The 57,671-nt window shown below is 55.9% G+C and carries 40 protein-coding genes, 1 tRNA gene and 1 pseudogene (1 of these 42 running past the window's edge); 19 read left to right on the forward strand and 23 right to left on the reverse strand.

Annotated elements, in window-relative coordinates:
- The 4 genes from EQV93_RS18940 to EQV93_RS18955 form a co-directional block, all read right to left on the reverse strand.
- Window positions 1-2,224 (reverse strand): DUF6531 domain-containing protein (locus EQV93_RS18940; RefSeq protein WP_240892170.1); only part of this gene is annotated, 2,224 nt, incomplete at its 3' end.
- Window positions 2,221-2,961, reverse strand: a complete 741-nt coding sequence (locus tag EQV93_RS18945; RefSeq protein ID WP_240892171.1) for a DUF4123 domain-containing protein — start codon at window positions 2,959-2,961, stop codon at window positions 2,221-2,223. The genes EQV93_RS18945 and EQV93_RS18940, both read right to left, overlap by 4 nt.
- The gene (locus EQV93_RS18950) at window positions 2,951-4,984 is read right to left on the reverse strand and encodes a type VI secretion system Vgr family protein (RefSeq protein WP_240892172.1); all 2,034 of its coding nucleotides are present in this window, start codon (window positions 4,982-4,984) and stop codon (window positions 2,951-2,953) included. The genes EQV93_RS18945 and EQV93_RS18950 overlap by 11 nt, the downstream gene beginning before the upstream one ends.
- 213 nt (window positions 4,985-5,197) lie before the next feature.
- Window positions 5,198-5,785, reverse strand: a complete 588-nt coding sequence (locus EQV93_RS18955) for a flavin reductase family protein (protein WP_240892173.1) — start codon at window positions 5,783-5,785, stop codon at window positions 5,198-5,200.
- Between the two features lie 148 nt (window positions 5,786-5,933).
- Between EQV93_RS18955 and EQV93_RS18960 the strand changes: the two genes are divergently transcribed.
- Window positions 5,934-7,289, forward strand: a complete 1,356-nt coding sequence (locus EQV93_RS18960; protein ID WP_240892174.1) for an MFS transporter — start codon at window positions 5,934-5,936, stop codon at window positions 7,287-7,289.
- Window positions 7,290-7,387: 98 nt separating this feature from the next.
- Here the strand turns inward: EQV93_RS18960 and EQV93_RS18965 are convergent.
- Window positions 7,388-7,472: transfer RNA gene (locus tag EQV93_RS18965), tRNA-Leu, on the reverse strand.
- A 105-nt stretch (window positions 7,473-7,577) separates the two neighbouring features.
- Window positions 7,578-7,733 (reverse strand): hypothetical protein, encoded by a 156-nt coding sequence (locus EQV93_RS18970; protein ID WP_158636762.1) that lies wholly within the window; start codon window positions 7,731-7,733, stop codon window positions 7,578-7,580.
- A 236-nt stretch (window positions 7,734-7,969) separates the two neighbouring features.
- Here EQV93_RS18970 and EQV93_RS18975 point away from each other — a divergent pair, with 236 nt between their 5' ends.
- The 3 genes from EQV93_RS18975 to EQV93_RS18985 are packed head-to-tail and all read left to right on the forward strand — an operon-like array spanning window position 7,970 to window position 11,856.
- Window positions 7,970-8,650: a (2Fe-2S)-binding protein gene (locus EQV93_RS18975; protein ID WP_240892175.1), complete on the forward strand. Its 681-nt coding sequence runs from the start codon at window positions 7,970-7,972 to the stop codon at window positions 8,648-8,650.
- Window positions 8,650-9,633 carry an FAD binding domain-containing protein gene (locus EQV93_RS18980; protein WP_240892176.1) on the forward strand — a complete coding sequence of 328 codons (984 nt, stop codon included), beginning with the start codon at window positions 8,650-8,652 and terminating at the stop codon, window positions 9,631-9,633. The genes EQV93_RS18975 and EQV93_RS18980 overlap by 1 nt, the downstream gene beginning before the upstream one ends.
- Window positions 9,634-9,645: 12 nt before the next feature.
- Entirely contained in the window at window positions 9,646-11,856 is a 2,211-nt protein-coding gene (locus tag EQV93_RS18985; RefSeq protein ID WP_240892177.1) for a xanthine dehydrogenase family protein molybdopterin-binding subunit, read from the forward strand.
- 77 nt (window positions 11,857-11,933) lie between these two features.
- Here the strand turns inward: EQV93_RS18985 and EQV93_RS18990 are convergent, their stop codons facing one another.
- Window positions 11,934-12,926 carry an aldo/keto reductase gene (locus tag EQV93_RS18990; RefSeq protein ID WP_146387569.1) on the reverse strand — a complete coding sequence of 331 codons (993 nt, stop codon included), beginning with the start codon at window positions 12,924-12,926 and terminating at the stop codon, window positions 11,934-11,936.
- A gap of 89 nt (window positions 12,927-13,015) precedes the next feature.
- A complete protein-coding gene (locus tag EQV93_RS18995) occupies window positions 13,016-13,999 on the reverse strand; it encodes an aldo/keto reductase (RefSeq protein ID WP_122785929.1) in 984 nt (327 codons plus the stop codon).
- A 106-nt stretch (window positions 14,000-14,105) separates the two neighbouring features.
- Between EQV93_RS18995 and EQV93_RS19000 the strand changes: the two genes are divergently transcribed.
- From EQV93_RS19000 to EQV93_RS19020, 5 genes are all read left to right on the forward strand, one after another.
- Window positions 14,106-15,029, forward strand: a complete 924-nt coding sequence (locus EQV93_RS19000) for a LysR family transcriptional regulator (RefSeq protein ID WP_240892178.1) — start codon at window positions 14,106-14,108, stop codon at window positions 15,027-15,029.
- 290 nt (window positions 15,030-15,319) lie between these two features.
- Complete coding sequence (locus EQV93_RS19005) at window positions 15,320-16,366, forward strand: DMT family transporter (RefSeq protein ID WP_122785935.1); 1,047 nt, start codon at window positions 15,320-15,322, stop codon at window positions 16,364-16,366.
- A gap of 33 nt (window positions 16,367-16,399) precedes the next feature.
- Window positions 16,400-16,966 carry a DedA family protein gene (locus EQV93_RS19010; RefSeq protein WP_122785936.1) on the forward strand — a complete coding sequence of 189 codons (567 nt, stop codon included), beginning with the start codon at window positions 16,400-16,402 and terminating at the stop codon, window positions 16,964-16,966.
- Between the two features lie 182 nt (window positions 16,967-17,148).
- Window positions 17,149-17,685 (forward strand): DUF4174 domain-containing protein, encoded by a 537-nt coding sequence (locus EQV93_RS19015; protein ID WP_240892179.1) that lies wholly within the window; start codon window positions 17,149-17,151, stop codon window positions 17,683-17,685.
- Window positions 17,686-18,053: 368 nt separating this feature from the next.
- Entirely contained in the window at window positions 18,054-19,238 is a 1,185-nt protein-coding gene (locus tag EQV93_RS19020; RefSeq protein WP_122785939.1) for a sugar transporter, read from the forward strand.
- Window positions 19,239-19,276: 38 nt separating this feature from the next.
- On the opposite strand, the gene EQV93_RS22560 is transcribed toward EQV93_RS19020, so the two are convergent.
- On the reverse strand, window positions 19,277-20,011 hold the full coding sequence (locus EQV93_RS22560; protein WP_425281173.1) for a methyl-accepting chemotaxis protein: 735 nt from the start codon (window positions 20,009-20,011) through the stop codon (window positions 19,277-19,279).
- Between the two features lie 123 nt (window positions 20,012-20,134).
- Window positions 20,135-20,911: pseudogene (locus tag EQV93_RS22565) on the reverse strand (cache domain-containing protein); the annotation flags it as partial.
- Between the two features lie 268 nt (window positions 20,912-21,179).
- On the opposite strand from EQV93_RS22565, the gene EQV93_RS19030 reads away from it, so the two are divergent.
- Window positions 21,180-22,010 carry an undecaprenyl-diphosphate phosphatase gene (locus EQV93_RS19030; protein WP_122786048.1) on the forward strand — a complete coding sequence of 277 codons (831 nt, stop codon included), beginning with the start codon at window positions 21,180-21,182 and terminating at the stop codon, window positions 22,008-22,010.
- Window positions 22,011-22,054: 44 nt separating this feature from the next.
- Window positions 22,055-22,438: a DUF1294 domain-containing protein gene (locus tag EQV93_RS19035; protein ID WP_240892234.1), complete on the forward strand. Its 384-nt coding sequence runs from the start codon at window positions 22,055-22,057 to the stop codon at window positions 22,436-22,438.
- 3 nt (window positions 22,439-22,441) lie between these two features.
- Here the strand turns inward: EQV93_RS19035 and EQV93_RS19040 are convergent, their stop codons facing one another.
- Both EQV93_RS19040 and EQV93_RS19045 read right to left on the reverse strand, forming a co-directional pair.
- The gene (locus EQV93_RS19040; RefSeq protein WP_122786049.1) at window positions 22,442-22,786 is read right to left on the reverse strand and encodes an MmcQ/YjbR family DNA-binding protein; all 345 of its coding nucleotides are present in this window, start codon (window positions 22,784-22,786) and stop codon (window positions 22,442-22,444) included.
- Between the two features lie 14 nt (window positions 22,787-22,800).
- A complete protein-coding gene (locus EQV93_RS19045) occupies window positions 22,801-23,709 on the reverse strand; it encodes a LysR substrate-binding domain-containing protein (protein ID WP_240892180.1) in 909 nt (302 codons plus the stop codon).
- A gap of 127 nt (window positions 23,710-23,836) precedes the next feature.
- Here EQV93_RS19045 and EQV93_RS19050 point away from each other — a divergent pair, with 127 nt between their 5' ends.
- Window positions 23,837-24,448: an FMN-dependent NADH-azoreductase gene (locus EQV93_RS19050; protein WP_240892181.1), complete on the forward strand. Its 612-nt coding sequence runs from the start codon at window positions 23,837-23,839 to the stop codon at window positions 24,446-24,448.
- A 162-nt stretch (window positions 24,449-24,610) separates the two neighbouring features.
- Complete coding sequence (locus EQV93_RS19055; protein WP_240892182.1) at window positions 24,611-25,642, forward strand: alpha/beta hydrolase family protein; 1,032 nt, start codon at window positions 24,611-24,613, stop codon at window positions 25,640-25,642.
- Window positions 25,643-25,675: 33 nt separating this feature from the next.
- Here the strand turns inward: EQV93_RS19055 and EQV93_RS19060 are convergent, their stop codons facing one another.
- The 3 genes from EQV93_RS19060 to EQV93_RS19070 form a co-directional block, all read right to left on the reverse strand.
- Window positions 25,676-26,071 carry a tail fiber domain-containing protein gene (locus tag EQV93_RS19060; RefSeq protein ID WP_122785945.1) on the reverse strand — a complete coding sequence of 132 codons (396 nt, stop codon included), beginning with the start codon at window positions 26,069-26,071 and terminating at the stop codon, window positions 25,676-25,678.
- Between the two features lie 224 nt (window positions 26,072-26,295).
- Complete coding sequence (locus EQV93_RS19065; protein ID WP_146426721.1) at window positions 26,296-27,483, reverse strand: MFS transporter; 1,188 nt, start codon at window positions 27,481-27,483, stop codon at window positions 26,296-26,298.
- Window positions 27,484-27,642: 159 nt separating this feature from the next.
- On the reverse strand, window positions 27,643-29,229 hold the full coding sequence (locus tag EQV93_RS19070) for an ABC-F family ATPase (RefSeq protein WP_122785947.1): 1,587 nt from the start codon (window positions 29,227-29,229) through the stop codon (window positions 27,643-27,645).
- A gap of 445 nt (window positions 29,230-29,674) precedes the next feature.
- On the opposite strand from EQV93_RS19070, the gene EQV93_RS19080 reads away from it, so the two are divergent.
- From EQV93_RS19080 to EQV93_RS19090, 3 genes are all read left to right on the forward strand, one after another.
- Window positions 29,675-30,712: a zinc-dependent alcohol dehydrogenase family protein gene (locus EQV93_RS19080; protein WP_122785948.1), complete on the forward strand. Its 1,038-nt coding sequence runs from the start codon at window positions 29,675-29,677 to the stop codon at window positions 30,710-30,712.
- Between the two features lie 260 nt (window positions 30,713-30,972).
- Window positions 30,973-31,287 carry an acid-activated periplasmic chaperone HdeA gene (gene hdeA, locus EQV93_RS19085; RefSeq protein ID WP_122785949.1) on the forward strand — a complete coding sequence of 105 codons (315 nt, stop codon included), beginning with the start codon at window positions 30,973-30,975 and terminating at the stop codon, window positions 31,285-31,287.
- A 190-nt stretch (window positions 31,288-31,477) separates the two neighbouring features.
- Window positions 31,478-31,990 (forward strand): hypothetical protein, encoded by a 513-nt coding sequence (locus EQV93_RS19090; RefSeq protein WP_122785950.1) that lies wholly within the window; start codon window positions 31,478-31,480, stop codon window positions 31,988-31,990.
- Here EQV93_RS19090 and EQV93_RS19095 read toward each other — a convergent pair whose 3' ends face one another.
- Complete coding sequence (locus EQV93_RS19095) at window positions 31,991-34,540, reverse strand: autotransporter family protein (RefSeq protein ID WP_240892183.1); 2,550 nt, start codon at window positions 34,538-34,540, stop codon at window positions 31,991-31,993.
- A 287-nt stretch (window positions 34,541-34,827) separates the two neighbouring features.
- On the opposite strand from EQV93_RS19095, the gene EQV93_RS19100 reads away from it, so the two are divergent.
- Window positions 34,828-35,175 (forward strand): hypothetical protein, encoded by a 348-nt coding sequence (locus EQV93_RS19100; protein WP_240892184.1) that lies wholly within the window; start codon window positions 34,828-34,830, stop codon window positions 35,173-35,175.
- Window positions 35,176-35,193: 18 nt separating this feature from the next.
- The gene (locus tag EQV93_RS19105; protein ID WP_240892185.1) at window positions 35,194-36,342 is read left to right on the forward strand and encodes a PQQ-dependent sugar dehydrogenase; all 1,149 of its coding nucleotides are present in this window, start codon (window positions 35,194-35,196) and stop codon (window positions 36,340-36,342) included.
- A 34-nt stretch (window positions 36,343-36,376) separates the two neighbouring features.
- Here the strand turns inward: EQV93_RS19105 and EQV93_RS19110 are convergent, their stop codons facing one another.
- The 4 genes from EQV93_RS19110 to mexE all read right to left on the reverse strand — a co-directional run bounded on the left by EQV93_RS19110 (window position 36,377) and on the right by mexE (window position 43,471).
- Window positions 36,377-37,432, reverse strand: coding sequence for a tetratricopeptide repeat protein (locus tag EQV93_RS19110; RefSeq protein WP_122785953.1), 1,056 nt, complete (start codon window positions 37,430-37,432; stop codon window positions 36,377-36,379).
- Between the two features lie 184 nt (window positions 37,433-37,616).
- On the reverse strand, window positions 37,617-39,035 hold the full coding sequence (locus tag EQV93_RS19115; protein ID WP_122785954.1) for an efflux transporter outer membrane subunit: 1,419 nt from the start codon (window positions 39,033-39,035) through the stop codon (window positions 37,617-37,619).
- Entirely contained in the window at window positions 39,032-42,211 is a 3,180-nt protein-coding gene (locus tag EQV93_RS19120) for an efflux RND transporter permease subunit (RefSeq protein ID WP_122785955.1), read from the reverse strand. Before EQV93_RS19120 ends, EQV93_RS19115 begins: the two co-directional genes overlap by 4 nt.
- A 15-nt stretch (window positions 42,212-42,226) precedes the next feature.
- Window positions 42,227-43,471 carry a multidrug efflux RND transporter periplasmic adaptor subunit MexE gene (gene mexE / locus EQV93_RS19125; RefSeq protein ID WP_122785956.1) on the reverse strand — a complete coding sequence of 415 codons (1,245 nt, stop codon included), beginning with the start codon at window positions 43,469-43,471 and terminating at the stop codon, window positions 42,227-42,229.
- Between the two features lie 282 nt (window positions 43,472-43,753).
- On the opposite strand from mexE, the gene EQV93_RS19130 reads away from it, so the two are divergent.
- Entirely contained in the window at window positions 43,754-46,663 is a 2,910-nt protein-coding gene (locus EQV93_RS19130) for an RHS repeat domain-containing protein (RefSeq protein WP_240892186.1), read from the forward strand.
- Window positions 46,664-46,757: 94 nt separating this feature from the next.
- Here EQV93_RS19130 and EQV93_RS19135 read toward each other — a convergent pair whose 3' ends face one another.
- The 3 genes in view from EQV93_RS19135 to EQV93_RS19145 are tightly spaced (each overlapping or abutting the next) and all read right to left on the reverse strand, a layout consistent with a single transcriptional unit that may run on beyond the window.
- Window positions 46,758-51,248 carry a SpvB/TcaC N-terminal domain-containing protein gene (locus tag EQV93_RS19135; protein ID WP_240892187.1) on the reverse strand — a complete coding sequence of 1,497 codons (4,491 nt, stop codon included), beginning with the start codon at window positions 51,246-51,248 and terminating at the stop codon, window positions 46,758-46,760.
- Window positions 51,245-56,089, reverse strand: coding sequence for a neuraminidase-like domain-containing protein (locus tag EQV93_RS19140; protein WP_240892188.1), 4,845 nt, complete (start codon window positions 56,087-56,089; stop codon window positions 51,245-51,247). The genes EQV93_RS19135 and EQV93_RS19140 overlap by 4 nt, the downstream gene beginning before the upstream one ends.
- Window positions 56,076-57,671, reverse strand: the 3' portion of a protein-coding gene (locus EQV93_RS19145; protein ID WP_240892189.1) for a Tc toxin subunit A. It continues 1,335 nt past the right edge of the window; the window shows 1,596 of its 2,931 coding nt (coding positions 1,336-2,931); its start codon lies beyond the right edge, outside the window; the stop codon is at window positions 56,076-56,078. Before EQV93_RS19145 ends, EQV93_RS19140 begins: the two co-directional genes overlap by 14 nt.

The raw sequence follows: 57,671 nt of genomic DNA on the forward strand, positions 1-57,671 counted from the left end.
TGGCGCCGTCCGGGTCGGTCTGGCTGACGAGGCGGGCGTTGCTGTCGTGTGCGTAGATTTGTCGGCTGCCGTCCTGATGGTGGACGGTGACGGTGCCGGCGTCGTCCCATTCATAGCGGGCGTGCATTTGCCCGAAGTTGTTCCAGTGGCGGATGCAGCGCGCCTGTTTGCCGCGGTGTTGCCACTCCCAGTAAAACGTCGCGCCACCGGCCAGTTGCCGTTCCTGGATGACGTGGTCGGCGTCGTAGCGGTAGTGCTCGGTTTCTTGCAGGGCGTTGGTGGCGCCGATCAGTTGGCCTGCGTCGTTGTAGCTGTAGGAGACGGGGGTGTGCAGGGTGGTCCAGCGTTCTAAACGCACGCGGTATTTGGCGTAGTGTTCGTCGGAGCGTTCGATGAATTCGCGGCTGTGGTCGTAGTACTGGTAGTCGACGGCGCACAGTCGGTTGTTGTGGTAGCGCAGCATCAGGGCGCGTTCACACTTGTCTTCGATGCGGTGCAGGCGACCGTCGCGATGGGTGATGGTCAGGCGGTTGCCGTAGGCGTCGCTGATGGCGATCAGTTTTAAGTCTTGAAAGTGGTAGAAACGGCGGGTTGCGCCCGCTTGGGCGAGGATCAGTTCGCCGTCTTTTTCACCGAGGTAGATCGCGGCCCGGGCCAGGCTGTTGGTGATGGCCGGGCGATGTGCGGTGGGGCGCGGGAAGCGGGTCTGGCGGTTTTCGTGATCGGTCCAGAGCAGTTCGTCGCCGTCTTCTTGCAGGCGATGGTTCAGGCTGTGGCTCCAGCCGAAACCCAGGCTGCTTTGGCTTTCGACGGCGCTGGTGCGGTACAGGCGCGTCCACTCGAAAGGCAGCACGCCATCGAGCACGGCATCGGTGAGGGTCAGCAGTTCTTCGCCGGTGACCATCGACACCGGGCAGCCTTGGGTGCAGGTTTTGTCAGCCGGTTCGGCGGGCTGATCGTTAAGGTTTTTCGATTGTGCCGGGACGTCGTCGACGTGCTGGACTTGCACGATTTCGGTGTAGGTCTGGGGTTTGCCGCGCACCATCAGGGTGGTGTCGAGCAGTGACTGGTCGGGGCCGTCGCCGGGTTGGCGGGTGATGTCGACCTTGCCTTTTGTGCCGGTGTTCAGCGGCGCGTCGGCGTGCAGCAGGATGGGTTTGCTGATGTGTGCATGCTGGGTTGAGCGGGCTTTACTGGTGCGCAGCAGCAGGTCAATAAAGCTGTCCAGCAGGTCGGTGGCTTTGGCGGTGACGGTGATCGTTTTAACGGCCTTGGCGGTGTACTTCACCGCCAGCCCCATCCCGCCGGTTAGAACAACACCGATCAGGATGTCGATCAGCACCTCGCTGGTTAGGCGCGTAACCATTTCAGTGCATAGGAGTGGCGGCAGCAATTGCAGCCAGGCTTGGAAGGTGGAGAAATACGCCCACAACAGCGGTTCGTCACTGGCGACTAAATAGACGGCTTGCAGCGATTGGGCCGAGGCGTTTATGAGGTCGTCGAGTTGTGTCGGGTTAAGGAACTCTGCGAGTTTTTCGAGATTCTTTTTCGGGTGCGTGATGAGGTCGAACAGTTTGACGAGGCTGTCCCAAAGTCCGATCAGCGTATCGCCAAAACCCTTGAGGGCGCTCTGTGCGTGCAGCAGCAGTTGCTCTGCATTACTGGCGTTGTCGTAGGCGCGCCAGAGTGGCTGGAATTCGCTGTTCCATTGCTGCGAGAGCCAGGCGCCGAGTTCGTTGAGCAGGTCTTGGTAGGAGTCGAAATAGGCGTCGATCTGTTGCGGTGTGGTCTGAGGGTAGAAGGTGACGCGGTAGCGCTGATCAGGTTTGCAACCTTCGAGCAGCTTTATGCCGCTGTCGTCGATGTGGGTGTGGAGTTCTTCGCCGTCGGTATCCAGGGTGGTGGCAAAGCCATAGTTATCCGGTCGCAGGGGTTTTGAGCGCAGGGGTGTCAGACGTACAGGGGTGTTGCCAATCGGCACGAAGTGCGCGGATTCGAAGGCATGAATCAAGGTCAGCGTGCCGTCTTTCTTGCATTGGGCGTAGTGAATCGCCGGGCCTTTACTCTCTATATTGCGGGTGATGGCGCTGTCACCCGCACTGAATTTTTGTTCGGCAGCAATAAGGCCGCCGTACCACTTTGAGGTTTGCAGGCGGTACTCGGCCAGGCAGTTTCTGTGTTGCAACAGGAGGGTGGGTACATCGGGCTGGATGCTGTCAGTCATTGACCTATTTCCTGTTGCAGGTAGGCAGTAAAACGCGCGTGGTCGAAGTTCAGGGCGGAGCCGGTGGTGGCTAGATAGGACTCAGCTTTTTGGCGAAGGACGTTTTCAGCGGTGGCGTTGTAGAGCAAGGGAGCTGTTTCTTTCAGGTGGCACATCAGGTTGTCGATCACGCTGCTTGAATCCTGTTCCACGAGTGCGCAAAGCAGGTCTTCAGGCACCTGCCACCAAGGGAAAGCCTGTGCCGGGCGGTTCGCCCCCTGACCCACAGCCACGGGTTGGCCGTTGATCCAGAAGCGGTCAAACACGGGCAATATGTCTGAGGTGGTTTCGCCAAATTGCTGAAGGACGGTGAGGAAATACCGGCCATCCCAGAAACGGAAAAAAACAGCGTCGTCCGGCGCTGTAAATACCTGTGTCAGGCCGCGCAGGTGCTCGGCAATCAGCTCGGGCGGCGCGCTGGAAATGGCCAGCCAGCCCCAGTCTTGCGCGTCGGTGTGTGCCGCCCAATTGAGAAACGCTTCAGTGCCGGTCAGGCTCAGCAACCAGGGCATCACGGGCAGCCAGTCGGCGTAGGGCGTGTTGGCCCACAACGGCACGGCGGGTTGAGATTCATGTTGGCGCCATGCCGTCAGCGGTTGGGCGGTGCTGGTGGAGCTGATGACGGCGTAGAGGTGCTCGCCGGGCCTTAACGGAGTTTTGGCCAGCCACTGCTGGGGGGTGATTGCATCAGATGTCACAGACACCTCCTTTGCAGCGCTCGCACTCTTCGCAAAAAGGCGCACTGCGCGACAGGCTGTCGATTTGATTGGGGGTCAGCAGGGCTGCGATCAGGGGCGCCAGGCCTGATGCGTTGGCGGGCAAAGCGGGTGTGCCCGGGGTAGGGGCGCCGCCGGGCAGGATCGGCGAACTGGCGTAGATGCCCGCCGCGTTGATGACCACGTGCTGACCACCCGCCGTCAGGCTCAGGCCAGCGCCTGCGGCGAGGGTCAGGCTGGCCCCTGCCTTGAGGTGAACTTCTTGCCCGGCTTCAACGGTCATGACCTGACCCACTCGGGTATGGCTGCTGACAGCCACCTCTCGATGGTCGTTGGCCAGCAGTTGCACCTTGCGGTCGGCACTGACCGTGCGCTGGTCTTCGGCCATCAGCACGCTGGTACGTTCACGCGTGATGAGTTCGTTGCGAGCGCCATCGACTTGCAGGTGACTGTCGTTTTTGATGTGCTGTTCAAGGTCGCGTTGGGCGTGCAGGTAGATCACTTCGGCGCCTGTGCGGTCTTCGATATGCAGCTCGTTGTAACCGCCACCGCCCGGTGTGCTGCGGCTGCGCAGGACGCTACGGGTTTTATTCGCAGGCAATGGCCAGGGCGTAGGGTTGAGGCTGTTTGGCAGGCAAGATGAAAGAACCGGCTGATCGGGATTACCCTCCAAAAAATGCACCAGCACTTCCATGCCCACCCGCGGCACCATCACCGAGCCAAAGCGGTCCCCAGCCCAGCGGGAGGCAACCCGTAGCCAGCAACTGCTGTGATCGTCGCTTTGGCCTTCACGGTCCCAATGAAACTGCACCTTTACCCGGCCAAAGGCGTCGCAATGCACTTCGTCATTTGTCGGGCCGCATACACGGGCAGTCTGTGCACCCAGCACACAGGGTTTAGGGTGCTTGAGGGCCGGGCGGTAAAACACGTCCCAAGGGGTGGCGGCAAAGGTGTTGCGGTAGCCCTGCACGAATCCGTCTGCAGGTATGAGCGCCGGGTGTGCAGCGGACTCTTCTAGTGCTTGCGGTTGTTTGCCTTCATGGGTGATTTTGGTCAGTAGCCAAAGGTCATTCCAGGCCGTTTGCGGGTGTTCGGCCAAATCGAGGAAATGGCCCGTGATCAACGCGGGCTGATCACTTTTTCCGCTGGCCTGGCGATACTCGATACGGTGTCGTTCCAGGGCGCGCTGGCTGAGCAACTTGCCGCGCTGCTCGTGATTGAAATGACCGGGGTAGCGGTAGTCTTCGAGGTCGGGTTGGCGTTTGGTATGGTCGGGGCCAGCGTCGGCCAGCTGTTGGCGGCTGGCCATTTGAAACTCGTAATCGCGCAATGTGCTGCGGGTGACGCAGGTTTGCAGGCCGACATGGAACGCGTTAACCGATGGCGAGTCCGGCACCAGGCCACTGTCACCGTGGAAGGGCGTGGGGGGAGTGATTTTTTGAAAGAGGCTCTGGCCGTCGCCAAACCACAGGTGGTGGCTGTTGGAGGTGTGCCTGAAGTGGTAGTGGATGCCTTCTTCTTCGCACAGGCGCTGGATGAAGTGCAGATCACTTTCTTGATATTGCACGCAGTAATCGCGTGCCGTGTAGTGGGTCTCAAGGATGAACCGATAACGATCACTGAAAATGCCGTGCTCTTCGAGGATCTGGCCAATGATCTGCTCGACGGTTTGGTGCTGGAAAATCCGCTGATTGGTTCGATGACGCAAAACGTCAAGCTGCGGCACCAGCGTCAGGGTGTAGTGGGTCAGGCGTTTGCCGCTGTCGCCTTGGGCAATCTCGCTGATCTGCCCGTGGACACCCGTACCGTCGGATGAAAAGGCCAGAAAGGCCGGTTGATGCAAGAGGCTCTGAAGGTCGAGGTCGGCACGCTCGCTGACCAGTACCACCTCGAAGCGGTAAGGCGTGCTAATGCCTTCATCGCCGGTGAAAGAGAGAACCTGGAAATCGGCGCCAGAGCCTTCAATGCTCAGGCTGAAGCGAGACTGGGACAGTGAACGTGACATCTGTGGTTCCTTGCAAAGCGCACGTTCTGAAGGCAGTGAGCATCAGAACTCTTTAAGGTCGCGCAAGTGTGCAAGGCGGTACTGGAGCTGGCTGTAGGATGGCTCTTTCAGGTGTGAGGATTAGGGCGAATATCAGGTAGGAATAATTATTTTAGGGCGAGAGTTGTCGGACGCGGCCTTGTTTGATTGGCCGCGACGACGGGAGTCAAGGGTTCAGGATTGCGTGTTGTCGCTCACATCCAGGGCTTCGCCGGTGGCGTAATAATGGCCGCCCGCAATGTAGTGCAGACTACGCCAGGCAGGGTCGGCCGTTTCAAAGTGCCAGTGGCCGTCCTTGAACACGCGAGTATCGGCCCACGCACCGATCACTTCGCCGATAAACAGGTCGTAAGTGTTCTGGTTGTGTGGTTCGGGGATCAGTGCGCAGGCCAGCCAGGCCGAGCAACCGGTCACGAATGGCATTGGCAGGTCTTCGATTGCGAAGAGGTCGACCCCGCAATGAGTAAGTTTGTCCGGGTCGCTGGTAAGGCTGGTGCTGCCCACGCGGCTGGTCAGTTCCAACTGGGCCACGGTTGGTACCTGAATGACAAAAAAACCACTGTGTTCAATCAATTCGCGGGTTTTGACGGATTTGTCGAGCACCACAGTCAGCTTGGGCGGGGAAAAATCCAGTGCACAGGCCCACGACGCGGCCATGACGTTTTGTACGCCGTTGTGTTGGGCCGACACCAAAATCGTAGGGCCGTGGTTGATCAGTCGGTAAGCCTTGTCCAGGGGGACGGTTGCAATGTGCGAGTCCATAGAAGTTCCTTGAAGGGATGTCAGTGTCAGGCAGGGCTGGCGATGTTACTCAATTGAACTGACTTGCGTCGGTGCTGACTATGCCGATGACAGGTTTGGAGCAGGACATTTTAGTCGCTGGCCCGATAATTCAAGGATCAGTCATGAAATGCCGAGGTTCAATATGACCCGCCCGTACGCCCCAGAAGTCAGCCCTAAAACCCTGAGAAAAGTGATTGTTGCGGCCGCTATCGGTAATTTTGTTGAGTGGTTTGATTTCGCTATTTACGGCTTTCTGGCGACCACCATTGCTCAACAGTTTTTCCCCAGTGGCAATGCAAGTGCCGCCTTGCTCAAAACCTTTGCGGTCTTTGCAGTGGCTTTTGCATTCAGGCCGCTGGGCGGGATTTTCTTCGGCATGCTGGGCGATCGGATTGGCCGTAAACGCACACTGGCAATGACCATTTTATTGATGGCCGGGGCCACCACTTTGATCGGTGTGCTGCCCACTTATGCGGCTATCGGGGTTTTAGCGCCGATTCTGTTGACGTTGATCCGTTGTGCTCAAGGCTTTTCCGCCGGTGGCGAATACGCGGGGGCCTGTGCCTACCTGATGGAGCACGCACCCCACGACAAACGGGCCTGGTATGGCAGTTTTTTACCCGTGTCGACTTTTAGTGCGTTTGCGGCAGCGGCCGTGGTGGCTTATGGGCTGGAGGCGTCGTTGTCGGCACAGACGATGGCGGACTGGGGCTGGCGGGTGCCATTTCTGATTGCGGCGCCATTGGGACTGGTGGGGCTGTATATGCGCAGCAAGCTGGATGAAACGCCGGCGTTCAAGGCGGTGGCTCAGGAGCACGCGGTGGCTCATTCACCGCTCAAGGAAACCTTGCGCAACCACGGCGCGGCTATCTGTTGCCTGGGCGCGTTTGTGTCGCTCACAGCGCTGTCGTTTTATATGTTTACCACCTACTTTGCGACGTACCTGCAAGTCGTAGGAGGCTTGAGCCGCGCCACGGCGTTGTTGGTATCGTTGATTGCGCTTATTTTTGCCGCTGCGATCTGCCCGCTGGCCGGGCTTTATTCGGATCGGGTAGGGCGACGTGCCACCGTTTTCACGGCGTGTGCGCTGCTGATCGTGGCGGTATATCCATCGTTTCTGATGGCCAGTTCCGGCGCGTTTGCCGCGTCAGTGATCGGCGTGATGCTGTTAGCGACGGGCGCGGTATTGTGTGGCGTGGTGACGGCCGCCTTGCTCTCGGAAACCTTTCCTACGCGAACGCGCTATACCGCCTCAGCCATCACCTACAACATGGCTTACACCTTGTTTGGTGGCACTGCACCCTTGGTGGCGACATGGCTGATCACAACCACGGGCAGCAATCTGTCGCCGGCGTTTTATCTGATGGCGGTCGCACTGCTCGCGTTGGCGGGAGGAATGGCGCTGCCGGAGACTTCAAGGATTTCACTGCATGAGGTGTCGACAGACAATGAGGGGGGCGTTTTGCTTGAGCAGGCGCTGTAGGGGCAGTTGCTTCAGGTGGTGAATGCCAATTCGCAGACAGCAAAAAACACCAGTGCCGTTAGACGCTGATGACGGAAATAAGGGTGGGTTAAGTTAGATGGTGCCCCGAGCCGGAGTCGAACCGGCACACATTTCTGCGACGGATTTTAAGTCCGGTGTGTCTACCAATTTCACCATCGGGGCGATGTCGCGGTAAAGCAGGCGGCTATTGAACATCAAAACAAAGTCAAAATCAACCACTTAGCTGAGATGCGACGTGCAATGGCCAGGAAAATTAATTTTACCGGGTCAGCGTTGGAAGTTCTGACGTGTACGGACGTCAAAGCCTACATCCTCGGGTACGACACCGAAGCTCAAAGGCTTGTCCATCAGATGCACCCAAACAGACCAAAAACCTTTTCTGCGCAAGCGATCACCTGCGAGTACGGGCTGTTCCAGAAGCATTGATGAGTCCCGCTCATGGGGTTATGTGGAATCTACCTACTAATCAACTAATTGAGTAAAGGCTACATTCGAACGCCGGGTTATCCCTGTTATTCCAAATAATGACTGCCGGTGTCGGCTCGATGCAGCAACAAAACCAAACGGTACGAGTCGTTCGTCGACGACTATACAAAGGCCTTTTGATTCTCAGCGCACGTTGCCATCCACCTGGCGTCGCCCATTAAAGGTGAAACCTGATGACTGAAATTAAAGATTTAGACAAACCCGAAGGCTCACCTGCTGCGGCGCTATCCGGCGTTACACCTTCGCGGCGTAACTTTCTCAAGTTTGGCGTTTCGGGAATCGCAGCAGCCACCGTATCGACCTGGATCCCTGAAAGCGTTGTTGCTGCTCAGCTGACACTCCCCGTCATCGAAAAGGAGGGAGCACCCAAAATCGGTGAGCAACGTGTCCAAATGACGGTGAATGGGCAATCTCACTCGCTCAATGTTCCGGCCAACGCGATTTTGCTGGATGTCTTGCGTGACCGCCTGCAACTGACCGGCACCAAGAAAGGCTGCGACCACGGCCAGTGCGGCGCGTGCACGTTATTGGTCAATGGTGTCGCGATAAATGCCTGCCTTTCAATTGCCCTGCAACACGATGGAGACAACATCACCACGATTGAAGGCTTATCCCGGGGTGACGATTTGCACCCGGTACAGGAGGCTTTTTGGGATCACGATGCCTACCAATGCGGCTATTGCACTTCAGGCCAGATCATGAGCGCTGTGGCCTTGCTCAATGACCCCAACATCGGCACTGATGATGCCAGCGTCAAGGAAGCCATGAGCGGCAATATTTGCCGCTGCGGTGCCTACAAGAACATCCTCGCGGCGATTCAGTCGGCACGGGGCAAGATGGGAGGGGCAGTCTGATGCGTACCTTTGACTATGCGCGAGCGCAATCACCTGCTCAGGCCATCAGCAGCCATGCCGCACCGGGTCAGCCGTTCTATCTGGCTGGTGGCACTACACTGCTGGATCTGGTCAAGCTTGATGTCATGCAACCCGACCGTCTGGTGGATATCAATCACCTCACGCTCAAGCAAATCGAGCCACTTGCCGATGGCCGCGTGCGCATTGGTGCGCTGGTCAGCAATACCGAACTGGCGAGTCATCCGTTGATTCTTGCGCACTATGGCGTGTTGTCTCAGGCGATTCTGGCCGGCGCCTCAACGCAACTTCGCAACAAGGCCACCACGGGGGGCAATGTCATGCAGCGTGTGCGCTGCAACTATTTTCGCGACGGTATTTCTCCCTGCAACAAGCGCAACCCCGGATCCGGCTGTGCGGCGATTGGAGGCCACAATCGCAGTGTCCACGCCGTGCTCGGTACCAGCGAGCACTGCATCGCGACCCATCCTTCGGATATGTGTGTGGCAATGACCGCCATTGGCGCACAGGTGACGGTACAGGGCCCGAACGGGGTGCGCGAGATTCCCTTCAGCGATTTCCATCTGCTGCCGGGCCAGACACCCTGGCTCGAACATGCGCTGCAGCCCCATGAACTGATCACCCATGTAACCCTCGATGCACCGCTGGCAAACAGTCGTTCGGCCTATCTGAAACTGCGTGACCGAGATTCCTATCAGTTCGCGCTGGCCTCGAGTGCGGTCATTGTCGTGATGGATGGGCAACGTATTACTGAGGCACGAATTGCCTTGGGCGGGGTGGCTACCAAGCCTTGGCGAGCCCTCGAAGCTGAACGAGCCCTGGTGGGGCAGAAAGCCGATAGGGAGGTGTTTACGCAGGTCGGGAATGACGCCATGCAGGGCGCCCGCGCATACGAGCACAACGCCTTCAAAATCCCGCTCGGCCAACAGGTCGTGACGCGCAATCTTCGCGATCTGACAGCATAGGAACGCACTCTGATGAACCAGACCATAATCGGCAAACCGTACAAGCGTATCGACGGGCGCTTCAAGGTCACGGGGGCAGCACGCTATGCTGCAGACCATTCATTTCCGAATATGGCCTATGCCTACGGCGTGTACAGCACGATCGCCAATGGCCGGGTCGTGACCATCGAGGACTCTCAGGCCCGCGCGATGCCGGGTGTGATTGCCGTTCTGCACCACGCCAACTTCCCCGCACTGCACCGCACACCCGATGTCGCCATCACATTCGAGGACATTCTCAGCGCCGCCAAGGTCGAAGAGCGACGTTTGCCTTTCGAGGATGACAGGGTTGCCTATCCAGGCCAGTTTGTAGCTTTAGTCGTGGCGGATACCTTCGAGCAGGCCCGAGCGGCAGCGCATCAGGTCAAGGTCGAATATGCCCAAAGCCCGGCCATCACCAACCTCAAAGATGCACTGCGGCAAAAGGGCGCTCATGAAGGAGGGCGCGGACACCGTCGCGGTGAACCGGATGCTGCCTGGCAGACCGCAACCACGCGTCTGGATCAGAGCTATACCACGCCGGTAGAAACCCATAGCCCGATGGAGATGCACGCAACTACTGCGTATTGGCGCGACGGTAAGTTGTATGTCTACGAGGGCACGCAGGGGGTGGTCAATCACCGCAATGTATTGGCCAATGTTTTCGACCTCCCTCCAGACCGCGTTGAAGTGCATGCTCCCTTCATCGGTTCCGGATTTGGCAGCAAACTGTGGCCGTGGCCTCACTCGATAGCCGCCTGCGCCGCGGCCAGGGTTGTGCAGCGGCCGGTGCAGTTGATGCTGCCTCGCGCGCAAATGTTTACAACCGCCGGGCACCGCCCTGAAACCTTGCAGCGTATTCGTCTTGCCACTGATGGCGACGGCAAACTGGTGTCGATCCGACACGAGTCGTTCAACAGCACCTCGACCACTGATGCCTACACGGAAGCATGCGGCGGTGTCACTCGTAGTCTTTATTCCTGTGCCAATGTGCTGGTGAGTCACAAGAACAGCCCGCTTAATCGAGGCACGCCCACATCAATGCGTGCACCCGGTGCAGCACCTGGTTTGTTTGCCCTGGAGTCGGCGATCGACGAATTAGCGCTGCTGCGCGGTATGGATCCGCTGGCGTTTCGCAAGCTGAATCTGGCCACGCGAGACGAAAGCCTTAACCTGGAATGGTCGAGTAATCATCTGCCCGAGGCGATTGATACCGCCGCCGAGCGATTTGGCTGGCATGCACGCAACACAGCGGTCGGAGCCATGCGCGACGGTGATGAAGTCATTGGCTATGGCATGGGTGCATGCAACTGGGAAGCGTACCAGGTGCCAACTGACGCCAGAGTGATCATTCGGGCGGACGGCAGCGCGTTGGTGCAATGCGGCCAGCAGGATATCGGTACGGGTACTTACACGGTGGTTGCGCAGACTGTCGCTCAGCTGACCGGACTGCCGTTCGAGCGTATAGAGGTTGAGTTGGGTAGTTCCACATTCCCGCCGGGTGCTCTGGCCGGTGGTTCCTGGGCCACGGCCAGTATCCTGCCAGCTATCGCCGGCGCCACAAGAGAAGCGCTGGCCAAGCTGCGGGAGTACGCCGTGATGAGCGCAGGGCTGCTTTCAGGGAGCGAAGCCAAAAGCCTTGTCGTTGAAAATGGACATCTGATTAAAGGTAATCAGCGGGTGAGTTTCGCCGAGGTACTGCGCCATCAGCGTCTCGCTCGCGCTGAGGGCAACTTCCAGAGCGGGGCCAAGGGCGGCGACTTTTCCTATCGTTCTTTTGGCGCACACTTTGTTGAGGTGCGCTGGGATCCAGGCATTTCCCGACTGCGCGTAGTCCGGGTGGTCAGTGCCATCGATGTGGGCCAGGTGGTTAACCCTCTGGCGGCGCGTAATCAGGTGGAAGGCGCGATCATCATGGGGTTGGGCATGGCGCTGTTCGAAGCCTCGGAAAATGACCCCCGTAGCGGTATGCCGGTCAACAATAACTTCGCCGAATACGTGGTGCCCGTACTGGCCGACTTGCCCGATATCGATGTCATTCTGCTGGATTACCCGGACTACAACCTCAGTGAGTTCGGGGCACGAGGTATCGGCGAAATCGGGGTGACAGGACTGGCGGCGGCAGTGGCCAATGCGGTCTTCCACGCCACTGGAAAACGCATTCGCAGCTTGCCGATCACCAAGGAAAAACTGATGACGATTTGAGCATCGATGCGGGTCTGTTTAAGTGTCGGCCAGCATCGGGGCTCATTCTCTGGCGGCTGTGTTGAGGGCGATTATTGTTATCGCCCGACCATTTTCATGGCAGCCTCAGGCAATCGCTCACCCTGCACCTGAATTTTTGAGGTTTCTGAATTGATCTCCTGAAGATCGTCTTGTGTCAGTTCGAGGTCGACGGCACCCAGGTTTTCTTCAAGGCGGTGCTGTTTGGTGGTACCGGGAATAGGCACAATCCAGTTTTTTTGCGCAAGCAACCAGGCCAGGGCAATTTGCGCAGGTGTTGCGCCTTTGCGGTCGGCTATTCGTTTGATCGCCACGACCAGCGCTGCATTGGCACGGCGTGCTTCAGGAGTGAAGCGGGGGACGCAATTGCGAAAGTCCGTTGGATCGAAGGTCGTGTTCTCGTCAATCTTGCCGGTCAAGAATCCCGCACCCAGTGGACTGAACGGCATGAAGCCAATATGCAGCTCTTCGAGCAAGGGCAACAACTCGTGCTCCGGCTCACGCCAGAACAGTGAGTACTCGCTCTGAACGGCAGTGACTTTTTGCACCGCGTGGGCACGGCGAATGGTCTGGACACCTGCTTCCGAAAGTCCGAAGTGCCCGACTTTACCTTCTGCAATGAGCTGCTGCACCGTGCCAGCAACTTCTTCAATTGGAACTGCAGGGTCAACACGGTGCTGGTACAACAGATCAATTCGGTCGGTGCGCAGGCGCTTCAGAGATGCTTCTACGACAGCCTTTATATGCTCTGGACGGCTGTTTGTGCCGGCGCGTCGCTCGCCCGTTTCCAGGTCAATGTCAAAGCCGAACTTGGTGGCAATGACCACCTTGTCTCGGATTGGCGCCAGTGCGCTGCCTAACAGTATTTCGTTGGCAAACGGGCCGTAAGCTTCCGCTGTGTCGAACAGCGTAACGCCTTGCTCATGCGCCGTGCGGATCAGCTTGATCATCTCTTGAGCATCCGGTGCCGGGCCATAGGCAGAACTCATGCCCATGCATCCCAGGCCCAACGCCGAAACCGTAAGTCCTTCGCCTAGCGTTCTGGTCTTCATCATAGTGCTCCGAGTAAAGGGGGAGTCTGAGGCGCAATTAAACTGCAGGCCACGCAATCACGTTGGACTTACAGGGTATGTGGCTGCCGTTAGCGGTTAACGTTCTTCTGCAAATGAGCCGGGTAACGATCACCTACGATCTTGATCTGCTTCAAAGCAGAAGCAATGGCAGAGAGGTCATCGTTGTTCAGAACGAGGCTAGCAGCTCCGATGTTCTCTTCCAGTCGATTCAACTTGGTCGTACCCGGTATGGGCACTATCCAGGGCTTCTGCGCCAACAGCCAAGCCAAAGCAATCTGGGCTCGTGTTGCGCCTTTACCCTCGGCGATCTGACCCAGCAGCTCTACCAGTTGCGCATTGGCCTTGCGGTTCTCTTCGGTAAAGCGCGGCACTATGTTACGAAAGTCGTCATCCGCGAACTGGGTGTTAGCATCAATGGCTCCGGTCAGGAAGCCTTTGCCCAGCGGGCTGAAGGGAACGAAACCGATTCCGAGTTCTTCAAGTAACGGCAAGATCTGCTCTTCAGGTTCGCGCCACCACAAGGAATACTCGCTTTGCAGGGCCGCGACGGGTAGCACGGCGTGAGCGCGGCGGATTGCATCAGGCCCGGCCTCTGACATCCCGAAGTGCAACACTTTGCCTTCTTCAACCAGTTGTTTCACTGCGCCCGCGACGTCCTCAATCGGAACCTGAGGGTCAACACGGTGTTGGTAGAGCAGCTCGATGCGGTCAGTGTTGAGCCGCTTCAGCGAAGCCTCAACCACCGCCTTGATTGTTTCGGGCCTACTATCGAGTCCTTCGTCAGGCACTCCGTTTTTAAAACCGAACTTGGTTGCGATCACGACTTTATCCCGGATCGGCGCCAACGCTTCACCCAGCAATTGTTCGTTGGTGTAGGGACCATAAGCCTCGGCTGTGTCGAAGAAGTTAACCCCCTTGTCGAAAGCATCTCGAATGAGGGTCACAGCAGCCTTGTGTTCAAGCGCGGGGCCGTAAGCGAAGCTCAGGCCCATGCAGCCCAAGCCAATGGCCGAGACTTCCAAACCACTTTTGCCTAAATGACGTTTCTGCATGATATGTCTCCTTCGCAAGCAAGTAACTGATGGGTACACTTTAGATTCCTGTGTATAGCTCAACAATTGGCACTTTGCTTCATGGGCACCTGAGGAGAATTCACAAATGATCCGTGCTGGACTTCCTGAGTTAACAGCCTTTATCGCCATTGCTGAGCAACGCAGCTTTAGCGGCGCCGCCAAGATTCTTGGTGTGTCGGCTTCAGCGCTTAGCCATTCGCTGCGGGGTCTTGAATCCCGACTGGAGCTACGCCTGTTTAACCGCACAACACGTTCGGTTGCGCTGACAGAGGCGGGGGAGCAATTGTTCAAGCGCGTACAGCCGCTGTTGGGCGATCTTGAATCCGCGGTCAACGAAGTGACCTCCGAGCGCAATACCCCTTCAGGCACGATACGGCTTAGCGCATCGGAGTCATCGTTCAAGCCGCTGATTCGTCACGTGATGCCTGGTTTTTTGCGGGACAACCCGCAGATTCATATCGAATGCATCGCTGACAGTCGCTTGGTCGATATCGTCGCTGATGGCTTCGACGCGGGCATTCGCCTGTATGACGACGTGCCGCGTGACATGATCGCGGTGCGTTTCGGGCCCGATGTACGTTTTGCAGCCGTTGCTTCCCCGCAGTACCTGCTACATCACCCGCAACCCCAAGCACCCCATGACCTCAAGGCACACCGCTGCATTCGCTTTCGTTTTGCGAGCGGCACCTTGTTTCGCTGGGATTTAAGCCATCTGGGCAGAACAGCCAGCGTTGATGTCGATGGGCCCATGACGATGGATAACCTGAATTTGATGACAGAAGCTGCGCTGGCGGGCATTGGCATAGCGTGGCTGCCGGAATATCAAGTCAAGGAGCATCTGCAAGCCGGTCACTTGGTGCATGTGTTGCCAGACTGGGGGCCGTACTACCCAGGGCCGTGCCTGTACTATCCCGCCAACCGGCACCCGCCAATGGCGCTGCGAATGTTCGCTGACGCTGTACGCGAATGGGCTCGCGGTCAAGCGTCATACCCGCCCGGCACGTGCTGAGCGGTTGGCTGCGGCATACCCCTTGAGCCTGTTAATGAATGGATCAAGGGGGCATTGTTTTGCATTGGCCGACAGGGTGTTGGCGTTACTCTGCGTACCAATACTGTGCGGTAACGCCTCCGTCCATCAAGAAATCGCTGCCGGTGTTTGCCCCAGCGCACCCAAAGGATCGGTTACCTGTTCGGGTTGCACTAGGTTCTAAACCCTGCTCCGGGTTTGTTTGCCACGCGAAAGTTCACCCTTCGATTGTTAGGCTAGTCTGCTTGCACGTCTGAACAAAAGTGGTCGAGATGAATACAAGTGTAATTTACGCCTTGGCAGCGGCTGCGCTGTTTGGTGCCAGTACGCCGCTGGCCAAGGTGTTGGGGACGCAGATTCCGCCCGTCATGTTGGCCGGTTTGCTGTATTTGGGCAGTGGCTTGGGCCTTCTATTGGTACGCGTAGTACGCGACCGTGGCTGGGCAAAGTCGGGGCTTACTGCCCGCGAGTGGCCCTGGCTGGTGGGCGCAATTGTGTTCGGCGGCATTCTTGGGCCCGTCGCGCTGATGTTTGGTTTGACCCGCACCAGCGGCGCCACGGCGTCGTTGATGCTGAATCTGGAACCGGTGCTGACGGCGCTGCTGGCATGGGTGGTATTCAGGGAAAATGCCGATCGTAGAGTGGTGCTCGGCATGCTTGCCATTATTGCCGGAGGCATTGTGCTGTCATGGCCTACCGGGCAAGCAGCATCCGGGGTTCATTCATGGTTTGGGCCGGTGGCCGTTGCGTTGGCGTGCTTATGTTGGGCGATAGACAACAACTTGACGCGAAAAGTATCGGCGTCGGATGCACTGTATATCGCCGGGGCCAAAGGCTTGTTTGCCGGGTTGGTGAATTGTGCAATTGCACTGAGCCTGGGGGCACAGGTCCCGGCCATTGGTGTGTTGAGCCCGACGTTGTTGATTGGTTTTCTGGGCTACGGAGTCAGTCTGGTTCTATTTGTGCTGGCATTGCGAGGCTTGGGCGCCGCCCGAACCGGCGCGTATTTTTCGACGGCGCCTTTTCTGGGCGCTGCGGTGTCAATTGTGCTGCTGGGCGAGTCGGTGTCATGGCTGTTCTGGCTGGCCGCAGCGTTCATGGTGGCGGGCGTGTGGTTGCACCTTACCGAACGCCATGATCATAGCCATCAGCACAAAGAACACGCACACACTCATCGGCACCGTCATGACGAACATCACCAGCATGAACACGCGCAGGAGGTGCCGGCCAATGAGCCTCACACCCACCCCCATGTTCATCAAGCGATCAGGCATAACCATCCACACTTTCCTGATATCCATCATCGTCACCGGCACTGACACCGTTATCACTTTGGGAGTTACAGAGCGCGCATGTTCGAGCATATCGATTTCAATTATTTGTTGGCGACCTATGGGTATCTGGCGATTTTTATAGGCTGCCTTCTCGAAGGCGAAACCATCCTGATACTGGGAGGCATGGCAGCCCATCAGCATGTACTCAAGTTATTGCCGGTTATCGGGTATGCCAGCCTGGCCGGGATGCTGGGTGATCAATTGTTGTTTTGGCTCGGTCGCTACTTTGGTGCTCGACTGTTGCCGCGACTGCATAAGCAACAAGCAATGATTGACAAGGTCACGCAGTTGATCAACAAACATCCGCTGGTATCGATTTTTTCAGTGCGGTTTCTGTATGGCATGCGGCTGGTGGGGCCTCTAGTGATTGGTGCAAGCAGGGTGTCGCCGGTCAAATTTACCTGCATCAATCTGTTGGGGGCGGTGGTCTGGGCAACACTGTTTGCCAGTGTCGGCTACGGCGCAGGGGAGTTTCTGGAACGGATATTGGGCGATCTCAAAACCTACCGCCTGCCCATTGCACTGGGGGTTGTCGGGTTGATGGCAGTGATTGCTGTGGTTCGGCATTACCGGGCCAAAAAGTAATACCCCTCTCATGCAGTGTTTGTCTGCAGTTGCAAAGCGTCTGCATGGAAGGCAAAGTCCGTGAACCGGTTGCGTGTTGAAACACTTGGCCTAAGCTTTTGATAGCGCGGCAGTATCAGGTGTTCGAGCGGTTGTCGGTACCACCATCTATGAAGCCCGCCCGATACTCAATGGAGGTCAGGATGTTTATCCGTTTGTGGATCCTAGCGAGCTTGCTTGTGTCTGGCGCAGTACAGGCCGTAGAAGTAGCAAGCCCTCTCGAGCAAGACCGTGGAAAGTTTCGCCCCTTAGTCATTTTTGCCCGTTCAACGGCCGATCCTACTTTGCAGGAAATTACCAAAGAACTCGCAGACCCGGCTACAAAACAAGCGTTTACCGAGCGCGACATGGTGCTCTATACGATTGTTAACATTGACGGCAAGCGTGACGATAAAGGGCTTGAACCTCAAAGTACGATGTCGCTTCTTCGCGGACTCAAGCCTGGAATGATCAGAGATAAAGCCAAAGTCATTCTGATCGGCAAAGACGGCGAAAAGAAGGTAGAGCAAGAGGGGGATGTCGACCTCAAGGAATTGTTCAAAATCGTTGATGCGATGCCAATGGCCGAGAAAGAATCGCAAGCCAAAGTTGACGTCGTGACGCCCGAGAAAAAGCCACCTGCCAGCAAGGCCGGTAAATCGGCAAAGCCAGCCAAAGAGCCTGTCCCTTTGAGTGATTGAAGAGACGAAAGCGGCAAGCAAAAAAAAGGCCTGCGGGGGGGCAGGCCAAATGGGATTCACTAAAGGAGTGAGTTCAACTTAGACGTCTTGATGTGAAAGTGGCGTGAAAAGCGTGTAGTCAAAACGCAATGTTTCGAGTACACGCTTGCAGGAGCTGCTGACATACCGTTTACCCGGCGACTGCGCGCAGTCATGACTGATGTTTTCAGTGGCGAGATTGAGGGTGCGGCAAAATGCCACAAATGCTGCACAGATGTTCATCAACAGGTTTCAGAGTTCTCTATAGAATGCCGTCACATGTGGTTCAGGCTGGAGAAATCAAGTCATGGGCCTGTTAGATCATCGATAGCGAGCAGTGCCCCCCTTAAATGAGTGACTCCATCTCTACCTCCAAGGCCAATTGGCAACCGGTCATCGCACTGGCGCTGGCCGCTTTTGTGTTCAACACCACTGAATTTGTGCCTGTTGGGCTGCTGAGCGCGATCGGCGCCAGTTTTGACATGAGCTCCGCCAATGTCGGGCTCATGCTCACTATTTATGCCTGGGTGGTTTCCCTGGCTTCATTGCCTATCATGCTGGTCACCCGCAATGTCGAGCGACGCAAGCTACTGCTGAGTCTGTTCGGGTTATTTATCGCCAGCCATGTGGTCTCGAGCCTGGCCAACAGCTTTGGTCTGTTGTTAGTCAGCCGCATCGGGGTAGCGTTGTCCCATGCACTGTTCTGGTCCATTACCGCATCGCTTGCGGTGCGTCTGGCCCCGGAAGGCAAGCAGGTGCAGGCATTGGGTTTGCTGGCCACCGGCACATCACTGGCGATGGTGTTGGGCGTGCCGTTGGGTCGCTTGCTGGGTGAGGCGATGGGGTGGCGCACGACCTTTTTGGTGATTGCCGGTCTGGCTGCTGTGCTGGTGTTCTGGCTAGCCCGCACGTTGCCCTTACTGCCGAGCCAGAACTCTGGCTCACTCAGAAGCCTGCCGGTGTTGTTCAAACGACCCGCGCTGGTGGCGGTGTATGTGCTGACGGCTGTGGTCATCACGGCGCAGTTCACCGCTTACAGTTACGTCGAGCCGTTCGTTCAAGGCGTGGCTGGCATGAGTGGCAGTACGGTCACATTGATCCTCCTGCTGTTTGGCGGCGCCGGTATTATCGGCTCGCTGTGCTTCAGCTGGTTCCACAAGTACAGCCCGCAAGGCTTTTTACTCACCGCTGTGGGGTTACTGGCTCTGTGCCTGTTGCTGCTCTTGCCAGCGAGTGGGTGGGTCGAGTCTCTGGGCGTTTTGAGTGTGGTGTGGGGCATGGCAATCATGGCCTTCGGCTTGGCGATGCAATCCAAAGTATTGAGCCTGGCACCCGACGCAACCGATGTGGCAATGGCCATGTTCTCAGGCATCTACAACATCGGTATTGGCGGCGGGGCACTGTTGGGCAGCGCGGTGGGCAGCCATTTTGGGTTTGCCTGGATCGGTCTGGTAGGTGGCGTCCTGGCCGGTCTGGCGCTGGCTGCGTATGGCTGGACGATGTACCGATTGCAGCGGGCAGGTGAGCCAACCTGACCTGTCGCGGGCCTTCACTGGCCCGCCCGCAGGGTTCTTTACACCTTGAATTGACGCAGCAAACTGTTGAGTTGAACGCTCAAGGTTTTCAAATGCACGCTTGCCTCGCTCGATTGCTCCGCTGCCTGGGCGGTGCTTTGCGACAGGCCCGCGGCCTGGGTGACATTCTGGTTGATGTCTTCCACTGCGTGGGCTTGTTGCAAGGTGGCGCTGGCAATGGTGGTGTTGAGTGTATTGAGCGTGCTTAATGCCTGACCAATGCTGGTCAGGCTTTGTCCGGCTTGTGTTGCGTGCTCAATGGTCGTTTGGGACGCGCGACGGCTGCTGCTGATGACATTGACCGCTGCTTCGGAGTGCGCCTGAAGACCTTCGATCATGGTCTGAATCTGCGCGGTGGATTTCTGAGTGCGTTGCGCCAGCAATCGCACTTCATCCGCCACTACTGCAAATCCCCGGCCCTGTTCCCCTGCGCGAGCCGCTTCAATGGCTGCATTGAGGGCCAGCAAGTTAGTTTGCTCGGCGATGGAGCGGATAACTTCAAGCACACTGCCTATTTCGTCGCTCTGCGTGGCGAGCGTGCGAATGACTTCGACCGCTTCATTGATGGTGTTCGACAACTGGCCAATATGTTGCAAACTGCTGTCAATGTTCTGTTGCCCCAGTTGTGCCTGCCCTTGCGCGCCGCTCATTTCATTGGCCGCGTGTTCGGCGTTTTTAGCGACTTCTTGCACGGCGTAGGTGACTTCGTTAATGGCTGTTGCCACTTGTTCCATTTGCAAGGCTTGATGCTGGCAGCGCTGTTGCGCCTCGCTGGCGTCGTTGCCCAATGCCGTAGACGACTGCTCGAGCGCCGTGGCTGTGCCTTGCAAGTGGCTGATCAGCGTGCGTAGTTTCTGGGTGAAAGCATTGAAATGCTGGCCCAGTTGCGTGATCTCATCACGGCCATGGGTGTCGAGGCTACGGGTCAGGTCGCTTTCACCACTGGCAATATTGGCCATGGCCAATACCGCTTCCCGCAAAGGGCGAACGATACTGCGCGCTATCAGGGTCACCAGTGAAACCATGATCAGTGCAATGCCAAGGCCTGCCCACATTGCTTTCCAGGCTTGTGCTGCAAACTCGGCCTGCATATCGTCGATATATACCCCGGAGCCAATGACCCAGCCCCACGGCTCGAACAATTGCACATAAGACGTCTTTTGCACCGGGTCCTGTGCACCCGGTTTTGGCCAGCGGTAATCGACCACGCCCTGGCCTTTGGTTTTAGCGACAGTGGCCATCTCACTGAACAGCGCGATGCCGTCAGGATCTTTGATGGACGACAAGTCCTTGCCATCCAGCTTGGGGTTTGTGGGGTGCATGACCATAAAAGGCCGCAGGTCATTGATCCAGAAGTAATCGTCATGGTCATAGCGCAGTTGGCTGATCACCGTGAGTGCCTGTTGCTGGGCGGCGGTTTTAGTCAATGTGCCCGAAGTTTCCAGACCGTGGTAATAGGCGAGCACACCACTGACGGCTTGCACGACATGGCGGGTTTTCTGAGCTTTGCCTTCATACAAGTCGTCATGTATCTGCTTCAACATCAACAGGCCCAGTGCCAGTAACATGCCCATTGATACAACCAGAATCAGGCCTAGACGTCGGCTGATGGATAACCTGCGTAAGGTATTCATAAAAGCAAAACTCCTTTTTTATTCTTTTGGTAGTGCAACGAACTGCGTTCTGCCTGCGTATGCAAGATGAAGACTGCACATGCATAGCAGCTAAAGACCGACGTGTCTGATAGGATCTCGGCCGCAATTGGCAAAGCTGAATCTTTATTGATACATGACAGGTTTTAAGCACCGTTAAAGGCGCAGGACTTGTTTGTCGCTCTTCCAGGTGCACACATTTAATCAAGACTAATCCGCTCTGCATGAGGCAGAGCTTTATGGGGGAATGATGGATCTTTGGACTGCCGCACAGGCGTTGATACTCGGTGTAGTGGAAGGCCTGACGGAATTCTTGCCGATTTCCAGCACCGGTCACCAAATCATTGTCGCGGACTTGCTGAATTTCGGTGGCGAGCGCGCCATGGCGTTCAACATCATTATTCAACTGGGTGCCATTCTGGCTGTAGTCTGGGAATTCCGTCGCAAGATCCTCGACGTGGTCATAGGTTTGCCCACGCAACCCCAGGCGCGGCGGTTCACTGTCAATTTGATCATCGCGGTACTTCCAGCCGTGGTGCTGGGGGTGATTTTTGCGGATGTGATCCACGAGTACCTGTTTAACCCGATTACGGTGGCTACAGCTCTGGTCGTGGGCGGTGTGATCATGTTGTGGGCCGAGCGCCGTCAGCATGTGATTCGCGCAGAAACTGTGGACGACATGACCTGGAAAGACGCGGTGAAGATCGGTTTTGCCCAGTGTCTGGCCATGATCCCCGGCACGTCCCGCTCCGGCTCTACCATTATTGGGGGGCTGCTGTTTGGCTTGTCGCGTAAAGCCGCTACTGAGTTTTCATTCTTTTTGGCAATGCCGACCATGGTGGGCGCGGCGGTGTACTCGGGTTACAAATACCGTCATCTGTTCCAGCCGGATGATTTGCCGGTGTTTGCGATCGGTTTCATCACCTCGTTTATCTTCGCGATGATTGCCGTGCGGGCATTGCTCAAGTTTATTTCCAACCATAGCTACGCCGTTTTCGCTTGGTATCGCATCGCTTTCGGGTTGTTGATTCTGGCCACCTGGCAGTTTGGCTGGATTGACTGGTCTGCGGCCTCCGCGTGAAAAACAGCGCACAACCACGGCGTACGTCCAGCACTGGGCCAGGGCTGGCGGCCACGCCAATTCGTGGCGTGAAACTCAAACTGCTTGTGTTCGTGCTGCTGTGTGCATTGCCGCTCGGTGGCGCATTGAGCCTGTATGTGAAGGGTTCGAGTGGCTTGCCGTTACTGGCCTATGTAGTCGCCAGTGGGTTGGCGTTCGGGGTGTATGGCTACGACAAGCGACAGGCAAAAGCGGGCGAGTGGCGAATTCCCGAAAAGGCCCTGCATGCCATTGAGCTGCTGGGCGGCTGGCCGGGTGCTTTGTTGGCCCAGCAGGTATTTCGTCATAAAACCCGCAAGCTGTCGTATCAACTGTGGTTCTGGCTGATCGTAGCCGCGCATCAAGCGGTGTGGATAGACGTGCTGTACCTGAACATCTTCAAGCACTAGGGATTAAAGCAGCAAGCCGATTTGACGCTTTTTCGGCAGTTTGCTGACCACCAGTTGATGGGAACGTCGCAGCAAGTCTTGCAGTTCCTCAGCACCCATCGGGTAGGGCGCCTGCATATTGATCCAGTACGCCCGCGCCAGATATGGCGACGGGCGTATGCCGGGCCGATCGACATAGCCCAGGAACAAGTCTTTATCGACTTTGAACGAGAGACCGTTGCTGTTCAGATTAAACAGGGCAAACATCTTGCTCTGGTCGATATAAAACACTTCAACCCCGCCCCATTTGACGTCTTCTTTGACTCCCGGCAAGCTGCGGCAGAACTCCGCGACCTGGTGTTTGGTCATGCTGTTTTTCCGGCTCATAGCATCTTGTCTCCACACCGCTCAAAGGTTTCTACCAAGTGCTCGATCCAGGCCCTGACGGCCGGCATCACCCCGCGTCGATGCGGGTACACGGCATGCAACCACCCACCGGGCAATGACCAGTCAGGCAATAGTTGCACTAGCTGGCCACTTTTCAGTTCCTGCTCGCAATACATCATAGGCAGAACGGTAAACCCCAAACCCGAGAGCGTGCAGGCCTTGCGCACCACAAAATCATCAATGCCCAGCCGCGCTTCCATCGTCAGTTCACAGGTTTTGCCCTGTGCATCAAGCATGCGCAAATGCACCATTCGGTCAGGCTCAAGCGCGCCTAGCAACGGCACATTTTTCAAGTCTTCGGGGCTATTGATCGGCCATTGTCGGGCGAACTCAGGGCTGGCCACCATCGCTGTCCGCGCCGGACGTAACCAGCGGGTGGCGAGCAACGGGTCCTCATCGCCTTTCTCGCGTACGCGCAACGCCACATCAATGCCCTCAGTGATCAAATCGACACGGCGGTTGAGCAGGATGACTTCCAGTTGAACATGGGGATAGGCACGCAAAAACGAGCTGATCACCTCGGGCATAAACTCATGGGCCAACCCGACAGGACAAGATACGCGCAGGCGGCCACGCGGCTCACTGGACATGCTGGCCACCGCCTCATCGGCCATTTCGGCTTGCAACAGCATGGCCTGGCAATGGCTCAGATAGCGCTCACCCACAGCGGTCAGCTTCAATTGTCGAGTGGTACGTTGCAGAAGGCGGGCGCCTAGGCGCTCTTCAAGTTCAGCGACCCGCCGTGACAGGCGCGACTTTGGAATGCCCAGCAAGCGACCGGCAGCCGCGAACCCACCGGCTTCGACAACCTTGGCGAAATAATAGAGGTCGTTAAGGTCTTGCATGCTGAATTCTCACTGTCCTACATGTAGAACGAACTATCGCACGGTAGCTGACTTATCGTCGATTGCTTTCACCCGTAGTATCGCTGCCATCAGATCGCCCCGCAGCGATCCTCACGTGGAGAACAGCATGAAACTTTTGCACATCGATTCAAGCATTCTGGGCGACAACTCGGCTTCGCGTCAGTTGAGCGGTGAAGTGGTTAAAGCCTGGCAGGCGGCACATCCTGGCCTGGACGTCAGTTATCGCGACGTAGCGGCTGAAGCGATCGAGCATTTCTCGGCTGCGACCCTGGTGGCTGCGGGCACGCCTGCTGAATTGCGCGATGCCGCACAAAAGCACGAAGCACAATTGAGTGCAGACACCCTGGCCCAGTTTATGGCCGCCGACGCGGTGGTGATTGGCGCACCCATGTACAACTTCACCATTCCTACCCAACTCAAGGCCTGGATTGACCGTATTGCGGTAGCGGGTCAGACCTTCCGTTACACCGAAAATGGCCCCGAAGGCCTGTGTGGCAACAAGAAAGTCATCGTGATATCGACGTCGGGCGGTTTGCATTCAGGCCAAGCCACCGGCGTGGCCCACGAAGATTACTTGAAAGTGGTATTGGGCTTTTTGGGCATCACCGATGTTGAGTTCGTTCGTGCCCATGGCCTTGCGTATGGGGATGAAATGCGCACTAAAGCGATGAATGATGCTCACGCGCAGATCAATCAAGAGTTGTTCAGCGCAGCGTAAGCAGCCTTACGAACTAAGCTCTGTATGCTGGCGTTGTGAAACGCCGGGGTACGGAGTTTTTTTCGTCTGTTGTGAAATCTTGTCAATGCCACCGCCCAGCTACTGGGCCTGAAAGATGCAGGAATCCGTGCTCCACGTTGTGTGCAATGAAAGGTGAGCCCCATGATGCGACTGTGCGCAGTATTTATCCTTTTTTTGGCGGGGTGCCCAGTCATGGTGCAGGCTGAGCCTGCCAAAGAATGGAGCGCGGGCTTTCATCGTCTGACCTTTCTCGATCCTTTGGATGATCAGCCGATGCACGCCATCGCCTTCTATCCCTCCAGTGATCCGCAGGGGGTGACCCCATTGGGCGGCTACACCGTTCAAGCCACTGAAGAGGCGAAGATTGCATTGGGTCATTTCCCGATGTTGATGCTGTCGCATGGCAACACAGGAACGCCGCTGGCGTTGCATGACTTGGCCACATCCCTGGCGCGCAAGGGTTTTGTGGTTGTGGCGGTTCTACATCCCGGCGATAACTATAAGGACCATAGTCGGCTGGGTACGTTGAGCAACTTATATGGACGACCGATGCAGATATCGGCAGCCATCACTGCAACCTTGGCTGATCCACGATTATCAGCGTATGTGCATGGTGATCAGGTGGGGGTTATCGGCTATTCGGCCGGTGGTGAAACTGCTTTGATTCTAGCGGGTGCCCAACCGGATCTGGAGCGTCTGCGCACTTATTGCCAAGAGCGTCCGGATGATCGAGATGCCTGCACCACCAAGGGCGAGTTGATTGCCGATCGAGATGACCTTGTGCCTATAGCTGACCCACGGGTCGGTGCACTGTTATTGATGGCACCGCTTAGTTTGATGTTTGGTCGTCAGACCCTGGCAGATGTGCATGTGCCTGTTCTGCTGTATAGCGGTGACAAGGATCAGTTGGTTTACCCAGATAAAAACGCCGGTGCACTGGCGCGCAAGTTACCGGTAGAGCCTGAATTCAAAGTAATTGCCGGCGCGGGGCATTTTGTATTTATGGCGCCTTGCAACGATGAGCAAAAGAGACTGATGCCTGACTTGTGCACCGATGCGCAAGGCGTTGATCGTGAGGATATACATCGAAATCTGATGAATGAAGCCGGGGTTTTTTTTAATAAAACGCTGATATCAACATCCAATACAAGAACGGTATATAACGGTCAGTAGCCTGTGGCAAATGACCGTTATATGGGGTTGCCCTTAATGAGCCTTTTGGGTTGCTTCAAGCTGTTTGATACGTGCGTCCATTTCTCGGACAGATTCAATTAGCGGGCCGACCAACTTCTCGTAGTCCACGCGAAGATACTGTTTGTCCTGTCGAACTAACTGCGGATATACCTTTTGTACATCTTGCGCAATCACACCCACATCGGCGCGATTACCTTCTTTCCAGTTGAACGTAACACCCTGGATTTGCAGCAGTTTTTGTGTGGCGTCAGTGATAGGTAGTACATCGGTTTTCAGTGTCGCATCACTGAAAGGGCAGCATGGCCAGCCGCCTGGCGGGCCGGAATCAATTTTGTAATCTGCCAGTGCAACGTTTTGCAGGCCTATGAGTAAAACAGGGAAAGTTAGAGCGGTTATCAAGGAACGCATTTTCTGGTTACTCAGTCAGAACTTTTAATTATTGGTATAGGAGGCAAGTGCTGAGCGTCGTCAGCGCGGCGTATAATGGCGAGTAATCATTAATCCGCAATAATGTCCCTCTGACATCATTTATACTTTATGTTGCGAATCAGGCGGTTATGACGTGATAAGTGCGGCTTTGCGCCGCACACACGAGAAGTTGTCTTTGTGATTTTATATGTATCTCTTAGTAACTAAACTGTTTTTCGTAGGGAAAGCCCTACAACAAGTAACAGTCCGAGCACACTGAGCACTGCTGCACTGAAGAATATCAATGGATACCCCATGTTTAAGGCAACAGCGCCCATGACCGGGCCCGCGATAGCCAGCGCCAAATCGAAAAATACGGCATAAGCACTCAAACCTGCACCACGGCTCGAAACGGGCACTTGCTTGACGGCTTCAACACCCAGGGCCGGATACACCAATGACAGGCCAAAACCGGTCATGCCTGCTCCGATCATGGCATACACCGCCGAGGGGGCCAGCCACAGCAATATCAGCCCGCAGGTTTCGATGGTCATACAGGCTATCGCCACGCGATAGCCACCAAAACGGTTGATGCTGTTGGTGAAAATCAGTCGACCCAAGATAAAGCAAACACCAAAAACGGACAGGCAATACGCGGCTCCTGCCCATCCTCGGTCAATATAAAAGAGCGTTACGAAAGTGGTGAGTGTGCCGTAACCAATAGAGGCCAGCGTCAAGCTGATACCAAAAGGGGCAATCAGGCCAAACACCGACCAGAAGGGCATGCGTACGCCTCGAATGACCGGCATGGAAGGTTTATTGCGGATCAGCACCAGCGCAAATAAAGCCAACCCCAACAGGGCAATTCCCAAGCTGAAAAAGCCTGCCGCGTCGATCATCGCCACGCCTAGCGGAGCACCTATAGCAATAGCGCCGTAAGAGGCTATGCCGTTCCAACCAATGGCGCGGGCTGTATGTTGCGAGCCGACCTGAGCAATCCCCCAGCTAATGGTTCCGACACCGATGAGCCCTTGCGCAACGCCAAGGAACACCCGCCCGACCAGCAACACACACAGGCTGAGCAATGGCCAGCCCTCCAGCATCACCGCCAGTGACGTGAGGACCCCGCTAACGGCAATCCCGATCAAGCCGTAGACAATGGCGGGCTTGGTTCCGACGCTGTCGACCAGACGCCCGGCAGAAGGTCGGCTTAACAGAGTGGCCAGGTATTGCGAAGCGATCGTCAGGCCCGCAACGACTGCGCTGAAGCCCAAGTGATCATGCACATAGCCGGGTAATACGGCAATTGGCAAGCCGATGCAGATGAAGGCGATGAAGGTGTAGACCACGATTGAAAGAATTTGCAGCGTGACCGAGGGGGAATGAGCAGGCGAGGGGTGTTGCACAGGCATGACAAGCGGTCCGATTGACGGTCTAGGCGAGCATGATGGCGTGAAGGGTGAATAAATGAAAGCAGGCTAACTATTTTATTCAGCCACTAAAACGAAAAAACCCCGTCAACGTGACGGGGTTTTTTTATGACGCTGGCTCGCCAGGGGCGGTGTCTGAAATCAGAACACGACGCCTTGGCTGCGCAGGTAATCGTCGTACGTGCCGCTGAAGTCAATTACACCGCTTGGGCTCAACTCGATGATACGAGTGGCCAGCGAGGACACGAACTCACGGTCATGGCTAACGAAGACCAAGGTGCCAGGGTAGTTCTCGAGCGCCAGGTTCAACGCTTCGATGGACTCCATGTCCAAGTGGTTGGTCGGTTCGTCCATGATCAGTACGTTCGGCTTTTGCAGGATCAGCTTGCCGAACAGCATGCGGCCTTGCTCACCACCGGAAATCACTTTGACCGATTTCAGAATGTCATCGTTGGAGAACAACATACGGCCCAGGGTGCCACGCACCATTTGCTCGCCTTGAGTCCACTGGCCCATCCAGTCAAACAAGGTCATGTCGTCTTCAAAGTCGTGCGCATGATCCTGTGCGTAGTAGCCCAGTTCAGCGGCTTCTGTCCACTTGACTGTACCCGCGTCCGGCGTCAGCTCATTGACCAGCGTACGCAGCAGGGTGGTTTTGCCGATACCGTTCGGGCCAATGATCGCAACGCGCTCGCCCGCTTCAACGGTAAAGCTGAAGTCTTTGAACAGGGTTTTGCCATCAAAGCCTTTTGCCATCTGATCAACGATGACCGCCTGGCGGTGCAGTTTTTTGGTCTGCTCGAAACGGATGAACGGGCTGACACGACTCGAAGGCTTGACCTCGGCCAGAGTGATCTTGTCGATCGCCTTGGCACGGGAGCTGGCTTGCTTGGATTTCGAGGCGTTGGCAGAGAAACGGCTGACGAACGATTGCAGTTCGTTGATCTGTGCCTTTTTCTTGGCGTTTTCAGACAGCAGTTGCTCGCGCGACTGAGTGGCCACGGTCATGTATTCGTCATAGTTGCCCGGGAACAGACGCAGCTCGCCGTAATCCAGGTCAGCCATGTGGGTGCAGACACTGTTCAGGAAGTGTCTATCGTGAGAGATGATGATCATCAGGCTATTGCGCTGGGTCAGAATGTTTTCCAGCCAGCGGATAGTGTTGATATCCAAGTGGTTGGTGGGTTCGTCGAGCAGCAGCACTTCAGGATCGGAGAACAGCGCCTGAGCCAGCAAAACGCGCAGCTTCCAGCCCGGCGACACTTCGCTCATCGGGCCGTTGTGTTGTTCAATGCCGATACCCAGGCCCAGCAGCAACTCACCGGCACGGGATTCGGCGGTGTAGCCGTCCATTTCAGCAAATTCTGTTTCGAGCTCTGCGACAGCCATGCCGTCGGCTTCGGTCATTTCAGGCATCGAATAGATGCGGTCACGCTCAGCCTTGACCTTCCACAGCTCTTCATGACCCATGATCACAGTGTCGATCACGGTGAATTCTTCGTACGCAAACTGGTCCTGGCGCAGCTTACCCAGGCGCACGTTCGGCTCCAGCATGACCTGACCGCCGGACGACTCAAGGTCGCCGCCGAGGATTTTCATGAAGGTCGATTTGCCGCAACCGTTGGCGCCGATCAAACCATAACGGTTGCCCGCGCCGAATTTTACTGAAACGTTCTCAAAGAGCGGCTTTGCGCCGAATTGCATGGTGATGTTAGCTGTGGAGATCAATTACTTTACCTATCAATAGCTTAGAGAGCGCGTATTTGGGATGGGACCCCTTCAAAGCTCTCCAATCTGAGCTTGAGTTGATCCAGCGCGCATTAGTAGAGAGCAACATTTTGGCGTTATAGCCAGGTTGCTGAGCAAAAAAGGCGGGAATCATGCCGGATATGGCGTGCATTGTCGCATAGGTGTGACAACAGTTGTACGCCCGGCACCGTCTGATTCCTGTCAGCCAAAGGTTAGGTGTGATTATTCAGGCTGATTCGAGTCGAGCAGAGTGGGTTAACCCTCATTGCCCCTGAGTTGATTCAGGCAGATGCACGGTTTTATGACCTGCGGCAACGCGCATTTGGAAAAGGCTGCTTTACTGCACCGAACGACTTGGGGGCTGGCGCTCCTTCCACAAGGTGCACAGTCGCTGTTGATTCTGATCGGATAAAGGAAGGCCATGATGAAAGCACTCACCTATCAGGGACCAGGCGAAAAGAGCTGGGCCGAGGTTCCAACGCCGGTCGTCGATAAACCGACCGATGCCATTGTTCGCATCCTCCACACGACCATCTGTGGCACCGACCTGCACATTCTCAAAGGCGATGTGCCTGAAGTTGCCAAAGGCACCGTGCTGGGCCATGAGGGGGTGGGCGTGGTTGAAGCGGTCGGCTCGGCCGTTCGAAATTTCAAGCCCGGTGACCATGTTTTAATCTCGTGCATCACTTCCTGTGGCAGCTGCCCGAACTGTCGTCGCCAGATGTACTCCCACTGCGCTGACGGCGGCTGGATTCTGGGCCACCTGATTGACGGCACTCAAGCTGAATACGTGCGTATTCCTCATGCCGACAACAGCCTTTACCCCGTTCCCGCCGGGTCGGACGAAGAAGCACTGGTCATGCTCAGCGATATTTTGCCAACCGGTTTCGAGATCGGGGTGCTGGCAGGCAAGGTCAAGCCGGGTGACAGTGTCGTGATTGTAGGCGCTGGACCTGTCGGTATGGCTGCACTCCTGACCGCACAGTTTTATTCACCTGCCCAGTTGATCGTGGTGGATGGTGATGCCAACCGCCTGGAAGTGGCTCAGCGTTTTGGCGCCACACACGTGATCGACATCAATACGGAAAATGCCGTTGAGCGCATTTTTGAGCTCACGCAAGGGGTAGGGGTGGACGTGGCCATTGAGGCCGTGGGCATTCCTGCGTCGTTTGACACCTGCCAGTCGGTCGTTGCCCCCGGCGGCAGCATCGCCAATGTGGGCGTGCACGGTAAAAGTGTCGAGTTGCATCTGGAAAAACTATGGATCCAGAACGTCACTATTTCGACCGGCCTGGTGAATACCAACACCACCCCCATGCTGATGAAAACGGTGCAATCAGGCAAGGTCGACGCCGGTCAGTTGATCACTCACCGCTTTGCCCTCAATGACATTCTTAAAGCGTACGAAGTGTTCGGCAATGCGGCCAAGGAGAAGGCGATGAAAGTTATTCTCTCGCAATGACCAGAGTAATCAGCTAACGGCGAGAAGTGCCAGGAACAATGCTTTTCCGGGCACTCTCAAGTTGGCGCGGTGGCTATGCAGGGAGCGGATTTATAGACTAATTCGCGCCACGGAGTTGTGTGCATATTCGTTATCTTTTAAACCGGCTACAGGTTGATGGGTAATCGTTACTTCTTTGACAGGGTCGGTTTTGGCAACTATGTTTTTGGCGGTATAACCAACGTCACTGACATTCTTTTCGATAATAGGGAAATATTGATATGAAGAAGTACATCCTGATGATGGGCGCAGCAAGCTTGGTAGCATTGACCTCAATGGCTCACGCTGATACCAAACAGCCTGTTTCGAAATGGACGTGCGAGGATTTCCTGGCAGTTAAAGACACCTTCCAGCCGACCGCTGTAGGTCTGGGTGAAGCCGTTAACAAAAGTGGCAAGGTAGAAGACGCTGTGCTTGACGTCGACGGTGTTGAAACTCTCACCCCTCTGGTGATCACGGCCTGTAAAGAAGCCCCGAAAGACTCCTTCGTTCAGAAAATCAAATCCGAATGGACAAAAGTTAAAAAAGACATGTAAAGCCTCAAGCCTGTACTCCCAGCGAGTACAGGCTGATTTTCCCTTCCGTTTGAACCCGCCTGCAGTTAAATTTTTGCCCTCGTTCTGAATTTCTCGCGCTGTATCCCCTCTACATTAAAAGCAGACCCGCCATGAGTGGCGGTGGGGCGTAGTAGACTGCGTCGGATTTATTTTTTAGTCGGGGAGTCCTATGTTAATCAGATCATTAGCTGAGCTGGATCGCATTCGTGACGAGTGCAAGGCCATGGTCACCAAGCGTTCAGCCGTATCGGCTGGTGCTGCGGCCATTCCGATACCGGGGCTGGACATCGGAACGGATGTGGCGCTGCTGGTTGAAATGCTGCCTGCCATCAACAGTAAATTCGGCCTGACCCCGCAGCAGATTGAACAAATGGACACGCGATCCAGGCGTCTTATCGTCGTCGCAGTCTCGGGCATCGGCAGTGAAGTCATCGGCAAATTCATCAGCCGAACACTGGTCATGTCGTTGGTCCGCAAAATGGGCACCAAGGTAGCCACCAAGTCGGTCATTCGGTTTGTGCCTTTTGTGGGGCAGGCGGTGGCCGCCACGATCAGCTTTGGTGTGATGAAAATGGTCGGCAACGGCCATATCGAGGACTGCTACCAAGTGTGCCGCGAAGCGCTGATTGCAGAGGCGCGTGAGTCCACGGTGATCGAAATCGGGCCTGATCCCTATCCTTGATTACCAGCTTATGCGTATACCCAACGTCCCGCTGATGGCCTCTAGGTTGCGCGAGTCGAGGTTGGCGCTGTAATCGGTGCTGCCATAGAGGCTGACGCTTGAGTTCAAACGCGCCACCACGCCTGCGCCAACATCCATGCTGCTGGCGCTGTGGTCGGTTTTGATCGCCTCAACAGTGTCAAAACTTGTGGCGTCGCGGCCTCCGAAACTGCGCCACAGGTTGGCACGCAGGTAAGGCTCGACGGGCACATTGTTGACACTGTAAGCCCCTTTCATGCGTGCGCCGACCCGGCCCTTCAGATAGTCCTGCGACTCGAAGCCTACTGTGGAAATGCCATCGCTGGCGTTGTCCATGGAGACCCTTTGTGCAATCAGCTGAGCTTGTGGTTCGATTTGCCAATGGCTGGACACGGCAATCGGGTAGCCCGTCTCCAGCGACAGACTAACGGCATGGCCATCCAGATCCAGTTTCACCCCGCGTTCAGAGCGCGTGCGCCCGTCCAAGCGAGTACCCATGGCCACGACATCCACGTACGCCGATTGCGGGGTGATCAGCGTCCAGTAGGCGCCCAGGCTGTCGCCGTCAAGGCGGATGTCACCCGCCTTGGCATTTTTAAACCCCAGATTGAAACCGCGCACATCACCGTCCAGTCGGGACTGACTGGCAAACAGGCCGACACGCTGACGCATACCGCTGTCTGATGTCCATGCATACACATCGTGTCCTATTTGATACCCGTTGATGGAGCCGTCAAAACTGGGGGCGACTGTACCGGACCAGCTCTGGCGCAAGTGACTGCCAAACGTGCGTGCCCAGCCTGCCGCAACGGCACCCTGTTCAGTCAGCAGACTTTGTTCACCCTGGCGATCATGAAAAGTGCCTATTGACGTTTGCGCCAGCAGGGCCGCTACAGGCGGTACCACAGCGTAGAGCGGCACCTCCTGACGATAAAGCGTAATGCTTTGCCCGGGCGCTGCGGTGGGCAGGGCTGGCGTGCCAACTGCTGCGACGGGCGCAGGGACAGGCGTGGGTTCAACTGGAGCCACAACAGGAGGAACCACGACGGGTGGACTTACAACAGGAGGAACCACGACGGGTGGACTCACTGGAGGCACCACAACTGGAGGCACCACCACAGGCGGTACAACGGCGGCAACCGCAGGTGGTGTCACGACGCTAGAGCGCAAAAACCAGCTGTTTTCACTTCCCGCCGTGATCCCTCCCTTGAACAGATAGTATTGATAAGCCCCGGCAGACAGTGATTGCCCCAGCGTGAATGCACCTGCGGTACTGGTAGCGCCTTGATTGGCTTGCACAACTTGAATGCCGTTTTGCGTGGTCAATGCCCCGGTTCCGCCCAAATTGGTGACATTCAGTGCGGTGCTGCCTGACATCTGGCCGCTCGCTACGATCAGTCGATCGGACTCTGCATTGTCGCCGGCCAGTACACTTTGTAATTTGATAATGGCGTTATTGCCGGAATAGTTACCATTGATCGTCAAGGTGTCGCCAGTGGAACTTCCGCTTCGGGTCAGGTCTATCAAGCCAGCATTATTGACGTTAACGTTCTGGCCCGCTGTGAAGGGCGAAATGACACCTGTGCTGGAGTCAATCTGGCTGCTGGCATCAATGTTCAGATTACCCGTGCTGCTGACGGTATCGCCCAATGTCAGGGTGTCATTAAGGGTCAGGTGGGAGCCTTCAGTCAGCGCTATCGTTTCCCAGTTGACATAACGTGCACCCGATTGCGGGTTGCTGTTGGCAAAGGTCAGCGAATCATTGCCCGGGCCGCCATCAATATGCGGCGTAGTCGACAGTAAGGTTTCGGGCAGATTGGACAACAGCCCGGTATCGTCGCCATCGCCCATCATCACAGCCCCCTCAAGCGTCCCGCCGTCCCGCCAGACAAAGGCGTCGTTGCCAAAACTCATTAGAATCTGGCCTCCCACGGTGCCTCCTGTCACGGTGACTTGATCGTTGCCACCGCTGACACTGATATTGCCGCCAATGGAGCCACCGGAGACGGTGATGGTGTCCAGCCCAAAACCGGTCACCAGATTGCCAATGATTTGGCCGCCCGACATATTAAAAATATTGTTGTCCAGCTTCATATCAACACGGCCAATACGCCCACCGGTCATTGTGGCCACATCGCCGTCCTCAAAAGCGCCGACAATAGTCCCGCCGGTCATCAGGAAGGTGTCGCGACCGTCACCTTGTGCCAGAGACCGGATCTGGCCTCCCGTCATGACGAAGTCATCTATGCCCGAGCCTTGGCTGACCGCCCCATCAATAAGACCGGCGTTAACCGTGATCTGGTCAGCACCGGGGCCGAAAGTTACCGGGCCTGTGATGGTGCCCGTACTGTTGCTGGGCAAGCTAAGGCTATTGTTGCCCTGCAAGTCAGTGAGTGACGCAGCACTACCGCTGTCACAGATATAGCTGTCATCTCCAGCAGTCGGGCTGAACGAGCACTGTGCATAGGCGTTTTGCAAGGCCAGGCTCAGAAGGGAAGTGGCGAATAACCTTAGGGCAGGGTGTTTAGGCATGATTGACATCCTGATTGCGGACATAAATAACATCACGGTTCACCCCTGCAGTGCCTGTCAGGCTCGACAGAGTTTGGATGGGTTATAAACTCAAAAACATCATGGCGTAAGTGTCATAAATGACAGGTTGTTGAGTGGCCTAAAGGGGCATTTACTTAGCGGTTGGGTTTGCCAAGTAACATTGAGTGACATTTTGAGACTTTAAATTGAGCGTATTTAAGTTTTAAACCGAACCTGCGCCTCCAGAGTCTCTCAAAGATTATGGGTGCCCAGAGAAGGAGAATGCGATGAAACGTTGTCGATCCAGACTTGCCTTGCTGCTGCTGGGGTTTGCCACAATAACGTGCGCAAACGCACAGAGTGATGTTCAGGTTGCGGCCTCACCGGACATCCAATGGGTGGCACAAGGCTCCACGCACGGCAACACCAACAACACACTGCGGCGAATCAATCCTAATAGCCGTCAAGGCAGCGTTCCTGCTACGCCGGTGCCCCCGGCGCCTTCGACCATGCCAAGAGTGAAAGCCCCGACCCTTGAGAATGGTGGGGTGGGCAATGGCTACCCGCGTAATCCGCCGCTGCCCGAGACCGTCAAACCGACTGCTCCGTCGCTGCAACCCCGGGACAATCGTTAATCGAATAAGGAACAGCTAATGCTGAGAAGAACTCTGTTGGCTGCGGTGTGTGCCACTTCACTGCTCAATGTTGCCTTTGCAGCTTCTGCCGACGGGCAGAAGTCGTTTTCTTCCGAGGCGGGGACCCTTACGGTGACGCCTGTGGTGGAGGGGCTAAATCATCCCTGGTCGGTGGCTTTTCTGCCCAATAACCAAGGCCTGTTAATCACTGAACGCCCAGGTCATCTGCGGGTGCTAAGCCCTGAAGGCAAACTCTCTGCGCCGTTGTCAGGCGTCCCGCAGGTGTGGGCTAAAGGGCAGGGGGGATTGCTTGATGTGGTCCTGTCGCCAGACTTTGCCAAAGATCGATTGGTGTATGTGTCATACGCAGAAGGTGGCGAAGGGGGGAAGGCCGGAACTGCGGTCGGCCGCGCTCGTTTATCGGATGATTTGACCGAGCTGGACAATTTTGAAGTGATATTTCGTCAAATACCCAAACTTTCTACGGGTAACCACTTTGGTTCTCGCCTGGTCTTCGATCGCGACGGCTATCTGTTTATCGCCCTTGGCGAGAATAATCAGCGGCCCACGTCCCAGGACCTCGACAAGTTGCAGGGCAAAATTGTGCGTATTTTCCCCGATGGACGAATTCCACCCGACAACCCTTTTGTAGGGCAGACAGGAGTCCGGCCGGAAATCTGGTCATACGGGCATCGTAATCAACAAGGTGCGACGTTGAATCCGTGGACAGGCACGCTCTGGACCCATGAGCATGGCCCCAAGGGCGGTGATGAAATCAACTTGATTGAGCGCGGCAAAAACTATGGCTGGCCGCTGGCGACTCATGGCATTGATTATTCTTCCCAGCCCATTCCCGAGGCCAAGGGCAAGACACTGGAAGGCACCGTCGTTCCCCATCACGTCTGGAATAAATCGCCGGGCATCAGCGGCATGGCGTTCTACGATGCAGACCGCTTCAAGCCTTGGCAACACAACCTGTTTATTGGCGCTCTGGCCGATAAAGACCTGATACGTCTACAGCTCGATGGCGACAAGGTGGTGCATGAGGAGCGCTTGTTAGGTGGGTTGAACGCGCGTATTCGCGACGTCCGCCAAGGGCCTGACGGGTATTTGTATGTCTTGACCGATGAGCAGGATGGCGTGCTTTACCGCGTGGGCCTGCAATAGCGGGCTGACTGCTTGTGCTAGCCGTGAACCCCTTTCAAAGTCCCTGCTGCAAGGCTGGATCATCGGGGTTCATTTGTTCGAGTTGTGCCAGTAATACCTGCACGTTCTGTATCTGCCCGGTTTCTTTCCAGTAGCGGATCAGCAGAATGCGGGCCTTGCGATTGGCGGGTTGTCGTTGCAACAGCTCTTCAAGTTGGCGTTGTGCCGCTTCCAATTGTTCGAGGTCGTGCAGGGCAACCGCCAGTTTGTAACGGTAGTCACTGTTGTCAGGTTCCAGCTCCACGGCCTTGGCCAGGCCGAGCAGCGCGTATTCAGTCTGGCCGTGGTTATGCAGCCATACTCCAAGGGCATGTTGCAGATAAGCCGAATCCGGGTGCGCCTGCAGTTGCTTGGCCAACAATTGCCGTGCTTGATCAGCCTGCCCGCGTTTATCCAGCAACTCTATTTGTGCCACCACTGCGCGCAGGTTATCCGGCTCAAGGGCTGTGACTTTCTCCAGCGCTGCCTGAGCCTGATCCAGTTGCCCTTCATGCAGATACAAACGGGCAAGTTGGCCTTGCGCCTGAGCGTCGTCCGGGCGGGTAGTGAGGTCGCGCTCATACTCGTCGACGACTTGCTGCAACGGGCCGAAGTACAGGCCTTGTTCATCGGCCGACAAACCCAGCAAGGCATTGGCTGCCGCAAATCGTACGCTTTGTTCAGGGTCCTCCAGTAACGGGCCAAGCAGCAGTGTGCGTTGAGCATTGGGCACCAGACCGGCAATGCTTTGAATCGCCGCCTGACGCACTAAAGGTGAAGGGTTGAGCAGGTCGGCATCTGCCAGCTTCAAGGCTTGAGGGCTTGGGTAGTTAGGCAGTTCAGCATGCAAGCTGGCGCGGCGGATATCGGAGAGGTCAGTGCGGGCCAACTGCTGATACAAGACCCGCGCAGCGCCGGGCTGCCCGTTATGGGCTTGTTCAAGCGCAGCCGAATAGCTGTGGCCAGTGGTGGCGGGCGCTACCGTTGGGGCGGAGCGCATTCCATACCAGAGGCCGCCTGCGATCAGTGCAGACATCAGGCTGACAAACAGGTAACGGCGAGGCTGAGCCATGCAATATCCAGAAACAAGCGAGCGTATGAGCTGCAAGATTGGGACAGTCTGCAGCTGGAGTCAAACGGCGGGGTGATTGCGGATGGATCCAGCTCGCAAAAAAAAGCCCCGCGACCGAATGAGCGCGGGGCAAAAAATTGGTTGGTTGCGGCCAACCAAAGGAGCTCTTGGAGACAGCGTTAAATCAGTGCGCGCGGGCCAGGGTCTCTTCCGTTTCTGGTTGCCAGCCGCCACCCAACGCTTTGTAAATGGCCACTACGCCGCGATACATTTCTACCTCGGCCTGTGCCTGACTGTCTTCAGCGGCCAAACGCTCACGCTGGGCATCGAGCAAGACTAAAAAGTCCACTGTGCCTTCGCGGTAACGTATCGCTGCCAAGTCAGCGGCGGTGCGGCTCGATTCACTTTGACGAATCAACGACACCAGACGTTGCTGGCGTTTGCCATAGTCACTGAAGGCGTTGTCAGATTCCTCAAGCGCTAAAAGTACTTGCTGCTCGTAACTGGCCAGTGCGCCTTCGGCTTCGGCATCGGCGCCACGCAATCGTGCGCGTACACTGCCCAGATCAAAAGCGGGCCAGGTAATGCGCGGCCCCAGTGCCCAGGCATTGGCTGCCGCCGAACCGATTTGTGACCCGCGTCCGGCGGTAAACCCCAGAAATCCGCTCAAACTGACCCGTGGGAACAAATCGGCTTTGGCCACGCCGATACGAGCCGTGGCCGCTGCCAGTTTGCGTTCGGCGCTCATGATGTCCGGTCGCCGCTGCAACAGGTCGCCGGGGTTGCCAATGTTCAACGCTTTGGCAATGGCGGGCAGTTGTTTAGGGCTCAAATCAACGTTCAGTTGTTCAGGTCGCTGGCCCAATAGCGTGGCGATACGATTGCGCTCGCGCACTTGCTCGGCTTGCAACTGTGGCACGCTGGCTTCAACCGAAGCCAAGCGGGCGTCAGCACGCACCACGTCCAGTTGATCGCCCACGCCCGCATCGCGCAGGCTTTCAGTGATGGCCTTGGAGTCCTGCTGGTTTTTCAGGTTGTCCAGGGCGATGCGTTCACGCAGTTGGGCGCCGCGCAGTTCGCCGTAAGCATCCACCAGTTCCGCAATCATGGTGACTTGCAGTTGGTACAGATCCGCCGCTGCGGCCTGTTCATCAGCGTCGCTGGCTTCCAGTTCGCGCTGGATACGGCCAAACAGGTCGATCTCCCACGCCATATCCAGACCCAGGTCATAGCGCTCACTGTTGACACGCTTTTCGGTCTGGCCCGGTATCTGTCCTTTGCCAATATCACTGCTGGCACGGCTGGTAATAGTCGGCATGGCGTCGTTACTGACGTCATCGCGAATGGCCCGTGCTGCACGTAAGCGGGCAAACGCCACACGCAGCTCGCGGTTACCGTTGAGCGACTGTGTGACCAACTGATTGAGCGTCGGGTCGTCAAACTGCTGCCACCAGATGCCTTCAAAGTGCGCGCGGTCAAACCCCTTCAAATACTCGGCATTGACCTGTGCCGGTGGGGTGTCCGGAGTTTTGTAGTCCGGGCCAACGGCGCAAGCACTCAAAGCCAGCACCAACAGGCTCGGCATAAAGACTTTCAAGCTCATTGCTGCGACTCCAACTTCAGGTGTTTGGCTGCTTTACGCGCTTCACTGCGCTCCACATAGCGGCGAATCAATACATAGAACACCGGTGTCAGCAGCAGGCCGAAGAAGGTCACCCCGAGCATCCCGGAGAACACCGCAACACCCATGGCGTGGCGCATTTCTGAGCCAGCACCGCTGGAGAGCACCAAAGGCACCACACCCATGATGAAGGCGAACGAGGTCATCAGAATCGGCCGCAGACGCAGGCGGCAGGCTTCCAGTACCGCAGCCAGCGGGTCGAGGCCCTCTGCCTGTTTGTCCTTGGCGAACTCCACAATCAGAATGGCGTTCTTGCATGCCAACCCCACCAGAACGATCAAGCCAATCTGAGTGAAGATGTTGTTGTCACCGCCCGAGAGAATCACCCCGGTAATTGCCGAGAGCAGCGTCATCGGGACGATCAGGATCACCGCCAGTGGCAGGCTCCAGCTTTCGTATTGAGCGGCCAGTACCAGAAACGCCAGCAACACACACAGCGGGAACACAAACAACGCGGTATTGCCCGACAGGATTTGCTGGTAGGTCAGCTCAGTCCATTCGTAGGTCATGCCGTTGGGCAGTTCTTCTTTCAGCAGTTTTTCCATTGCCGCTTCGGCTTGGCCCGAGCTGTAACCCGGTGCAGCGCCGCCGTTGATTTCAGCGGTGACAAACCCGTTGTAGTGCATCACACGGTCGGGGCCTGCGGTGTCGCTGACCTTGATAAAGGTCGCCAGCGGGATCATTTCACCTTTGTTGTTACGCACTTTCAGTTGGCCAATCTGCTCAGGTTCCAGACGGAATTGCTGCTCAGCTTGAACGTTTACCTGATAAGTACGTCCGAAGCGGTTGAAATCGTTGGCATAAAGCGACCCCAGGTAAATCTGCAAGGTGTCGAAAATGTCGCTGATCGCCACGCCGTGGGTCTTGGCCTTTTCACGGTCGATAGCGGCATCGACTTGCGGCACGTTGACCTGATAGCTGGTAAACAACCCGGCCAGTTCCGGCACGTCATGGCTCTTGGCAATTACGTTCTGGACTTCTTTGTACAGCTCGTCATAGCCCAGACCGCCACGGTCTTCGACTTGCAAACGGAACCCGCCAATGGTGCCCAAGCCTTGTACCGGCGGCGGCGGGAAGATAGCGATATAGGCTTCTTGAATATCGGCAAATTCCCCATTCAGTGTGGCGGCAATGGCGGCAGCGGATTGACTCGGGTCTTTACGCTCTTCAAACGATTTCAGTGCGACAAAGACAATGCCGCTGTTGGGGCTGTTGGTGAACCCGTTGATCGACAGGCCGGGGAAGGCAATCGAATTGGCTACACCAGGCTGTTTAAGTGCCAGCTCTGACATGCGCTTGATCACGCTTTCAGTACGATCCAGGCTGGCCGCATCCGGAAGTTGGGCAAAGGCCACCAGGTATTGTTTGTCTTGCGGGGGCACAAAACCGGTCGGAGTGTGAGCAAACCCGGCCCACGTCAGCACCATCAGGCCTGCGTAAATCAGCATGGCGATCCCGCTGCCACGAATGATGCGACGCACCGTACCGACATACCCGTTACTGGCTTTGACGAAGAAACGGTTGAACGGGCCAAACAGCCAGCTGCCGAACAGGCGGTCGAGAAGTTTGGTGAAGCGGTCTTTGGGGGCGTGATGGCCTTTAAGCAATACCGCGGCCAGCGCCGGAGACAACGTCAGCGAGTTGAAGGCAGAGATCACTGTCGAGATGGCAATGGTCAATGCGAACTGCTTATAGAACTGACCTGTCAGGCCCGAGATAAAGGCGGCCGGGATGAACACCGCACACAGCACCAATGCCGTGGCAATAATCGGCCCGGTCACTTCTCGCATCGCGCGCTTGGTCGCATCGACGGGGTTGAGCCCCAGTTCGATATTTCGCTCGACGTTCTCCACCACTACGATCGCATCGTCCACCACGATACCAATCGCCAATACCAGGCCGAACAGCGACAGGGCGTTGAGCGAGAAGCCGAACATATGCATCACCGCAAACGTACCGATCAGCGATACAGGCACGGCCACCAGCGGAATAATCGAAGCGCGCCAGGTCTGCAGGAACAGGATCACAACCAGCACAACCAGAATCAGGGCTTCAAACAGGGTATGAACCACCGCTTCAATGGAGCCACGGACGAAGATGGTAGGGTCGTATGCAATCTGGTAGTCCATCCCTTCCGGGAAACTCTTCTTCAGTTCGGCCATTTTGGCGCGAACGTCGTTAGAGATTTGGATCGCATTGGAGCCGGGGCGCTGGAAGATTGGAAGTGCCACGGCCGGCTGGTTGTCCAGCAAAGAACGTAACGCGTACTGGCTGGAGCCCAGCTCAACCCTGGCAATGTCTTTGAGGCGCGTGATTTGGCCATCATCGCCGGAGCGGATGATGATGTTTTCGAACTCCTCTTCAGTGACCAGACGGCCCTGGGTGTTGACCGACAACTGGAAGCTGGAAGCGTTGGGTGCCGGCGGTGAGCCCAGAGCACCGGCGGCGACCTGACGGTTTTGCTCACGGATAGCCGTGACCACGTCGGTAGCTGTCAGGTTGCGCGATGCGGTTTTGTTGGGATCGAGCCATACCCGCAGTGAGTAGTCGCCCATGCCGAACATTTGCACATCACCGATACCGTCCAGGCGCGCCAGTTCGTCCTTGATATTGAGAATGGCGTAGTTGGACAGGTAGAGCATGTCGTAACGCTGATCCGGCGAGGTCAAGTGCACAACCATGGTCAGGTCGGGCGAAGCTTTGTCCACCGTAATACCGATGCGCGTCACTTCCTCCGGCAACTTGGGCTGTGTCCGCGTCACGCGGTTCTGTACCTGCACCTGAGCATTGTCAAGGTCAGTGCCCAACGCAAAGGTGATGGTCAGGGTTATTTTGCCGTCAGCGGTGGATTGCGAAGACATGTACAGCATGTTTTCCACGCCGGTAATCGCTTGTTCCAGGGGCGCGGCAACGGTATCGCCAATCACCTTGGGGTTGGCGCCGGGGAAGCTGGCACGCACTACCACGGTTGGCGGCACGACTTCGGGGTATTCACTGATGGGCAATTGGAACAGCGAAATGCCGCCCGCAATCAGAATCAGTAATGAAAGCACAGCCGCGAAAATCGGCCGCTGAATAAAGAACTGGGAAAAATTCATCGGAGTTGTCGTCCCTTAACCGCGCGGAGTCGCAACGCTGGCAAGCTTCGGCGCGTTGATGGCGGGCTTCACTTGTTGCAGGTTGCTGGCTTCCAGGGCTTGTCGTTGTTGCGCCAGTGCGGCGAGGGTTTGTTCGTTGGCCATCGGGATCACTTCAGGCGCTACCGGGGAGCCGGGGCGTACTTTCTGCAAGCCCTTGACGATGATGGTGTCGTTTTTGCTCAGGCCGCTGCGAACAATGCGCAGGCCCTCGATTTTTGGCCCCAGATCAACCGTGCGGTAGGTGGTTTTGTTGTCAGCATCCATCACCAATACAAACTTCTTGCCCAGATCGGTACCGACCGCTTCTTCATTGATCAAGACGGCCGAGTAAGTACCGCTGCCCACCAATTTCAGGCGTGCATACAGACCAGGCGTGAAGCTGCCATCGGCGTTGTCAAATACCGCGCGCCCCCGGATGGTGCCGGTTTGCGGGTTGACCCGGTTATCGACGAAGTTCATCTGACCGAGATGAGGATTACCTTCTTCGTTGGACAGGCCCAGATACACCGGAGTGGTCTGACCGCGTTGGCCCTGACGAGCGAGTTGCGAATACTTGAGGAATACGCGCTCGTCGGCGTCGAAGTAGGCGTAGACCTTGTCAGTCGAAACCACGCTGGTCAGAGGGGTGACATCAGCGGTGACGATGTTGCCGGCCGTGATTTCGGCACGGCTGACACGGCCACTGATGGGCGACGTCACACGGGTGAAGCTCAGGTTGAGCTTGGCCAGATCCAGTTGCGCCTGAATCGCTGCGACACCGGCGCGGGCTTCTTGAGCGGCAGTGGTACGCGAATCAGCCAGCTCTGCCGAGATGGCATTGCTTTGGCGCAGACGCTCGCCGCGCTGGGCTTCGTTTTCAGTACGGCTGGCGTTGGCGCGCGCTTGTTGCACCTGGGCTTCAAGCTGACGCACAGTGGCCTGGAAAGGCCGCGGGTCGATCTGGAACAGCACGTCGCCCTTTTTCACCAGGGCGCCCTCAGTAAAGGCGACCTGATCAATCTGGCCCGACACGCGCGGACGTATTTCAACTGTTTCCGGCGCTTCAAGGCGCCCTGTGAATTCGTCCCATTCGTTGACCGGCTGTTCCAGTACTTTGGCCACACTGACTTTGGCTGCGGGAGCAGGAGCAGTCGCTTGTGGGGTTTTGCCGCATGCGCTCATCACCACGATGGCCAAAGCCGCCAGTGGGAAGCGCAAATGTTTCAGTGACTGTTCCATGAGGGGTGCATCCGCCAATTTGTTGAGATGGGCGGATAATGCTGGCGCGCGTACTGGCAAACGAATCGAACCCAGCAAAGGTTATTATCACTGGGAATGATAGAAAGTCGAAGCGAGCCGTCTAGCGTGAGGCTTTGGTTAGCAGGCTATCAATTAATTGTGAGAATTGAGGCTATCGGAAGACGCTTATTCAGTCACAAAAAACAACGAATAAGTACCCCTGACAAAGCAGGTTGAATGGTTAGGTTGGCCCAATTATTGTGCCAAGCAGGTCATGTATTTATGCCTTCCCTACACCGTCATACGCCTTCACTGATTGCTTTCGACCCTCGGGGTGCCACAGTGCGTTCGGTGGCTTACCACCGGCTGCGCAGTGAAGACTCGCCAACCGCTCACATCACCCGCAATGTGTGGAGTGCCACTGGCTACTTGCTCCAACAATGGGATCCGCGTTTTTACGCACTGCAGGTGGGTGACCCTGCTGTGCGTCCTAACATGAGCCACTGTTACAGTCTTTCCGGGGTCGCTTTGCGCACTGACTCCATTGACGCCGGGCGCAGCGTGGCGCTGTTTGGTTGTGGTGGGCAACCCCTTGAGCGCTGGGACAGTCGAGGCGCCCGCACACGTCATGAATATGATTCATTGCTCAGGCCGATTGCGTTATTTGAGCAGGCCAGTGAGGACTTGCAGGAGCGTTGCGCGGAGCGTTTAACCTACGGTGCCAGGACGCCTGAGCACGCGGCACACAATCGCTGTGGACGGCTGACTCGTCATGACGATACGGCGGGTTGCGTGATTTACGATCATTACGCTCTCTCGGGAAGCATTACGGGTGAGTCCCGACGTTTTGCTCAGGTGCCCGGTGAAGTCAATTGGTCAAAGGTGCAGAGCTTGCGCGAGCACGCATTGAAACCCGAGCGCTTTTTCAGTAGCTGGCAATACGATGCCTTGGGCGCCGTGCGTGAGCAGACCGATGCCAGAGGTAATCGTCACCTGTCGCAATACGGCCAGGAAGGTGAGCTGACTCATCTCTCGCTGCTGCTCAAGAGCGGTAAGCGCAAAGTTGTGGTGGACCGCCGGGTCTATAACGCTTTGGGCCTTGTGACCTTGGAGCGAGCCGGCAACGGCATGATCACGGAGGTCAGTTACAACGAGGCTGATGGCAGCGTGCGCCGGCTGGCAAGCTACCGTTCCGAGCGCCGGGAGCATGCCCTGCAAGACCTTACCTATGGCTATGACCGGGTTGGCAATGTGTGCAGCATCAGTGACGCTGCCCAGGCCACCACCTGGACCAGCAATGCCAAGGTCAACGCCACAAGCCTGTTCGAGTACGACACCCTGTACCAGTTGACCCACGCCACCGGGCGCGAAAATGCGCAGCACAACGGTGGTTCACGACTGCCTGAATGGGTAATGCTAGGTGCTGCGCAACGTAATCTGTGGCGAAACTACACGCGCCAATATCAGTACGACGGCAGCGGTAATCTCTTGCAAATGCGACATATTCCCTCGGTAGGGCAGGGTTACACCCAGCAGATGCGAGTGGCCCTGAACAGTAATCGAAGCGTCCTTTACACAGCGAACCCAATCTCGGGTAGTGGTTTTGATCGTTGTGGTAATCAGCAAATGCTGGCACAGGGCCAAAGCATGAGCTGGAACGTGCGTAATCAACTCACACAGGTCAACCAAGTGCTTCGTGACGACGGCGAACATGACCTGGAGACCTATGCTTACGATGCCAGCGGGCTGCGTGTCCTCAAATGCCGGTCGAGCAAGGCCATGAACCTGACCCATACGCGTGAAGTGATCTATTTGCCAGGGCTTGAGTTGCGCCGTGACCATGCGCTGGGTCAGTGGCTCACGGTCTTGTCAGTGGACACCGGGCGAGCGACGGTCAAAGCGTTGCAATGGGAGAAGGGCAGGCCCCGAGGCGTAGAGGATGAGCAACTCCGATTCTGCCTGTCGGACCCCCTCGGCAGTTGTTCGCTGGAGCTCGATGAGCATGCTGCGCTGCTCAGTCAGGAAGGGTATTACCCCTTTGGTGCCACTGCCTGGTGGGCGGCGAAAAATGCCATTGAAGTGACATTCAAGACCCTTCGCTATTCGGGCAAAGAGCGGGATGCAACGGGGCTCTACTACTACGGTTTCAGATACTACGCGCCTTGGTTGCAGCGCTGGATAAGCCCAGACCCCGGGTGCGATATCAATGGGCTGAATCTTTATGCGATGGTGAACAATAATCCGATGACCCTGCATGACAGGGACGGGCTTCAGGGATTTCCCATGGCGCAACGCCTACTCGTGGGGCTTGCTTATGTTCCGTTGCTGGCAGGGCTGGGAGCGGCCTTGGGCTGGGCAGTGGCTGATGTACCTGTAATCGGAGCAAGCTTGGGTGTCTTGCTCGGGGTGAGCCTTGTGGCTTTTTTGATTCATGACCGCTACCTGAGGGAAAACAGGCGCGCTTTGTTTAATTCCCCTGACGCCAGACAACGAAGAGTGGCCAAGTGGTTGTCCGAAACGGCTGTAGACATTGCCGAGTCTCGTGGCCTGACCCATGAAGAGACCAACCGGCTGGTCAATTTTTTTTATCAACAACAACGCGATGAAGAAAAATTATCGATTCAGTCACACACAACAGCAACCGGCAAAATTTACGGTTTTATTGGCCCTGCGAGCTCCCAAGAGCGCTTAAACCAATTGATTGAGCTTGAAAGGCCGGTGGGTAAAGAGCTGCGTCAGCTGGGTTATAGCCACATTTTACTGCGCGAGCCTGCTCGAGAAGCGATGGTCCAAGGCTCAGCTGAAGGCGGCCTAAGCCGATTTGATGTCCAGGGTTCCACTGCATTGGCGAAGCGAAAAGTGACGAAAGAAAGCAGTGCTCCTGCAAGTACTCACAGGCTGGCTGTGGCTACAGGCTCAACTGCTTCGTCTATGACTATCGATACGTCCAGCATTGCGAACCGCATGGAAGGTCTTGAAGGTCGCAGCATCGCTATCACGCTGGGTCACCTGAGCGAAGGGCGAATGGCGGCGGTGCACTGGCATAAACACCGCGACGGTGGTGCTGAATTGTGGTCTGCGGATCTTCATGGGTTTCCAGGTGCCGGTAAGCGGCGCGGTGCATTTCGATTGATCCTTGAACGTATCAATGCTCGTAACTACCGAGTGGCCTACATAAGCGATCCCCACTGAGAGTGATCTCTGGCCGTCGCTCCGGAGCAGTGCGGGCCTGCTGTTAATGCAGGCCCGCTCATCAGCTATGAGCAGCACGCGCAAGGCATTGTGCTTAATCCTCGAAGGTATCGTTTTCATCCTCACTGACGGTGTACCACGTGTGATAAGTCTGACGACTTAAATCACCTTTGGCGTTTATCTTGCTCGTCAGGCGCCCCAGCGGGTCATAGAACAATTGATCGCTGAATCCGCTTTTTCGTAATGACTCGTCTTCGATGTAACCGTGCTGATCTGCGAAGTAAGGACGATAGCTACGTATCGCCAGGCCTTTGTTGTTGTACTCAACCCTGCCACTGACACGCCAGCGCTTTTCGCTGTGTTGACGCAGAGGCTGCGCTTGGCTGTCTTGGGTCAGTCGTCCAGCTGGGTCGACCACGTAGGCCATTCCCGCTGAGGTTTTTTGCTTGGTTTGCAAAACGCGGCCAAAACCATCGCTACACGTCAGGTTGATATGAATGTGCCGGGTAATATCCGGGTCGCTGGTGGTGTAGGTATCCGCCTGCAACACTGCACCATAAACCGGCTCTCGACGCGCGAGACCAATCTGCTCACTAAGCAAACGGTTATCCCCCTGGCTCAAGTCCAGTGTGGCCACGCGTGCTCGACAGCTGGCACGGATATACCCGCCAGGAGTTAGATAGCCCTTGGCTATCCATTGCACACGCTCAGGGGATGCGGAAATTTTCCCCATCCAGCTGAAGGGTGCATAGAAGCAGGCGCTGGCGGCGTTTGACAGTGCTGTCTCAGGCGCCTCGATAGCCGCTTGCGGGCTGTCATCAGCAGGGCGCTGGTACTGCTCAAGGGCCGCGAATCCCGTGGCTATACCGCGCTCATGACCGTAGATGCTGGTCGCTTGCAGTTGCCCGAATGCGTCATAACGCGCCTGCTGAACAGTGCCCTGAGGATCAATGATCTTGATGGGCAGTAATGATCTGTAGTCGTACACAGCCTGGGTTTGGCAACCATCAATTGAAGTCACTGAAGCGATATGACAGTGGTAGCGGTCATAGGTCAGTTCGGTGAATGAGTGGCTTTCTGAGGGGCGTAAACGGGAGACTCGATAGAAGGACTGCTGACCTGAGTATCGGGCAAATCCTTGTTTGAGCGACCACAGTGCGGTTGTCGAACGGCTCTGCGAGTCATCTGCGTTGTCGGTGGGTAAAAACACTGACATGCGATGGTAGTGTTCCTGGCGAAGGGTACGCGCCAAGTCAAAGGAGGGCGCGTCCGGCAATGAGGGGAGATCGTCGTATGCCGACAGGGCCATCGCGTCCAGTTCAGCACTTTCACGATAGGCCGGTAATGCTTCAAAGCTGGCGTGTCCTTGTGCCAGGGCCGAGTCGCTCAGTGCGAGGGTGTAGTACTGCACCGTCATGCCGGCCAACGTGCGAGGGACGTGTGAGCCTAATGGGTTTGTTGGGCCACTGCTGATCAAGTTCTCGTAGTTGATATGCGCAGGTTCAAGGCTGTCCTTTTCAAGTACCAGCGCGTTGCTGCGCTGGCGATAAGGCAGGTGCAGCCGCCAGCGCTGGTTGCCTTCCAGATGGATGGGTTGCGCCAGGACTTCGCTGATGTAGTACGCCTGTTGAGCCGGGTCGTGGGTGTCGCGCCACCAGGTTTTTTGGTGAGCCTCGTTAAATGGCGGCGGGTCACTGGGGCGTGCACGGCGGGCGTACTCAATGGTAAGCCCGTGCACCAGGCCGCCATAGCGGTCCCGGCGTAGATTGATCGTGTGTTGGCAGGCAGGATCGGTACGCTCGCGTTCATAGCGGTATATCTTCGATTCCAAAGGTAAAACCAGCAGCGAGGCGGGCGGGTGTAGCTGGCGTAGTTGATAGCGGTGCTCGCTGACCGTGTAGGGCACGGGGGTAAGCGCGGCCTCATCGGCGGCGAATACTTCTTCACGTAATGTTAAACCGCTGAGGGCAAGTGCTGCTTCACGCAAGTCACCAGCGGACGGAGTGGGTAACAAGGTGTCTTGTAGCGTGCTTGCCTCCAGTCGAGTGAGCAGTGCCTTGCCCAGAGGAAGGGCATGCTCATCGCCGGCCCAGTAATTATCTCGGGGCATGTCCAGTGATTTGCCGGTGTGAAACCAGGTTTTGCGCAGCAGTGCAGCCGTGTGCCCATGACGGCTTGCCGACAGTGTCGATTGCTCGGTGTCGGTGGTCAGCAATAAGCCATACCCCTGAAACTTGCGTTCAAGGCCATCGTAATAGCCTTCCCTGTAAGTAAAACGTTGGGTCAATTGATTGCCGCTGATCTGATCGTGTTGTTGCTGGCGAGTTACCAAGTGAAGTGCAAATGGTAAACCGGTTATTGGCGGTTTAGCCTCGCGCAGGCGGCTGTGCTTTTCATCCAGCCACTGCTGGGCACTGCTGCTGTAATCAATATGACCGACAGCCCCCATATTGTTATCGGTGCTGATCAACAAGTAGGGTTTTCGACTGACAAAGTCGTAACGCCAGTGACGTGGTGTTGGATGATTGACCGTCAGGATCAAGCTGGAGCAGCCCAGGCCTTGCAGGTCAGAAACGCTGGCTTGAGAGAAACGATCATGTCTGACCCCCACGGGCCAGGGTAACGAAGCGGGTGTGCCTTGCAACCCGTTGCCGGAGCGATTCATGAAAATCAGCACCTGATCAGGTTGCACATAGAGCAGGTCGCTGGCCCCCGAGCCATCCAGATCGCCCAGCAAGACCCGCGACGCTTCGAACTCGGCATAGGTGAAGGGCAATGTGGCGAAAATAAAGCCTTTACCGAATCGGCCACGCCCCAGGTTTGGCCAGCATTTGACTTCGTTGTGACGAATGCGGATCAAGTGCTGCTGGCCGCTGCCGAGCACGTCGCTGAACGCCAGCAACTCAGTGGTGCCATTGCCGGGCAGCGGTAAGTGGTCATCGTCGGGTTGATGAGCAACATCGGTGCCTGGAGAAAACCCCAGTTGGCCCTGGTTGATGTAGAGGCGCACGCTGTTGCTGCCGATCAGGGCCAGGTCATACACACCGTTGCCCATCAAATCGGCCAATTGACCCTGAGGGTGGAAAAACTCCTGTGGCAGCGCCGTAAAGGGCGCGAAGTTGGACCATTGACGGTTGCTGTCCAGGGTAAAAAAACCACTCATGCCGGGTTGAGCAATGATCCAGTCCAACTGGCCGTCACCATCGAGATCGGCCAAAGATTGTTGAAGCGGGCGGGTCTGATCCGCAATGGGGATGCGCTCCAGTGTTTGTAACGCCCCATAAACCACGTGATCGGGGGTTTGTGCAGGTTCGGCCCTGAGCGGCTCGCGGTAGTACCAGCTCTTATCGTTGCGATACAGCACCCCGGGCAGGCCGTCGCGGTACAAATCAACCAACTGATAGCCCTGACTATTGACGGGGCCTTGCAACGCGTCAAAAGGTCGCCAGTCAGCCGGGGCGACAGTCAACTCAAAATCGCTATAGGTCAATTCCAGAGGTGGCCAATGGCTGATTGCTCCGCTTGCCTCACACGCTTGGTGATGCACGCACTGCAACTGGTTTACCTGGGTGTGGGTGGATGCATACTCGAACAGCACCCGGCGTGTCAGAACGGGCTCGCTGCCCAGTTCGGTTTCTTCTGGAAAATAGTGAAACATCAAGACTTGCTGGCAAAGACGTCGGCTGCCCAGTTCAAACCCATAGGCATAGCTGAAATAGGGATCACTGCGTTCAAGCCAAGGGGTTTGCTCAAGGTAGGAGGGCGCTTGAGTCATCGAGCGGGCGCGTTCGCCGTAATCAAAAATCAGCTCAAAATGCCATTGTCGTGGTGCTGGTGTTTGCGTCGACCACAACATCAACTGAGGCCTGGCGGTGATATTGCCGTAGCAGATGCGCGTCAAGTAGCGTTGGGCGCTGAAATCCCGCGGGCCATTGCCTTTAGTGTCAGCCTTGTATTGATAGTAAATCTGCTCGCCGTGGGGGTTCAGGCTTTCTTCCAGCAACCACTGGGCAACATGGTTGGGCATCTGCGAGTCGACGATGCGTGCTGCGGGCGTTTTACCATACAGGTGAATGTTGCCGTCTGCTCCCTGGACGAGCCAGAAGCCTGCCGTATCGGCCAGTGATGACCAATGTTCGATACGATCGAAGGTGTTTTCGTTTCGCGGCAGATAACGCACCACCGTATAGGAAGAATCTAGTTGCAGGCCGTTGTAATGAGTGGCCACACGGGTTAACAGGGTATTGCTTAGGGTACGTTCGGGAATAAGCTCCGAGCCTGAAGGGCCAATAAACACATCTTCATGGTTATAGGCCGGAACGCCCTTCAGGGTATTGCGGCTGATAGCGCCTGCTGAAGCATCCCAGCCCATGCCGAACGGGCTGTTGCCCATTTCACTGTGGTAGGTAAGGCTCATTGGCGCAATGAACCCGCGCCCAGGAGACAAAGGTAGCGGAACCTGGAATGACGCGCCGCCAGTCATGCCGACAGCGCCCCATCCCGTGCCAATACTGTGTATGGCGCCGCCGCCCTTGGGCAGAGACGGCGTGAGGACATCGCCTTGGGTGGCAGCTTGGGTGCTCATCCCAGACCTCCTGCGCTTCTTGCGGTGTAGCGCACATGAATGATGATGTCGCTGAGAGAGTCGAGCATGGCGTGTTGTGCTGTTGGATTGGGAAAGGCCAAGCGCCAACTGGACACCGCCCCGGTGAACTCAAATGGCAGGTAACGCTCATCAGTGTCGAAGTTGAGGGTGAACAGGCCGCTGTCATTGACGCCTGTAGAGAGTGCCACCTGCTCTTTGACCCGCAGATTATTGAGGGTGTCATCAGGTGCTTTAGAGAGTTGGGTCTGATTTTTAAGTTGCGTCAGAGTCGCTCGAATGTCTTCATAAGGACTGAGTGTGGCCGGCAGGGATACGCTGACACTTTTGATTCTGCGCAAGTAATGGTCTGGGTAATCTGCATCAAACAATACCTTGGTCAACGCAAAGTCAACGGTTCCTTTGCTGGTCATCTGCTGCTTGAGCTGCGTCCATTCCTTGTTCAGGGTGGTAGAGGTGTCCTTGCCATGCAGCAGGCGCAAGGACACTGTTTTGGTAATTTCCAGTTCACGCTGGTTATGTTGGAGGTAAGCGGCATCCATGCGTTGTAAATCCAGTTTTAGCGATTCGCCCGCCGTCATCCCCTTGAATTGATTACTCCAGCTGCTGCTTGTAATAAAGGAACTGTTCCAATCGGCGCGTTCAAATTGCCAGCAGGCCTGAGCGGTTTGGCACAGTGAATGGGCCGCATCGTAGGCCTGATAGTAGAAAGTCGCCAATTGACTGTTGAGCCACTGGAAAAGCTCAACGCTGGAAAATCGTTTATTGAGCATGTCGTAGGTCAGTCGTGCCTGTTCCATCGCTGTTTCGCTGTGCCGCAACTGCAAGCGTAGCGTGGCGGATTGTTGCGCGTGAGCTTGGAGTTGCATGTCGAGCTGGTTGATCTCCAGTCGGCACTGATCCAAGGCTTGGGTCCATTCTTGAGTGCGACGATTGAACACTTCGGTTCGATCCAGATGTTGGGCACTGGAGCGTTTTTCATTTGCCATCCCTTGGGCGCCCGCTTGAATGGCATGAAACGCCCCCTCAAAGCGCATTCCGCCATTGGAGGTTCCGAAAATATTGGGTAACAGCATCGCCAGCCCTGCGCTGGCCTGAGCGCTCGCTGCGGCAATATCCCATTTGGCAGCGTCCAGGTACTGCTTACTGGCAAGGGCTTCTTGCGAGGAGATTCCTTCCTTGAGTTGCTGTTCAAAGTAGTTCATCCGTCCTTGAATCACCTGGCGACCAGCAAGCAGTGTGCGATGGTTGGATTCGTCGACAACCATGGTTTGCTTCTGTTGTTCGACGGCAATGTTTGCCAGGTCCCACGCGTGAAGTTGTTGCTGTTGCAAGTACTGCGCCTGCTCCTTGCGCTCGAACAGCAGGAGTAAGGTAGTACCGAGCTGAATGACGTTTTCGACCATTGTCATGGCGTGGGCATAGACCACCTGAAAACGATAATGTCCAACGTCCGCTAGCTGCCTGTCAGGCATGGAAAGGTTGCCGTCACGCGTACTTCGCCCGTAACCGCTCAATAGGGCGTGTGGCGAAATGGGCGGTGCGAATATGGCGTGCTGCAGAGGCTTGCCATTGATACTAAGGTGATGGCGCAAGTTATGCAGACGGCTTTGCACTTTGTCCCAGCGTGCAACCAAATCAGGGTTTAGGGCGAGGCACAGCCTATTAGAGTCGCGCGCTAAGGTAGTTTGAGTATCAGTGGCAGGTGAGCGATGCAGTTGGCTCAACTTTGTAAAGTTTCGCCCCAGGCGTTTTTCTACCCGACGAAGTTCACTGGAGGTCGACGCTCCCAGATCGGCAAGGGTTATCGGTAGCCATGGGTCGGAGCGGGTCATGTTCGGCCGAGGGCCCAGCAGATTTTTTATGCGCACATACCAGAGTTTGGCCTCCACCAGACTGTCGGCGCTGGCTTGACGGTAGGCGGCATCGCCCCGGTTGAACTGAATGTCCAGGTAGAGCATGTACAACGCTTGACGGAAGTAGACCGGAGCGCTGAGAGCAATCAAGTTCGGGTCGTCCTGTTGGTCTTGCGCATAACTCAAGTCGCGGTTGTCGCCAATCAGCGCAGGCAGCTTCCAGTGCACCGCAGGCGCGTGCGCGTGCGAATCACTGTTATTACTCTGCGGGTCAAAAATATAGTTAAGCCAAAATTGCGCCTCGGAATAACGACGCTCCATGTTCAAGCGACTGGCGACCAGCCAAGGCAGGTAGAGAAACAACTCCCAGAAATAGAGACCATGCGCACCATGAAAATCAAGTAAAGCGGGTTCGGCGATTGCATCTAATGCAGGTTCGCGCCATTGGCTGGCGCTCATTGAAAAGAGAGAGTCCAGACTGATATTAGCGGCATCAATCAGTTGGCGGCTAATGCCCGTATTCATGCGAATGCGGGCTCGGGGAATTTTCATCGCAGTGTTGTCACTGTAATGGATGGTAGAGCCGCTGAAATCTATGAACTCTAATTTGCCGATGGGACTTTCATAGCGGCGAGTGATTTTGGGCGAAAGGGGAGTATAAGTAGCTTCGTTTTTGACCGGCAGTGTCACATCCGAAGACTTCAGTGCATACCCTCGAATAATGCGGTCGTTGTGACGGGTGTCCGTATCGAAAATAAGCACTCCGTGAATGATGGTAATGGGCCGGGGCCGGTCAATTGCCCCTTGGGTTTTCTCCTCTAAAGGGCGCAAGGTTTTAGGGTTAAGTTGGATATGCGCCACAAACGGCATGTCCGGGGCCAAGCTTAACGAGGTGCCATTAAGTTCACGGCGTGAGGTTTTGGGCTCACCTACGATGTAGCTGTTACCACGGTGGATATTGGACGGGTGAGTATGAACATCATTGAGTGGGATGATGACGACGGGCTTATAGTGACGTTCATATAACGTGGCGCGTGCATTCTCGAATACCCAATTGGATCGCTCATCTGCAGGGTCGCTATTGAGTACATGAAAATGGACGGTAATGCGATAGTCTGTATTGCTGTTGTCGAAAATAAAACTAAAGGCGTCATAGTCAATGTATTTGCCTGCCAACTGGACTTCCCAGCCTTGGCGCACGGGCTGGGCATCTATGGAGTGCACGCTTGAAACGATTGCAGAGTTGTCATCATAAATCAGGCTTGAGTAGGTCAGACCTGTCTTGTCACAGGTAATGGAAAGGGATATCCAGTTGCATGGTAAGGCACCGCCAGACTTTAAACGCAGCAAGGAACCATTCACCAGTTCCGATTTTCCAAATCCGCTATTGGTAGGACGATGCAAGCACAAATCCAAAGTCAGCTCAGAGTTATTGCTGCGTGCTTTTAACGCAATGCATCGATGCTCCTGGAGAGGGTTGTCCAGTGTTGAAGTGACTTCTAATACGTTGGAAGTAGTGTTGTAAACGATATCTCTACCCGGTCGCAGATTGCGGATAAAAGACTGTTTATTTTCGAAGTTCCAATTGGAAAGTGCTGAGGTGGGGGTGCTATCAACAGCCTCGTTGACGGGGATGACTTCGCTGGTGGGAGCATGGAAGTTGAACGAGTCTTTATTGTTAAAGACGAATAGAGCCAAATAACGGTTGGCCAGTTGTTCGTCGTCTACATTGAACGTGAGATCAACCAGCGTACCTCTTGAGATCAGACGCTTAACGCTGAAGTCATGATGTATTCGTACGGCCTGAAAAAAATCACTTCGGGTGTAGTCGTACTTGTTGTCCGATGATGGCATTGCAAAGGCATTGAGGCCAATAAACAGTGAAGGAGGTTGTGTGGTAGAGTCCAGCACTGCAATAGTATCAGTGGCGTCTTTGACCGCATCCTTATCAAGCTTGGTCAGTTCACTCATAACGCAGTATTCGTCGCTGCATACTTGCGGTCCACTCCAGCTGCCATCGTATTTCATATAAGAGAAGTACAGGCGATACTGAAAATAGCGGCTTTTGAGATAATCCTTCAAGCGTTTTTTATAACTTTTCTCAGACTCTCCAGGGTCCGCCCAAGTATACTCCGGGCTGTTATGGGTGGCCGAGGGCGGAATGCACTCAGCCCATATAACCAACAGCCGGTTATTAAAACACACAGGGCGAATACTATGGTCTGGAATGAACTCAGAAGCAGGAAGAGGGATTTTTTTCCATTCAGACCAAGCCCCAGGCTGTGGAATGTCTTGTTTGTAGAGCTGAGCACCGTCGATCACAAAGGGTTCAGTTCGCTTTGACATATCCAGCGAGCGCCAGAAATACGTGCTGTCGATATTGGATTTGGCAATGAAGTAATAGGTGCTGTTGGCAAAATTGTTGGAGGCGCCGTCAATGTATCCACTTACCGTCTTAAGGGTAGCAATTTCTTCAAACTCGGCTAAATACCGTTGGACAGCAGGGCGCACACTGTCGGCATCCAGACGACATTGATTCAGGTCGTTTTCAAGTTTCTTGAAACTTTCGGTTTTTTGACTGCGTAACATTGGGTCCAGGTAATGCGCCGGGAAATGCCGCACCTGTTGAACTGTTCGCCATATCGAATAGGCATGCAAGCTGTCTCGCCAGATTTTGTGTTGAGCAGATGACATACCCAGGGTTTCATAACCGGGTTCAAGCCCGGATGAAATCGCGTTGATATAGTGTTGCAAGCTGGCAATGGCACTAGCGACGCGAGTGGTTGGAACCGCCTGACTGACTTGCACGTCCAGAAGCCAATAGGCGTATAGATCATCAGCCGTGCGGATTTTGTGTTGGCGTGGCAGCGTGCTGTCTTCAGCCAGCGCATAGGTGAGATAGAGCGCGAGCAATGCGTCACGCAGTTGCTCATTAAGCTGCTGATGGATGTATTCAGACATGGTCATTCCTTGGGTGAGTACCGAGGGCGGCGACACCCACGTGTTTCCAGTCATCGGAGCTGAAAGTGGTCGTCAAACCGGTGGCTAGCAGCACCATCTTTGCCGAGAGCCCCGTGGCTTTAGTGGCGTCATGGCAGCGCATGAGCCAGTCCAGTTCGACCATTGAACGCACTCGTTTTTCGGGCAAACGTTGGGTCAGCAACTCAACCTCGGCAGGACTCCAGCCCATGATCTCGGATAGCTGACGGTGAGATTGCACATTCAGGCTGGTCCAGTCTTCGGGGAGAGCCTGTGGGTTGGCCTCATTCAAATAAATGAGCAGCGAGTCGTGATTGACCCCGTACTGCAGGCTGAAATGATTGAATCGCTGGAACAGATACAGGGTGCTGAGTGTAAGTTTGAGCATGGAAGTGCTTGCCTGCTCCGCGTCCAGCCAGTGGGGGTTGAGCAGAAATGATTGCAATACCGTACGACTCAACGGCAATTGCAGGTCGGCCTCGGCATTGGGCAAGTACAGAAGAATATGCTTGAGTGTGTCCTTGGGATGCTGGCTGCCAAGGGCATTGGCCAAAGCACGGGTTGTCTGCTTGAAAGCCTGTTTATTCAAGCCTGAAGCTTCGCTGGCTTGAGACGCATCCTTGAGCACATGCTCCACATCCGCCTTGAAAGGCTGTAGTTGTGCGAAGGCCGCTCCTACCACCGTGTAGAGTTTTTGTTTGGCTACGCTTTTGAGTGCCCGGTTACGTTCGTAATCAAGGCTCAGCGTTGTGTAGCGATCAACCACTACATCTATGGCTTTCTCCATAGCCTCAAGTTTTGGCTGCTTGTTGGGCAGCACATTTGCTCTTAAGAGCGCCTTTGCAAGCACCAGGTTCCAAGGGAGCTCCAGGTGTTTGGCGCTCGCTTCGGCCTGGGGAAGATCCAGTTCATCGAACGTGGTTTGAGGAAGAAAATACCCTTGCATGCCGTGCAGTGCATTGTGAAGTTGGGTAAGTCGCGCCTGTACTGGCGCAGGGGCGGACACCGTGTCCAGCAATAATTGCTGGCGTAATTGGGTAATGCTGGTCTTGCTGTCTTTGAGCCAGGTGACGACCCAGTCCAGTTGCATCAGTACATCGAGAAAGTCCGACGGAGCGTTGCTGCCTGATGTCCGTAAGAGGGGGGTAACCAATTGCCGGCGGTAGTCCGCACCTCCAAGCATTTGAACCAGTTGATCACATTCATAAATAGATAAGCCGAACAGTGCTGGCAGTGTGGCTTGGCGATAAAAGCTGGAAAGGGTCGTGATATTGCGCGCGGGCGCGCCCGAATAGAGTTGCGTACGGGCCTTGAGCAGTCCCAACGATACTGGCGTATCTTCCAGACCCAATGCCGCACAGATTCGGAACAGAGTGGCATCCGTTGTAGTGAGGTCCAAGGCTTGGTTGTCCAGCATCAAGGGTGAATGCAACCAGTGCGGGGGGTTGAATACTTGATCGAACAACGCTGCATGTTGTGCTGTTCCATGCACCGGCAACTGGTACAACCAGGCTGAAAAAGTGTGAAGTTTGATGCCGTAGCGCTGGCTTAAATAGCGAAAAACGCCCAA

Origin of the sequence: Pseudomonas sp. TMW22091, assembly GCF_022496705.1 — a bacterium.
Classification (GTDB): domain Bacteria; phylum Pseudomonadota; class Gammaproteobacteria; order Pseudomonadales; family Pseudomonadaceae; genus Aquipseudomonas; species Aquipseudomonas saxonica.

Bases quoted from the DNA above. Each gene is read 5' to 3' on its own strand.
- EQV93_RS19000 (WP_240892178.1), top strand. From the start codon at position 14,106: ATGATCCGTGCTGGACTTCCTGAGTTAACAGCCTTTATCGCCATTGCT.
- EQV93_RS19060 (WP_122785945.1), bottom strand. From the start codon at position 26,071: ATGCGTTCCTTGATAACCGCTCTAACTTTCCCTGTTTTACTCATAGGC.
- EQV93_RS19015 (WP_240892179.1), top strand. From the start codon at position 17,149: ATGTTTATCCGTTTGTGGATCCTAGCGAGCTTGCTTGTGTCTGGCGCA.
- EQV93_RS19115 (WP_122785954.1), bottom strand. From the start codon at position 39,035: ATGAGCTTGAAAGTCTTTATGCCGAGCCTGTTGGTGCTGGCTTTGAGT.
- EQV93_RS19020 (WP_122785939.1), top strand. From the start codon at position 18,054: ATGAGTGACTCCATCTCTACCTCCAAGGCCAATTGGCAACCGGTCATC.
- EQV93_RS18990 (WP_146387569.1), bottom strand. From the start codon at position 12,926: ATGAAGACCAGAACGCTAGGCGAAGGACTTACGGTTTCGGCGTTGGGC.
- EQV93_RS19045 (WP_240892180.1), bottom strand. From the start codon at position 23,709: ATGCAAGACCTTAACGACCTCTATTATTTCGCCAAGGTTGTCGAAGCC.
- EQV93_RS19055 (WP_240892182.1), top strand. From the start codon at position 24,611: ATGATGCGACTGTGCGCAGTATTTATCCTTTTTTTGGCGGGGTGCCCA.
- EQV93_RS18980 (WP_240892176.1), top strand. From the start codon at position 8,650: ATGCGTACCTTTGACTATGCGCGAGCGCAATCACCTGCTCAGGCCATC.
- EQV93_RS19100 (WP_240892184.1), top strand. From the start codon at position 34,828: ATGAAACGTTGTCGATCCAGACTTGCCTTGCTGCTGCTGGGGTTTGCC.
- EQV93_RS19110 (WP_122785953.1), bottom strand. From the start codon at position 37,432: ATGGCTCAGCCTCGCCGTTACCTGTTTGTCAGCCTGATGTCTGCACTG.
- EQV93_RS22560 (WP_425281173.1), bottom strand. From the start codon at position 20,011: ATGGAACAAGTGGCAACAGCCATTAACGAAGTCACCTACGCCGTGCAA.
- EQV93_RS18955 (WP_240892173.1), bottom strand. From the start codon at position 5,785: ATGGACTCGCACATTGCAACCGTCCCCCTGGACAAGGCTTACCGACTG.
- EQV93_RS19080 (WP_122785948.1), top strand. From the start codon at position 29,675: ATGAAAGCACTCACCTATCAGGGACCAGGCGAAAAGAGCTGGGCCGAG.
- EQV93_RS19065 (WP_146426721.1), bottom strand. From the start codon at position 27,483: ATGCCTGTGCAACACCCCTCGCCTGCTCATTCCCCCTCGGTCACGCTG.
- EQV93_RS19010 (WP_122785936.1), top strand. From the start codon at position 16,400: ATGTTCGAGCATATCGATTTCAATTATTTGTTGGCGACCTATGGGTAT.
- EQV93_RS19120 (WP_122785955.1), bottom strand. From the start codon at position 42,211: ATGAATTTTTCCCAGTTCTTTATTCAGCGGCCGATTTTCGCGGCTGTG.
- EQV93_RS19095 (WP_240892183.1), bottom strand. From the start codon at position 34,540: ATGCCTAAACACCCTGCCCTAAGGTTATTCGCCACTTCCCTTCTGAGC.
- EQV93_RS19005 (WP_122785935.1), top strand. From the start codon at position 15,320: ATGAATACAAGTGTAATTTACGCCTTGGCAGCGGCTGCGCTGTTTGGT.
- EQV93_RS18975 (WP_240892175.1), top strand. From the start codon at position 7,970: ATGACTGAAATTAAAGATTTAGACAAACCCGAAGGCTCACCTGCTGCG.
- EQV93_RS18970 (WP_158636762.1), bottom strand. From the start codon at position 7,733: ATGCTTCTGGAACAGCCCGTACTCGCAGGTGATCGCTTGCGCAGAAAA.
- EQV93_RS18950 (WP_240892172.1), bottom strand. From the start codon at position 4,984: ATGTCACGTTCACTGTCCCAGTCTCGCTTCAGCCTGAGCATTGAAGGC.
- EQV93_RS19130 (WP_240892186.1), top strand. From the start codon at position 43,754: ATGCCTTCCCTACACCGTCATACGCCTTCACTGATTGCTTTCGACCCT.
- EQV93_RS18960 (WP_240892174.1), top strand. From the start codon at position 5,934: ATGCCGAGGTTCAATATGACCCGCCCGTACGCCCCAGAAGTCAGCCCT.
- EQV93_RS19040 (WP_122786049.1), bottom strand. From the start codon at position 22,786: ATGACCAAACACCAGGTCGCGGAGTTCTGCCGCAGCTTGCCGGGAGTC.
- EQV93_RS19105 (WP_240892185.1), top strand. From the start codon at position 35,194: ATGCTGAGAAGAACTCTGTTGGCTGCGGTGTGTGCCACTTCACTGCTC.
- EQV93_RS18995 (WP_122785929.1), bottom strand. From the start codon at position 13,999: ATGCAGAAACGTCATTTAGGCAAAAGTGGTTTGGAAGTCTCGGCCATT.
- mexE (WP_122785956.1), bottom strand. From the start codon at position 43,471: ATGGAACAGTCACTGAAACATTTGCGCTTCCCACTGGCGGCTTTGGCC.
- hdeA (WP_122785949.1), top strand. From the start codon at position 30,973: ATGAAGAAGTACATCCTGATGATGGGCGCAGCAAGCTTGGTAGCATTG.
- EQV93_RS19140 (WP_240892188.1), bottom strand. From the start codon at position 56,089: ATGACCATGTCTGAATACATCCATCAGCAGCTTAATGAGCAACTGCGT.
- EQV93_RS19090 (WP_122785950.1), top strand. From the start codon at position 31,478: ATGTTAATCAGATCATTAGCTGAGCTGGATCGCATTCGTGACGAGTGC.
- EQV93_RS19030 (WP_122786048.1), top strand. From the start codon at position 21,180: ATGGATCTTTGGACTGCCGCACAGGCGTTGATACTCGGTGTAGTGGAA.
- EQV93_RS19050 (WP_240892181.1), top strand. From the start codon at position 23,837: ATGAAACTTTTGCACATCGATTCAAGCATTCTGGGCGACAACTCGGCT.
- EQV93_RS18985 (WP_240892177.1), top strand. From the start codon at position 9,646: ATGAACCAGACCATAATCGGCAAACCGTACAAGCGTATCGACGGGCGC.
- EQV93_RS19135 (WP_240892187.1), bottom strand. From the start codon at position 51,248: ATGAGCACCCAAGCTGCCACCCAAGGCGATGTCCTCACGCCGTCTCTG.